The sequence below is a fragment of the Massilia rhizosphaerae genome (assembly GCF_016093545.1).
Classification (GTDB): Bacteria; Pseudomonadota; Gammaproteobacteria; order Burkholderiales; family Burkholderiaceae_D; genus Telluria; species Telluria rhizosphaerae.
The window spans coordinates 55410-113080 of sequence record NZ_JADKYX010000004.1; the positions used below are offsets into that span (position 1 = coordinate 55410).

Here is a 57671-nt window from a genome sequence, read left to right on the forward strand (position 1 = left end):
CCTTCTTGACGTCCTGGTCCTCGATCACGTCGTGCAGCAGCGCGGCCATGATCGCCTGGGCGTCCAGCTTCCAATCGGCGCAGATTTCGGCGACGGCGATCGGGTGCGAAATGTACGGTTCGCCCGACTTGCGGACCTGGCCGAGGTGCATCTCGTCGGAGAAGCGGTAGGCTTCCTTGACGCGCTTGAGTTCGACGGGGGTGAGGTATTCGGCCAGCTTGGTGGCCAGGTGCGTGATCGACGCGACGCCCGGCGCGGGCGCCGGTTCGGCTTCCTGCGGTTTGTTGGCGGGCCGGCCGGGCCGGCTCGCCTTGGTGTTGTTGGTGCCCGAGTGGACGGAATCCGGTGAGGACAAGTTCATACGAAGAGACGATCAGCCGCAGTATGGAAACAGCATAACAGAATCACGGGCTGATTCATGGACCCACCAACAGAAGGATAATCTCAGGCACCGCGGTCTTACATCGGAACTTTTTTCAGCATTTCCAGGCCAACTTTACCGGCAGCGATTTCACGCAGCGCGACGACGGTCGGCTTGTCCTTGGCTTCGACTTTCGGGGTGTGGCCTTGCAGAAGCTGGCGCGCGCGGTACGTGGCGGCCAGGGTCAGCTGGAAACGGTTCGGGACGTTTTTCAGGCAATCTTCGATGGTAATGCGGGCCATGTGGCGCTCCTAATGATCAGATAACTATTCGGGCCGGTTCAAAACGACTTCGACGCGGCAGGCGATTTGCCTGCGCTTTGTCTAGTCAGTCGGGGTCAGAGCCCAAGCGGGAAATTCGGGCTCTGACCCCGAATTAAGAAGAATGGATTCCCAATTGGGCAAACAGCGAAGCGTTGCGGGCGGCCTGTTGGGCGAAGCGCGAACGTGTCGCCTTGACAATCGCCTGCAGCTCGGACAGGGCGACGTTGAACTCTTCGTTGATGATAGCATACTCGAACTCGGGGGCGTGAGCGATCTCGCCCCCCGCGGCCAGCAGGCGCCGCGTGATGATGTGCGGCTCGTCCGTGCCGCGCTTGAGCAGCCGCTGTTCCAGCGCCGCGATCGACGGCGGCAGGATGAAGATGCCGGCGGCGTCCGGGAACTGCTTCTTCACCTGGCGCGCGCCCTGCCAATCGATTTCCAGCAGGATGTCGATGCCCGTCTTCATTTCCTGTTCCACGGTCAGGCGGCTCGTGCCGTAGTAATTCCCATGCACCTCGGCCCATTCCAGGAACTCCCCGCGGTCGGCGCGGGCGACGAAATCCTCGGCGCTGGTGAAGTGGTATTCGCGGCCGTCCTGTTCGCCCGGACGCGGCGGGCGCGTCGTGGTCGAGATCGACAGCTTGATGCCCGGTTCCAGCGCCAGCAGCGCATTGACCAGGGTCGACTTGCCGGCGCCGGACGGGGCGGCGACGACGAACAGGCTGCCGGAGAAAGCGGAGGTGAGCATGGTGGGTTCCTTTGTTACGTTAATTCGATGGTAATGCATAGAACGCGTGGCCGGGTTCCCCCGGCCACGCGTTCGAAAACCTATAGTCAGTCGGGGTCAGAGCCCACCCGTGAAAATCGGGCTCTGACCCGCGATCATTCAAGATTTTGTACCTGTTCGCGCATCTGCTCAATGAGCAGCTTGAGCTCCATCGACGCATCGGCCAGCTCCTTGACGGAGGCCTTGGCGCCCAGCGTGTTCGCTTCGCGGTTCAGTTCCTGCATCATGAAATCGAGGCGCTTGCCGACCTGGCCGCCCTTCTGGAGGATGTGGCGGGTCTCGGTGAGGTGCGCGGTCAGGCGCGACAATTCTTCCGAGACGTCGATGCGGATGCCGTACAGGGTGACTTCCTGGCGGATCCGTTCGAAGACTTCCTGGCGCGTGAGGACTTGCGGATTGCCGTGGCCGGCGAGGCCCAGCGCGTCCTGCATGCGCTCGATGGCCTTCTGCTGGAACTGGGCGATGACTTGCGGGATCAGCGGCGTGATGCGCTTGACGATGGCTTCCATCGACTCGATGCGCGAGATCAGCATCGCTTCCAGCGCGGCGCCTTCGCGCTTGCGGCTCTCGACGAAGGCGGCAATCGTTTTCGCGGCGAGCGCGGCGACGTCGGCCTGCAGGGATTCCTGGCCGATCTGCGCTTCCTCGATCACGCCCGGCCAGCGCAGCAGCTCGGCCACCGTCATCAGGGGCGCGGACACGAAATGACGCGTGACCTCGGCCTGCAGCCGGGCGAGGTCGGCCAGCAGCACGTGGTTGAGGGCTTGCGACCCCGTCGCGGCCTTGCGGCCGAACGACAGGCGGACCTCGACCTTGCCGCGCGTGATGGCGGCCATGATGGCGGAGCGCAGGTCCGGTTCCAGCGCGCGCAAATCGTCGTTGATGCGGAACTGCAGGTCGAGAAAGCGCGAGTTGACGCTCTTGATCTCGATCGTCAGTGTGCCGGCAGCGCCTTCGCTTGTGGCGACCGCATAACCTGTCATGCTAGAAATGCTCAATGGAGTCCCCGATTTCCGGAATCGTTCGCAACCGGCCGCGCAGCGCGACGCGGGTGGCGCCGCGCGCTGTGGTTTTGCGAGATTCCCTTATTCTTTACAAAGCGGTGATTTATCCACACAATCGCCGTGTTTAGCAAGGAATACTTTCCCAAATGGCTGCCCAGAATAATGCTCCCTTGCCCGATGGGCTGGAAATTGGCGGATATCGCATTGTAAAGAAAATTGCGTCCGGCGGGTTCAGTATTGTTTATCTTGCATATGACGGCGACGGCAATGCCGTCGCGATCAAGGAATACCTGCCCAGCGCGCTGGCGCTGCGCGCGCCGGGCGAGCTGGCGCCCGCGATCGCGAAGGCCAACCTGCCCGTGTTCCGCATCGGCCTGAAATGCTTTTTCGAGGAGGGCCGGGCGCTGGCGCGCATCGTCCATCCGAACGTCGTGCGGGTGTTAAATTTTTTCCGCGCCAACGACACGGTTTACATGGTGATGGCCTACGAGTCCGGCCACTCGCTGCAGGAATACGCCGCGCGCCTGGTCGCCAAGGGCAGCCGCGCCGGCGAACCGTTCATCCGCCAGGTCTTCAACGGCGTCTGCGGCGGCCTGCGCGAAGTCCACGCCAACAAGCTGCTGCACCTGGACCTGAAACCCGCCAACATCTACCTGCGTACGGACGGCTCGCCCATGCTGCTCGACTTCGGCGCCGCGCGCCAGACCATCCACACGGACGCCCCCACGCTGGCGCCCATGTACACGCCCGGCTTCGCGGCGCCCGAGCTGTACGCGAAAGGCAGCGCGCTGGGACCGTGGACGGACATCTACAGCATCGGCGCCGCCATGTTCGCGTGCATGGCGGGAGCGCCGCCGCAGCCGGCCGACCAGCGCCGCGCGGCCGACGCGACGATCGATCGGATCGCCAAGCTCGAAGGCGCGTACACGCCGGGCCTGGTGGCGATGGTGAAGGCGTGCCTCGCCCTCGACCCGCTGGCGCGGCCGCAAAGTGTGTTCGCCGTGCAGAAGGTGCTGCAGGCGGGCCTGCCCGCGGTGGACGCGGCGCCGTCGGCGGCCCCGGAGGAAGTGGCGCCGGCATCCGGCTGGCGCGGCCTTGTCGAACGCATCGGCTTCGGCCGTGGACGCGCCTGAGGAACGAATATGCAATTTTCCGTCTACCAGCAAAGCGATATCGGCGGCCGCAAACTCAACCAGGACCGCATGGGCTATCTGTACACGCGCGAAGCGCTGCTGCTCGTGCTGGCGGACGGCATGGGCGGCCATCTGCGCGGCGAGGTCGCGGCCACGATCGCCCTGCAAAGCATCGCCAGGCGCTTCAAGGCGCAGGCCGCGCCGTACGTGCGCAAGCCCGAGCGCTTCCTCGAGGAGGCCCTGCAGCAGGCCCACGCCGACATCCTGCACTACACGCGCGAGCACGCGATGCCGGACAGTCCGCGCACGACGATCGTCGCCTGCCTCGTGCAGCACAACAGCGCCGTCTGGGCCCACTGCGGCGATTCGCGCCTGTACTGGCTGCGCCGCGGCCAGGTGCTCGGGCGCACGCGCGACCATTCGCACATCGAGTACCTGATCGCGAAAGGGCAGGCCGACGCGAGCGAGCGCGCCACCCACCCGGACCGCAACAAGCTGTACAACTGCCTGGGCGCGTCGGCGCCGCCCAAGGTCGAGCTGTCGCGCCAGGCCAGCCTGCAGCCGGGCGACATCCTGCTGCTGTGCTCCGACGGCCTGTGGTCGGTCCTGCCCGACACCGAGATCGCGCACCGCCTGTCCGCGGCGACGATCGTGCAGGCCGTGCCGGAGCTGATCGCGATGGCGACCGCCATCGCCGGCAGCCGCGGCGACAACACGACGGCGCTGGCCATCCAGTGGCAAGGCGCGGGCACGTCGGCCGACGCGGGCGACCCGAGCATCGTGTCGACGCAGACGGTGCCGGAGGGCGAGGTCGCGAGCCGCATCGACGCCCCGGCCGCCGCCGCCGCCGGGCCGGACGACCCGTTCGACGAGGACGACATCGAAAAGGCGATCGCCGAGATCCGCGACGCGATCGAGAAGTCGTCGCAGATCCTGAAATAACACCAACCACAGACTCAAAGGACATCCATGACCGAATCCCTCCGCCCCAGCGGCCGTGCCGTCGACCAGCTGCGCGCCATCCGCATCACCCGCCAGTACACGAAGCACGCCGAAGGTTCCGTGCTGATCGAGTGCGGTGACACCAAGGTGATCTGCACCGCCAGCATCGAAGAAAAAGTGCCGGGCTTCCTGAAGGGGAAAGGGCAGGGCTGGCTGACGGCCGAATACGGCATGCTGCCGCGCTCCACGCACACGCGCATGGACCGCGAGGCGGCGCGCGGCAAGCAGTCCGGCCGCACGCAGGAAATCCAGCGCCTGATCGGCCGCTCGCTGCGCGCCGCATTCGACCTGGCAGCCTTCGGCGAACGCACGCTGCACCTGGACTGCGACGTGATCCAGGCCGACGGCGGCACGCGCACGGCGTCGATCACGGGCGCGATGGTGGCGGCCTACGACGCCTTCTCGCGCCTCGTGGCGGCGGGGCTGGTGCCGGCCGTGCCGGTGAAGCATTTCGTGGCCGCGATCTCGGTCGGCGTCGTGGGCGGCGTGCCCGTGCTCGACCTGGACTACGTCGAGGATTCGAGCTGCGATACCGACATGAACGTCGTGATGACGGATGCCGGGCACTTCGTCGAAGTGCAGGGCACGGCCGAGGGCGAGGCGTTCGACCGGGCGGGCATGAATCGCCTGCTCGACCTGGCGGAGCTGGGGATTGGCGAGTTGGTGACCTTGCAGAAGCGGGCGCTGGGCCTGGCGGCATGACGTACCCGGTGTACGCACGTTTGGTGGGTGTTTGATGCCGGGGGCATCAAACACGGGCGCCCACCGTTTCGTTCACGACAACAACCCCGTCAACCAACTCGGGTGGAACGGCAACCCGAACAACCCGGCCACGCCGTAGAACACGCCGACCGCCGTCGGCACCAGCGCCGCGAGATACAGCCAGCGCTGGCGCGTCAGCGCGGTGACGGCCAGCAGCGACAAGGCCAGCGCCAGCGCCGCGTCGGACAGGTCGAACTGGTCGTCGCGGTAATTCAGCGCGTCGTATGTCGCCTGGTCCTGCTTGGCCTGCGCCTGCACGTCGTTCTTCTTCTGCGCCTGCTCGCGCTCCAGCTTTTCCAGTTCCGCGATCGCGGCGGCGTAGCCTGCCTGCTCGCCCGCCGGGCGGCCGGCCGCGACGAGACGCAGCTGCAGCAGGGTCGTATGCGCCTGTTCCTGGCGCAGATTGCGGGCCTGGTAGAACGCCCAGTGGTCGATCTTGTCGGCCTGCGCCTGCTGCATCGCCTGCACGATGTTGTCGTCCTTGATCTTGCAGACGCCCATGAAGGACGCCAGCAGCGCGACGGTCAGCGCGACCTTGCGATCGAGCCTGGAGTCGCCGGTGATTTCGATACCTTCCATGTCACTCCTTCGAATTGCCCGTCCCCGGCAGCTTCAGCCGGCCCGTGTGATAGTCGTATTCGTACAGCTCGCCGTAGCGGCCCCACTCGATCGCCACTTCCAGCATGCGCTTGGCCTGGTCCGCTTCCAGCGTGTCTTCCAGCAGGTCGATGAACGGATCTTCCGGCAGCGCGCCGCCCGGCTCAATCTCCAGTTGGCGGCGGATGCGCGCGGCCAGCGGCACGTTCTTCAGCAACTGCTGGCCAAACAGCGTCTGGCGCAGCGCCTGGTCGGCCTGGACGTAGCGCCGGCCCAGGCCCGTGAGCGCGATGTCGCCGCGCTCGACGTGCGCGAGGCCCAGCAGGCCCAGCGCCTCGTAGGTCGGGAACAGTTCCTCGTCCGGCAGCTCGGTGTCTTCGGACAGTTGCGGCAGGTCGGCGCGGCCGTCGTACGGGGTGCCGGCCAGCAGGTCCAGCACGCTCTCGATGCGCCCCACGTCCGTGTCCGGCAGGCGGTAGTCGATCGCCGCCGCGCGCGCCGCCGCGGGGACGGCCGCCGGGCGCATCGTCATCAGGCCGTAGACCTCGTCGACGAGCGCGCGCACCGCCGGCGCGTCGGCATTGCGCGGGCGCGGCAGGTCGATGCGGATCTCGTGGCGCACGCGGCCCGGATCGCTGGACAGGATGATGATGCGGTCCGCCATCATGACGGCTTCCTCGATGTTGTGCGACACGATCAGGATGCCGCGCGTGGGAATCCGCTTGCCGTCCCACAGGTCGAGGATGTCGCCGCGCAGCGTCTCGCCGGTGAGCACGTCGAGCGCCGAGAAGGCTTCGTCCATCAGCAGCACGTCCGGATGCGTGACGAGCGCGCGCGCGATGCCCACGCGCTGGCGCATGCCGCCCGACAGCTCGCGCGGCAGCGCGCTGCCGAAGCCCGACAGGCCGATCAGGTCGAGCATGGCGTCGGCCCGCTCGCGCCGCACGGCGGGCGCCACGCCCTGCGCTTCCAGGCCCAGTTCCACGTTCTGCTGCACGGTCAGCCAGGGGAACAGCGCGAACGATTGGAACACCATCGCCACGCCGGACAGCGGCCCGCGGATGGGACGCCCGCGGTATTCGACCTTGCCGGCATCGGCCGGCACGAGGCCCGCCACGATGCGCAGCAGCGTCGACTTGCCGGAGCCGGATTTGCCGAGCAGCGCGACGATCTCGCCGTCCGCCAGGGTGAAGTCGACGCCTTCGAGCACGGTGCGCGGGGCGCCGTCGGCGCTGCGGAAGGCCTTGCCCACGCCTTTCAGTTCAACCAGGTTTTCCATGATCGGTTCCAGTTTAGGTGTGGTGGGCACGGGGTGCCCACCCTACGTTCAGTATCGGGTAGGGTGGGCACTCCGTGCCCACCATGCGCATCAGCGGCTGCGATCCTCGGCCAGCAGGTACAGGCGGCGCCAGAAGAAGCGGTTGAGCAGCATGACGAACACGCACATCACGCCGATGCCGAGCGCGATGCGGTGGAAGTCGCCGGCGTCCGTCATCTGCTTGATGTAGCTGCCCAGACCATCGGCCACGAGCGACGTCTTGCCCCACGTGACGTATTCGGCCACGATGCTCGCGTTCCACGAGCCGCCGCTGGCGGTGATCGCGCCCGTCACGAAACTCGGGAACACGGCCGGCAGGTACACGCGCTTCCATTTCAGCCAGCCCGTCAGCCCCAGGTTGTCGGCCGCGAGGCGCAACTCGTTCGGCAGCGTCGACGCGCCCGCGACGACGTTGAACAGGATGTACCACTGGGTGCCGAACACCATCAATGGGCTCAGCCACACGTTCGGGTTCAGGCGCAGGTGCACGAGGGCGTACACGACGATCGGGAACATCAGGTTCACGGGGAACGCGGCCAGGAATTGCGCCAGCGCCTGCACGGCCTGGGCATAGCGCGGGCGCAGGCCGATCCAGACGGCGGCGGGCACCCACACGAGCGACGCGAGGCCGATCAGCAGCATCACCCGCACGAGCGTGATGCAGCCCAGGCCCACGACGCGCAGCGCCTCGCTCCAGCCCACCTGGGCGTGGATGAACATCAGGAAGCGCCACGCGCCCAGCAGCGCGAGCAGCACGACGAGCCGGTCCACGGTGCGGGTCGAGAGCGCGAAGCGCGCCCGGCGCGGCGGCGCCTCGACGGCTTCCGGCGTGCCGAACCAGCCGAGCGTGCGCGCGAGCGTCGCCCACATGCGGTCGGTGAGCGCGCGGATCCACACACTGCGCCTGCCCCAGTCCAGCACCCACGATTGCTGGGCGTATTCGCCCTGCGATTCCTCGAAGCGGAATTTGTCGGCCCACGCCAGCAAGGGACGGAAGAACAACTGGTCGTACAGCAGGATGCCGGCGAACATGGCGGCGATGGCCCAGGCGATGGCGGCGCCCTGTTTCTGTTCGATGGCGACGGCGATGTAGGCGCCGATGCCGGGCAGCTTGATGTCCTGGCCCGCCACCGAGATCGCCTCGGCCGCGACGAGGAAGAACCAGCCGCCGGACATCGACATCATCATGTTCCACAGCAGCGCCGGCATCGCGTACGGCAGGTCCAGGCGCCAGAAGCGCTGCCACGGCGACAGCCGGAACACACGCGCCGCTTCCGCCAGTTCGGGCGGGATCGTCTTCATCGACTGGTACAGGCTGAACGCCATGTTCCACGCCTGCGACGTGAAGATCGCGAACACGGCGGCGCATTCCACGCCCAGCAGGTTGCCCGGGAAGAGGGCGATGAACGGCGCGATGGCGATGGCCTGGAAGCCCAGGATCGGCACCGACTGCAGCACGTCCAGCAGGGGCACCATGATCTTTTCCGCGCTCTTCCAGCGCGTGGCGACGACGGCGAACGCGAACGTGAACAGCAGCGCGGCGCCCAGGGCGCTGAACATGCGCAGGATCGTGCGCAGCAGGTAGTAGGGCAGGTAGGCCGGATCGAGCGAGATCGGCGTCGGCTGGCCCAGCACGAACGGGCGCGCCATCTGCATGGCGCCGTACGCGGCCAGCGCCAGCACGACGAGGACGAGCGGCAGCAGCGCCCAGTCCCAGCGGTTCGGGGTCGTGGTGAGGAACGAGCGGCCGGTGCGGCCCGGGGTGAACAGTTCGAACATGCGTGGTCCCCTATCCTCAATATTGCCCGTGCAGGCGCAGGCCGAACACGTTCACGGGGCCGCGCGCGCCGTTGTACGCCGGATTGTCGACGTGCTGCCAGTCCAGCGACAGGGCGGCGTGCGGGCCCAGCCCGGCCTTGTAGTACGCCTCGGCGATCGCTTCTCGATGATAGTCCAGGCGGCCGTCGCCGATGAAGGCGCCCACGCCGCCGGCCGCCAGGTAGGCGCGGTGCGCTTGTGACAGGCCGTTGCGCACGGCCGCGACGCCCAGCGTGTCGCCGCCGCGGCCCCAGGCCGCGCCCTGCAGCGTCGTGCCCACGGAGACCGAGCGCTCGATCTCGGCGAACGCATACGTTTCCGACTGCCCGTCGTTGCGGCTGGCGCGCGCGAACACGGCCGCGTTCGCGCCCAGCGCCTGGTCCAGGCTCAGGCCGAAGCCCGTCTTGCCGCGTTCGCGCCGCACACTGCCCACGTCGGGCGCCTGGCCCGGCGCGGCGGCGGCGAGCGCGTCGCGGAACGATCCCATGCGCGTGCGGTCGCGGAACGCCAGCACGCGCACGGTGCCCGTCCGCCCCAGCCAGGTGTGACGATGTTCCAGCTCGAGCTGGTCGCCATGATGGCGGAAGATGTGCCGGTCGAGCGGCAGCCCGTTCGATTCCTGCGGCAGCATGAAGCGGCCCGCGCGCACGGCCCAGTCGCCGTCGTCGTATTCGAGCGCGGCGCCCCACGTGTAGCCACGCGCGTCCGCCGCGAAATCCCAGGCGCCGTGGGCCAGAAGGGCCCAGTCGAGGAACTGGCTGCGGGCGTCGTGCGCCTGGCTGTTGGCGTCGAAGATGTCGGACACGGCCAGGTTGCCGGCCGTCAGGACGACGCGGCGGCTTGCGACGCTGCCGGCCAACTGGTTCATGTCGGATTCGACGGCCTGCATGGGGCCGCCCAGGTTCCACGTCTGGCGCAGGTAGAGCCGGGCGCGGTAGAACGTCGGGCTCGTGCCGCTCGTCTTCTGCTGCTCGCCATTGGTCATGCCGCCCAGCCCGTGCAGGCCGGACATGGCCTTGCCCTGCACGACTTCCGGGTCGAAGTACAGCTCGGCGCCCCGCCATGGACGCATGCCGAAGGCGGCCGTGGCGCTGAACGAACAGCCCGTCTCGCGCCACGGGACGAGGCTGGCCGGGCCGCTGTAGGCGGCGTCGAAGGCGGGCTTGGCTTGCCACACGTACGTGGCCTGGACGTGCGCGTTCCAGGCCTCCGGCGCGGGGAGGTCGCCGGCGCGCGCGCCGGGTGCCGCGGCCAGCAGCCAGGCGGCACAGTACAACATCGAACAACGAAACATCGGTATCTCCGTCGGTGAACGGCATACCTTTCATTCGCGCTTGGTGACGCCGTGCGCGCTCCTCGTTAGAAGGCCTGCGGCACGATTCGTTTGTCGTGGAATGCGGTGTCCCGGATGACACGGGACGCGGATACCATCATTCGCCCTTGGGCGAGATGACGGCAGGAGGAAGACCTGCGTTATCTTGCCGGGGCTGGACCGGCATTCAGCCGGCAACAACTGCCACTCGAACAAGTGCCCATGAAAGGGACTCCATGAAATGAAAACGGTCGGATTCTACGTGGCCGTCCTTTCTAGCGTCAAGGAAATATCCAGCGCGTTGGGGCGCTATCCTGGACACCAAATATTGCACCGCAATGACATGCGCGGGGACGGGGCAATGCCGCTCGCGCGCGCGAAAAAACGCCGCTACGGGACAGTCGGAGGCCGGTGCGAATGATAGCGATGGGGCTGTCATTACGTCATTACGGTTTGGTAATGTGGGGCCGTCATGCGACAGCGCCGCGGCCGTGTGTTGACATTACTCGATCGTAATTTTTACGGTCACGCCGGTCGCCTATACTGCATCGCAGCGCAATCCATGCCGACCCGGCAGCGCGTCCACTCCCGACACTGCCCCCGAACCATGCACGACCTCGCCGACATTGCAGACTGGCTGCAGACCCACGCCATTCACCACGAAACGCCCGTCCACGACACGTTGCCCGACCCCGTATTCCGGGTGAACGGCGAGGCGGCCGTGTCGTTCAGCACCAACAACTACCTGGCGCTGGCGAACCACCCCCGTCTCGTGAGCGCGGCGAAGGAAGGCCTGGAGCGCTACGGCGTCGGCAACTGCGAATCGCGCCTGCTGGGCGGCGACCTGCCCGTGTACCGCGAACTGGAACGCCGGCTCGGTGAACTCAAGCACAAGACCGACGCCGTGTTGTTCGTCACGGGGTACATGACGAACATCGGCGTGCTGTCCACGCTCGTCAAGGTCGGCCTGCTGGCGCGCATCCACGGCTACCGGCCCAAGAGGCGCCGCAAGTACGCGTATTTCACGGACGAGTACAACCACATCAGCATCCGCGAAGGCATCCTGATGTCGGGCGCGGACAAGCACACGTACCGCCACGCCGACATGGACCACCTCGAGTCGCTGCTGAAGAGCGCGGACGGCATCAGCCCGATCATCGTCAGCGACGGCGTGTTCAGCATGGAAGGCACGATCGCACCGCTGCCCGAGCTGACCTTCCTCGCCGAAAAATACGGCGCGATCCTGTACGTCGACGACGCCCACGCCACCGGCATCCTGGGCGAAAACGGCGGCGGCACGTCCGAGCACTATGGCTGCTACAGCCCTACCATCATGCAGATGGGGACGCTGTCGAAGGCGCTGGGCGCCATCGGCGGCTTCGTGGCGCTGGAGCGCGAGATGGCCGACGTGCTGCGCCTGACGAGTTCCGCATACGGTTTCACCTGCCCGCCGCCGCCGGACCAGGCCAATGCCCTGCTGGCCGCGCTGGACCTGCTGCGCGAAGAGCCGGAGCGCCGCGCGCGCCTGTGGGACAACCAGCGCTACTTCGTCGAGCGCATGCAGCCGCTGGGCTACACGCTGGCGTCGACGCAGACGCCGATCGTGCCCGTCCTGATCGGCGACGCCGAGCGCTGCCAGACCTTCCAGCGCGCGCTGCGCGCCGAGGGCATCCACGTCGACGCGATCCAGTTCCCGGCCGTGCCCGTGGGCCAGGCGCGCCTGCGCTTCATGCTCAACGCGGCCCACACCCGCGCGCAGATCGACCACGTCGTGGCCGTGATGGCGCGGCTGGCCGCCATGCTATAGTCCACCTTGAAACCAAGAGCCGAATCATGCCGAACTGCCTCGTGATCGAAGACGACACCGAAACGCGCGACTATCTTTGCAGCGGGCTGCGCGCGGCCGGCTATGCCGTGCAGGCGGAAACGAACGGCGAGGCGGGCAACCGCCGCCTGCAGGAAACGCGCTGGGACGTCGTCGTGCTCGACCGGATGCTGCCGGGCCAGGTCGACGGCCTCGGCATCCTCGAGCAGATGCGCGCCCGCGGCGACGGCACGCCGGTGCTGATCCTGTCCGCGCTGAACAGCGTCGACGAGCGCGTGCGCGGCCTGCGCGCCGGCAGCGACGACTATCTCACCAAGCCGTTCGTCATGTCGGAACTGCTGGCGCGCGTGGAAAACCTCAGCCGGCGCAACGCCTGGTCGCGCGACGTCACCGTGCTGCAGGTGGCCGACCTGCAGCTCGACGTGCGCACGATGCGCGTGACGCGCCAGGGCACCACGATCACCCTGCAGCCGCGCGAATTCCGCCTGCTCGAATACCTCATGCGCCACGAAGGCCAGATCGTCACCCGCACGATGTTGCTGGAAGGCGTGTGGGAATACCATTTCGATCCACAGACGAACGTCATCGACGTCCAGATCAGCCGCCTGCGCAGCAAGATCGACAAGGATTTCAGCCCGGCCCTGATCCACACGGTGCGCGGCGCCGGCTACGTATTGAGTGCGGCGCCCACGTATGGTCCGGCGTCACGCTGAACCCGTTGCCGGCACGGGCCTGCGCGGGTCCATCGCTTTTCGCCTTGCGGTCGGCTACGGCCTGCTGCTGGCCGCGTCGATGGCCACGCTGTCCGCCATCGTCTATTTCGGCACGGTGGGCGTGTTCGAGCGCTCGATTGACAACAAGATCCTGACCGTGGAGGCGCACCTCGCGGACGCCTGGACCAGCGGCGGCCGCCCCGGCCTCGTGCGCGAGATCGACGCCCAGCTGCACGACCTGATCGACACCGACACGGAAGTCGTGGGTCTCGTCGACCCCATGGGCCACGTCCTGGCCGGCAACGTGGGGCGCTCGTTCGGCGACCTGCCGCCGACCGGCGACCTGGCGTTCGGCCAGATGGAGCGCAACGGCGTGCCCGTCTCCGTGCGCCTGATCGCGACGCGGCTGGACGACGGCACCCGGCTCATCGTCGGCCGCGACCTGATCGAATTGGGCGCGATCCGCGACGTCGTCGAGCGCGCGCTGCTCGTCAGCGCCGCCGTGTCGATCCTGCTCGCGTTCTTCGGCGCCCAGATCTTCCGTTCGCGCCTGGAAGCGCGCATCGGCCGCATCCGCCGCACCACGGCCCGCATCGCGGCGGGCGAGCTGTCCAGCCGCATCGTCGTGATGGGCAACGACGAATTCGCGCGCCTGGGCGACGACATCAACCGCATGCTCGACCGCATCGAAGCCCTGATGGAGGGCGTGCGCCACGTGTCGAACTCGATCGCCCACGACCTGCGCACGCCGCTGTCGCGCGTGCGCTCGCGCCTCGACCGCGCGCTGCAGGCGTCGGCCGATCCGCACGCGCTGGTGGCCGACGCGCGCCTGGCCATCGAGGACATCGACAGCGTCATCTCGCTGTTCGACAAGCTGCTGCAGATCGCCGCGCTGGAATCCGGCGTGCGCGCCGGCACCTTCGAAAAGCTCGACCTGGCCGCCATCGCGCACGACATGGCGGAACTGTACGAAGCGGCGGCGGACGAGCAGGGCGTGCTGCTGCGCTTCACCGGCCGCCCGACGACGATCCGCGGCGACCGCGACCTCCTGGCCAGCGCGCTCGCGAGCCTGATCGACAACGCCATCAAGTACGGCCGCGGGGGCGGCCGCGTCGACATCGAGGTCGACACCGTGGACGGCACCCCGGCGCTGACGGTGCGCGACTACGGCACCGGCGTGCCGTCCGGCGACATGGACAAGATCACGCGGCGCTTCTATCGCGTGGACCAGAGCCGCCACCTGCCGGGCAACGGCCTGGGCCTGTCCATCGTCACCGCCATCACCCAGCTGCACGAGGGTACGCTCGTGCTGCGCGGGGCCGATCCCGGGTTCGAGGCGCGCATGGTGTTCCCGCAGCCTTAGCGGTCGGCGCGGTCGAAGCGGCCGAAGCGTAGCGCCAGCGCGGGCAGGACGAGCAGGTTGAGGAGGGTCGACGTGAACAGGCCACCGAGGATAACCACGGCCATCGGACCTTCGATTTCATTGCCCGGTTCCCCGCTTTGCAGCGCCAGCGGCAGCAGGCCCAGTCCCGTGACCAGCGCCGTCATCAGGATCGGCGCCAGGCGCTCCGCGGCGCCCAGGGTCGCGGTGTCGGCGTTCCACGCGTGGCCGTCGACCTGCACCAAGTGCCGGTAGTGGGACACGAGCATGATCGAGTTGCGCAGCGTGATCCCGAACAGCGTCACGAAACCCACCATCGAACCGAGCGTGAGGTTGCCGCCGGTCGCGAACACCGTCAGCGCGCCGCCGACCAGCGCGAACGGCAGGTTCGTCATCACGAGGACCAGGCCGCGGGCGCTGCGCAAGGCCAGGTAGACGAGCAGGCAGATCGCGACCGCCGCGACGGCGAAGTACATCATGAGGTCCCGTTGCGCGGCGGCCTGGGCCTGCGCTTCGCCGGCGAAGACGATGCTGTAGCCCCGCGGCAGCCTGACGGCCGCGCCGATGCGCTTGCGTGCCGCGTCGACGAACCGGCCGACCGGCACGCCGTTCACCTGGGCGGTGACGGTCTGCAGCCGCTGGGCGCCTTCGTGCAGGATCAGGTAGCGGCTGTCGGCCTGGCGGATGTCGGCCAGGCGGCCCAGCGGCACGATCGTGCCGTCGGCGGCGCGCAGCGGCAGCTCGGCGATCTGCGCCGGGCCGCGGCGCGCGTCGTCGGCCAGGATGACGGCGACGCCGACCACCGCATTGGCGTCGTAGACCTGCGCGACTTGCGCGCCCTGGTACGCCGTCTGGACGGCGTCCATCACGTCGACGGGCGCGAAGCCCCGGCGCGCCAGCTGGTCCTGGCGCAGGCGGATGGTCAGCCCCGGCAGCGCCGCCGGCGCCTGCAGGGTGACGCCCGCGGCGCCCGGCACCGTGTTCAGCGCCTGCGCCACCTGCGCGCCGAGGCCGTCCAGCACGTCGAGATCGGGGCCGTAGACGTTGACGACGACGGGTGCCGTGTAGCCGGCGATGGTTTCCTGCACCCGTTCGGTCAGGAAGGTTTCGGCCGTGAACACCAGTCCCGGAAAATCGGCGAGTTTCGCACGCAGCGCGCCCAGCGCCTGCTCTTGCTCGTCGGCGCCGAGCCCCGGTTCCAGCCCGACTTCGAATTCGCTGTACTGGGGGCCGAACACGTCGATCCCCTGCGCGGTGCGGCCGACCCGTTGCGCCACCGTGCGGACGGCCGGCACCTCGAGCAGGGCGTGGCTGACCCGTTCGCCCACGCGCAGCGATTCCTGGACCGACGTGCCCGGCGCCGCCTGCATGTGCAGGATGAAGTGCCCTTCGCGCAGCTCCGGCAGGAAGCCGCGGCTGAAGAACGGTAGCGCGATGAGCGCCGCCACGAGGAAGCTGCCGAAGACGAGCAGGGCGAGCGCCCAGTGTTCCTCGACCTCGTGCAGGATGGCCGTGTAGCGTACCTTCAGCCAGGCATACGCGCGCGGCTCCGCGACGTCGTCGGCGCGGCCGGCCAGCAAGGTGTAGCACAAGGCCGGCGTCAGCGTCAGCGCCACCAGCAGCGAGGCCATGATGGCGAGGATGTACGCGGTGCCGAGCGGCGCGAACAGCTTGCCCGCCACGCCCGACAGCGTCAGCACGGGCAGGAAGATGGCGGCCACGGTGAAGGTCGCGTAGACCACCGCGCCGCGCACTTCCTGCGACGCGGCGATCACCACGTCGGCCGCGGGCTGCGGCTGCGGCAGGCGCCGGTTGGCGCGCAGGCGGCGATAGATGTTCTCGACGTCGATGATGGCGTCGTCGACGACTTCGCCCAGCGCGATGGCGAGGCCCCCCAGCGTCATCGTATTCAGCGGCACCTTGAAGTGATGCAGGACGATGATCGCGGTCAGCAGCGACAACGGAATCGCCGCCACCGAGATCAGCGCGGCCCGGACGTTGAACAGGAACAGGAAGAGCACGACGACGACCAGTGCCGCGCCGGCCAGCAAGGCGTTGCGCAGGTGGCCGACGGAGGTCGTGATGAAATCGGCGGGCCGGAACAGGTCCGCGTGCAGCTGGATGCCTTCGGCGTCGAACATCGGCTTGAGCGCGGCCAGCCGGCTTTCCACGTTGCGGGTGACGGAGACGATGTCCGAGCCGTACTGGTTGCTGACCATGAGGATGACGCCGGGCCGGCCCTGGATGGTCGCGCCGCTGACCGGCACCTCGCGTCCGGCGACGACCCGGCCGACGTCCGCCAGGCGCACGACGGCGCCGTTCTTGTGCAGCAGGACCACTTGTCCCAGCTGGGCCGCATCCATGGGCTGGCCGACCGTGTCGAGCACCAGGCGCTGGTTGGCGGTGTCGAGCACGCCCGCGCCGCGGATGCCCGTCGCGCGCCGTGCGGCGGCGGCGACGTCCTGCAGCGACAAGCCGAAGCGGACGAGCTGCGCCGGATCGACCTGGACCTGGATCTGCTTGACGTCGCCGCCGTAGATGCCGATGTCGGAGACGCCGGGGCTGGCCAGCAGCCGCGGTTTCAGCGTCCACTCGGCGAAGCTGCGCAGGTCCATCTGCGAGCGCGTGCTCGAGGTCAAGCCGATCGCGAGCGTCACGCTGGTCGAGGAACTCAACGGCGTCATCTTGGGCGACGCCACGCCGGCCGGCAAGGTCCCGGCGACGGTCGCCAGCTGTTCCGCCACCGTCTGGCGCGCGCGCCGGACGTCGGTCGACTCGTCGAAGATGAGCGTGACGACCGACACGCCCTGGATGGACTGCGAGCGCATCGAGCGCAGCCCGATGGCGCCGCCCAGCACGTTCTCGACGCGCTGCGTCACCAGTTGTTCGACCTGTTCGGCGGACAGGCCCGGCGCTTCGGTCTGGACGGTGACGAGCGGCGGCGCGAATTCCGGAAACACGTCGAGGCGCGACTGCGTCAGCGCGAAGATGCCGTAGCCGGCGAGCAGGCAGGCGAGGGCGAAGATCACGCCGCGCAGGCGGACCGAGAATTCGATGATGGACGTGAGCATGGGCGGTCAGTCGTCGCGCAGCAAAGCGCGGCTTTCTTCCGACAGCAGCAGCTGGGCGCCCTGGACGACGACCGCTTCCCCGGGCGCGAAACCGCCGGACACGATGAAGCCGCCGTCGACGGGCAGGTCCGGCGCGATGCGCCGCCGTTCGAACGTCGTGCCGTCCGTCCGCACGTACGCCCACGGCTGGCCGCCGTACCAGACGACGGCGTCGGCCGGGATGCGTAGCGCCGCCTGCGCCGGCGCGGCGAAGCGCCCGGTCACGCGCGTGCCGACGGCCAGCGGCGCGCCGGTCCGGTAGAACCAGGCCTGGCCCTGGATGCCGGGATCCGTCCGCGGCGACGCCGACACGAGGCGCGCGTCCACGGGGTGTTGCGCGTCGCCGGACAAGGCCAGCGACCGCGGCGCCGCCCCGTCCGCCGCCATGGACACGACGTGCACGAGGACTTCGCGGCGCGCCGCCAGCGCGCGCATCTCCGGCGATGACGGGGCCATGGCCCACGACGCCAGCGCCGGCCCGAATTGCTGGCGCAACGCGGCGGCACTCGCGTCCACGGCGATGCGCGCGGCGGCGGCCCTGGCCCGCGCCGCTTCGGCGTCGGCACCGGCCGCGTCGAGCGCCTTGCGCGAGGCGTTGCGGCCGTCGTCGTACAGCGCCTGGATCCGCCGGCGTTCCGCGTCGCGCCGGCCGAGTTCCGCCTGCGCCGCCCGCAGCTCCGCACCGCCGGCCGCGTAGCGGCTGGACAGGTCGAGCAACGGCTGCACGTCGATCACCGTGCCGTAGACGGCCGGGCCGGCGGCCGCCTGCGTCGCCGTCAGCACTTTTACCTGGATGCCGCTGCGCACCTGCGCGGCGTTGTCCACGGTGAGCGTCGTCACGCCGTCGTTCACCGCGATCGCGAACGCCTTGTGGATGGGCGCTTCGCGTTCGGCTTCGTCCGATTGTTCGTTCTTGCTGGCCAGGTGCGCGGCCAGCAGGGCGAGGGCCAGCAGCGCGGGCGCCGCGAGGAAGAGGTGTTTTACGATTTTCATGGCAAGTCGGTGACGGTGAGCGGCCGCTGGACGGCGTCTTCGATGCGGCCCACGGCCTGCTGCACCTGGGTCGAGGCGTCGAGCGCGGCCAGGCGGGCGGCGAGTTCCGTTTTCCGTTCGAGTTCGAGGGCCACGCGGTCGTCCTCGCCCAGTTCGAAGGCGCGCTGCGTCGCCGCCAGCTGCGCGTGCTGCACGGCGAGTCGGCGGTCGGCCTGCCGCAACCCGTCGCGCGCGAGGCGATAGGCCATCAGGCCCGCGTCGAGTTCGGACCAGGCCTTCGCCTGCAGGCGCCTGACGTTGGCCGCGGCCTCCTGCCGGCGCGCGAGCGCTTCCGCGATCGGGCCTTCGTTGCGGTTGAAGAGGGGCAGCTCGATGCCGGCAAACTCGAAGCCGGGTTTGCGCACGCCCTGGTCGAAGGTATAGCCCGGGCCGAGGTGCACGTCCGGGTACTGCCGGGCGACTTCGAGTTGCAGCGCCGCCTGGCTGGCCTCGTAGGATTCCAGGGCGGCCAGCACGTCGGCCCGGTTGCGCAAGGCCCGCGTGCGCAGGTCGGGCACGGGCAGCGGCGGATCCGGCCGGTCGAATGCGGACAGGTCCAGCGCGACGCCGTCCAGGGCGTCCGGCTTCAGGCCGAGCAGGGTGGCGGCCTGGATGCGGGCGGCGCCCAGCGCCTGGCGGGCGGCGAGCAGTTGCTCGTCCGATCGGATGGCCGCGAGGCGCTGCCGGTTCAGGTCCCGGGCCGATGCGTCGCCTGCCTTCAGCCGCGCTTCCAGCAGCGCGGCGAGCGACCGGTCGAGGTCCGCCTGCCGCTGGAGCAGGCGGATCGTTTCGGTCATGTGCGACACGACCAGCAACTGTTCCCGCAACCGGCTGCGCACGTTCCATGCCGTGTCGCCCACCTGCAGGCGCGCCGCGGCTGCCCGGTGCGTCGCGGCCGCGATGCGCGCGTCGCGCTTGCCGTGCGTTTCGATGGGAATGTCGAGGGCCAGTCCCAAGGTCCAGGGCGACTCGCCGTCCCTGGGGTTGAGCGCGCGCTGCAGGGGCAGTTGCAGCGTCGGATTCGGGCGCTGGCCGGCCGTCGTCACCGCGGCTTGCGCGGCGGCCAGCCGGGCCCGCGCCGCCTCGAGGTCGGGATTGAAATGGAAGGCCGCGAGGGTCAGCAGATCGAGCGTCCATGCCCGGGGCGGCCATGCGGGCGGCGTCTTGCCCTGGTACTTGGCCTGGTACTTGGCCTCGATGGCCCGTTTCAGCTCGGCCGAATCGAGCGACCGCGCCGCCAGCGCGCGCGCGCCGGACGCCGCGTCCAAGGGTTGCGGATCGTAGTGCCGGGTCGCGCAGGCGCCCAGCGACAGGCAGAGGACGAGCCCGACGGCGCCGGACCGGTGCGGAATTTTGTGCAGCATGTGACGCGCAAAGTTTATGATGCCGGAACGTTAATGCACCAGACTTAGCAAATGCTTAGCACCTATCTCGGTAGGGTGGGCACCCTGTGCCAGCCCTTTAAAGGTGCTCCGTAGAGTGACTGCACGGACACGGCACAATTGGGCATAAATCGCATCTAAGTGGCACAGGAGGAATGTGCCATGGTGATGAATGCGGTGATAGCGCGTTGCGCGGAGAAAAGTCCCGTGACGGTGATGGCGCGACTGGCGCTGCAACGCGCACTGGATCCGGCGTGGGTCGATGAGCTATTCGAACGCGAAGGTGGTGCGCAGTATCAAAGAGAGCTGTTGTTTTCGAAGACAGTGGAACTGATGTCGGTGGTTGCGGTCGGGCTACGCCCGTCGGTTCATGCAGCCGCCCGGGACTGTCCGGACTTACCGGTATCGGTTCAGGCGCTGTATGACAAGATCAAGCATACCGAACCGAATCTGGTACGAGCACTGGTAACCGGTAGCGCGGCACGTCTGAGCGATGTGCTGGCGCCGATGATTAAAGACGAAGCACCCATGGTGCCGGGTTACCGACTACGGATCGTGGATGGCAATCATTTACCGGCGAGCGAGAAGCGGCTCAAGCCTTTGCGCGGTTTCAGCGGCGCTCCGCTGCCGGGCCACTCGCTGGTTGTCTACGATCCGGACTTGGAAATGGTAGTGGATCTGGAGCCATGCGAAGACGCTTATAAACAGGAGCGGGCCGTGATGTCGTCATTGCTGGAGCGGGCGACGCCATGTGAGTTATGGATCGCCGACAGCGCTTTCAGCACACGAGCCATCCTGGGCGAATGGGAGCGCCGTGGTTGTGGTTTCATCGTGCGTGAGCATACCTGCACGCCCAATCCCCGTGTTCTCGAAGAGGCGTCTTACCAGGAGCGCGTCGAAACAGGCGACGTGTATGAACAAGCTGTGGAGTTCTCTGACGAAGCAGGAAATACAGTGACGCTAAGGCGCATTGAACTGCATTTGAAAGAGCCGACCCAGGGTGGAGAAACGGTCATTCGTATCCTGGCGAATCTTCCTGGACAGCGTTTCACAGCAGGGGAGATAGCGCGCCTATATCGCCGTCGCTGGAAGATCGAGTCGATGTTCCAGAGGCTTGAATCTGTCTTGAACAGCGAAGTAAGAACTCTCGCCCATCCCCGCGCAGCTTTACTAGCCTTCGGAGTCGCGGTACTGGCCTACAACGTCTTGACCGTCCTGCAGACGGCCGTCTGGGCGGCACACGGGCTGCGTGACAGCGACATCGAACTATCGCCGTTTTATGTCGCTGTCGAAGTCAGAGCCAACTACGAAGGCATGATGATGGCGACATCCCTCGGCTCGTGGAAGAAATTTGACGCCATGGCCGCGCCTCAGTTGAGTCACCTCCTGTTGGAAATCGCAGTTCATGCAAAGCCCAAAGCGCTGCGCAAGAGCCCTCGTGGTCCCAAACCTCCGAAAAAGAAAAGCACCCTTACGCCCGCAGACGCGCGCCGACATGTATCGACGGCGCGCGTCTTAAAGGAAGGGGGCTCTCATCGGGACCTTTAAAGGGCTGGCACCCTGTGCCCACCATGCGTTCCTGCGGCGCATACGTTTGGTGGGCGGGGGCCGCCCACCCTACGAGTTCGCGCCTACCGAGATAGGTTCTTGGCACGGGCTCCGTCCGAAGAGAGGAAACATGCGGGTATTGTTGGTGGAAGACGACGAATCGATCGGCAGCGCGGTGGCGCAGGCGTTGCGCGGCGGCGGGTACACGGTCGACCGCGTGACGGACGGACAGGCGGCGCTGACGGCGGCCACGGTGGAGCAATACGCGCTGGTCCTGCTCGACCTGGGCCTGCCCGGGCTGGACGGGCTGGACGTGCTGCGCCGCCTGCGCGACCGCCGCAACAAGGTGCCCGTGCTGGTGATGACGGCCCGCGCCGCCGTCGACGAGCGCATCCACGGGCTCGACGCCGGCGCCGACGACTATCTCGTCAAGCCGTTCCACGTCGGCGAACTGCTGGCGCGCCTGCGCGCGCTCGTGCGCCGCCAGGGCGCGGACGTGCAGCCGGTCCTGCGCAACGGCGACCTGTCGCTGGACCCGTCGAGCCACGAGGTGGTCTTTCGCGGCGAGCCGCGCCGGCTGTCGGCGCGCGAATTCGCCGTGCTGCACGAATTCCTGCGCCGGCCCGGCACGATCTTGTCGCGCGCCGAGCTGGAGCAGCGGATCTACGGCTGGCACGACGAGGTGGAAAGCAATGCGATCGAATTCCTCATCCACAGCCTGCGCAAGAAACTCGACAGCGCGATCATCAAGAACGTGAGGGGCGTCGGATGGATGATTCCCAAGGCGGCGTGATGCGCCCCCGTTCCCTGCGCTGGATGTTGTCGGCATCGATCTGCGGCGCGATCCTGCTGGTCGGGATCGTCGGCGCCCTGGCGTCGTTCTGGTTCGCGTTCGACGAGGCGCGCGACCTGCAGGACGACGAATTGCGCGAAATCGCCCGGCTGGTCTCGCTGCGGGGCGACGACATCGTGTCGTCGGCGAACCGGCTGTCGGCCGACGACGAGCCGGAAATGCGCATCTGGGTCATCCGCACCTATGCCGGCGGGACCCGGGTGCGCACACCGGATCTGGCGCTGGCGCTGCCGGCCCGCCTTGCCGACGGCCTGCACACGGTCGAGTCGCGCGGCGAATCGTGGCGCCTGTACGCGCGGACCGTCGACGCCGGGCACGGCCTGGCCGTGGCCCAGCGCACGTCGGCACGGGACGAGATCGCCCGCGACAGCGCGCTGCGCACGCTCGTCCCGTTCCTCGTCGTGATCCCCATCCTGATCGTGCTGACGGCCATCCTGATCCGGGTGCTGCTGAAGAAGGTCAGGGAAGTGGCCGACCAGGTGGACGAAAAAGGCGACGACGATTTCGCTCCGCTCGCGCTGGCGGCCGTGCCCGCGGAGATCGTGCCGTTCGTCGCCGCGACCAATCGCCTGCTGGAGCGCATGCAGCTCGTGCTGGCGAAGCACCGCCAGTTCATCGCCGCCGCGGCCCACGAGCTCAAGTCGCCCATCACGGCCATGACGCTGCACCTGGAAAACGCGGCCGGGCCCGACGCCGTGCAGCCTGCGCTTGCGCCGCTGGGTGCGAGCCTCGAACGGATGCGCGCCCTGGTCGAGCAACTGCTGTCCCTCGCGCGCATCCAGGCGCAGGCCGTGCGCCCGCGCGACCTGGTCGACGGCATGAAGGTTGTCGTGGAGGCGATGGGCGAGGTCTTCCCCATCGCGGATGCCAAGCAGGTCGACCTGGGACTGGCGCGCGGCGAACCCGTGGTGCTGCGCGGCAGCGTGCACGACTTTCTCGCGCTGGCGCGCAACGCGATCGAGAACGCGGTCGTGTACACCCCGGCCGGCGGCCGGGTCGACGTGCGCCTGTACCGCGACGGCGCCGACGCCGTGCTCGAAGTTGACGACACGGGGCCCGGCATCGGCGGCGACCATCTCGCGCGGGTGTTCGATCCGTTCTACCGCGTGCCCGGTTCCGGCCAGCCCGGCAGCGGCCTGGGACTGGCCATCGTCCGCAGCGCGGCGTCGCGCCTGGGCGGCACGGTCGCCCTCGAGACCGGCCGGCCCGGCCGCAACGGCGGGCTCACATTCACCTATCGCCAGCCTTTGCCGGCCGGCCCCTCGCCATGACAGACCAACGCTTCGCCACGCTGCACCGCATCCCGCGCGCGATCTGGATACTCGGCTTCGTCAGCCTGCTGATGGATGTCTCGTCCGAAATCGTCCACAGCCTGCTGCCGATGTTCCTCGTCGCCGGCCTCGGGGCCAGCGTGACGACGATCGGGTTGATCGAAGGCGTCGCCGAAGCGACGGCGCTCGTCGTCAAGGTATTCTCGGGCAGCCTCAGTGATTATCTCGGCAACAGGAAATGGCTGGCGGTCGCGGGGTATGCGCTCGGCGCCGCCAGCAAGCCGTTCTTCGCCATCGCCGGGTCGGCGCAGGTCGTCCTCGCGGCCCGCTTCGCCGACCGCATCGGCAAGGGCATCCGCGGCGCGCCCAGGGATGCGCTGGTGGCGGACCTCGCGCCGGCGCACGTGCGCGGCGCCGCGTTCGGCCTGCGCCAGTCCCTCGACACGGTCGGCGCGTTTGCCGGTCCGCTGCTTGCCGCCGGCCTGATGCTCCTGTGGGCGAACGATTACCGGCGCATCTTCTGGATCGCCCTCGTGCCGGGCGCGCTGGCCGTCCTGCTGCTGGCGCTGGGCGTGCGCGAGCCGGAGCACGCGGCCGCGCCGGCGCGCGTCAATCCGCTCGCCCGGGCGAGCCTGCGCCGGCTGTCCGGCGCGTACCGGTGGGTCGTCGCGATCGGCGCCGTGTTCACCCTGGCGCGGTTCAGCGAGGCCTTCCTCGTGCTGCGCGCCATGCAGGGCGGCATGCGGCCGGCCCTCGTGCCGCTCGTGATGGTTGCCATGAACGCGGTCTACATGCTGTCCGCCTATCCGTTCGGGAAGCTGGCCGACGCCATGAGCCATCTGCGGCTGCTCCTCGTCGGACTGGCCGTCCTCGTGCTGGCCGACCTGGTGCTGGCGCAGAGCGGCCGGTGGCCGGTCGTCCTGCTCGGGGTCGGTCTGTGGGGCCTGCACTTGGGGATGACGCAAGGCCTGCTGGCCGCGATGGTGGCGCAGGCGGCGCCGGCCGACCTGAAAGGGACGGCGTTCGGCCTGTTCAACCTCGTAGCGGGCGGCGCGATGCTGGTGGCCAGCGTCATCGCCGGCCTGCTGTGGGCGCGCATCGGGGCTGAGGCCACGTTTTACGCCGGGGCGGGATTCTGCCTGCTGGCCGCCGTCCTGATCGTGGCCCGCCTGCGCGCGGGGCGGGATGGGCGGTAAAATACGCAGTTCTTCGTCCAGACCGAGACCGCAATGACCCAACGCCTCATCCTTGCTTCCAATAACGCGGGCAAGCTCAAGGAATTCGCACAATTACTCGGCCCGATCGGCTTCGAGCTGCATCCGCAGCGCGAGTTCAACGTCCCCGAAGCGGACGAACCGTTCGGCACCTTCGTCGAGAACGCCCTGCAGAAGGCCCGCCACGCGGCCCGCCTGACCGGCCTGCCGGCCCTCGCCGACGATTCCGGCGTGTGCGTGAACGCCCTCGGTGGCGCGCCCGGCGTGTATTCGGCGCGCTATGCGGGCGAACCGAAATCGGACGCGCGCAACAACGAAAAACTGATCGCCGACCTCGCAGCCCACGCCGACAAATCGGCGTATTACTACTGCGTGCTCGTGTACGTGCGCCATGCGGACGACCCGCAACCCGTGATCGCGGATGGCGTCTGGCGCGGGCACATCGTCGACACGCCGCGCGGCGCGGGCGGCTTCGGCTACGACCCGCACTTCCTGCTGCCGGACTTCGGCAAGACGGCCGCCGAGCTGGCGCCGCAGGAAAAGAACGCCGTTTCGCACCGCGGCCAGGCGCTGCGCGCGCTCGTCGACAAGCTCGGGAAGCTGGCATGATTCCCATTAAGCCCGTCACGCCGGACAGCGCGCCGCGTTCGCCGGCGCAGGCCGCGCTCCAATACCTGCAGCCGGGCGCGCTGAACCTGGCGGCGCTGCCGCCGCTGTCGCTGTACGTCCACTGGCCGTGGTGCGTGCGCAAATGCCCGTACTGCGACTTCAATTCGCACGAATCGAAGGAACCGGTTCCGGAACAGGCTTACCTGGACGCGTTGCGCGCCGACCTGGAACAATCGCTGCCGCTGATCTGGGGCCGCAAGATCCAGACGGTGTTCATCGGCGGCGGCACGCCCAGCCTGATGTCGGCGGCGGGGCTGGACCGGTTGATGTCGGACATCCGCACCTTGCTGCCGCTCGACCTCGACGCCGAGATCACGATGGAAGCGAATCCCGGCACGTTCGAGGCGGACAAGTTCAAGGCGTTCCGCGCCAGCGGCATCAACCGCCTGTCGATCGGCATCCAGAGTTTCAACGGCCGGCATTTGCAGGCGCTGGGCCGCATCCACGATGCGAACGAGGCGATCAAGGCGGTGGAAATCGCCCATGCCAATTTCGACAATTTCAATCTCGACCTGATGTACGCGCTGCCGGGGCAGACCCTGGCCGAGGCCACGGCCGACGTCGACATGGCGCTGGGATTCGCGCCGCCGCACCTGTCGCTGTACCACCTGACGATGGAACCGAACACGGTGTTCGCGAAATACCCGCCCGAGCTGCCGGGCGACGACGAGAGCGCCGACATCCAGGACATGATCGCCGCGCGCACGGCCGCCGCCGGCTACGACCACTACGAGGTGTCGGCCTATGCGCGGCCGGGCCACCGCGCGCGCCACAACCTGAACTACTGGCGCTTCGGCGATTACCTCGGCATCGGCGCGGGCGCGCATTCCAAGTTGTCGTTTCCGCACCGCGTGCTGCGCCAGGCCCGCTACAAGCAGCCGGCGTCGTTCATGGAAGCGGCGGCCAAGGGCAATGCCGTGGCCGAGGAACACGAGATTGGCCGCGCCGACATGGGCTTCGAATTCATGCTGAACGCGCTGCGCCTGACGGAAGGGTTCGACCCCAACCTGTTCGGCGAGCGCACCGGCATGCCGATCAATGCGATCGAACAAGCGTTGAACGCGGCCGAAGCGAAGGGCCTCGTCTACCGCGACTTCCGCGTCATCCGGCCCACGGAGCTGGGCCAGCGCTTCCTCAACGACCTGCAGGAGATGTTCCTGGCCGAAGGGTGAATCCATGCAACGCTATCTATCCCCCAGCACCTACATCGACTTCGACACGCCCGAGGTGCAGGCCGTCGCGCGCCGGCTGGCCGAAGGCGCAGCGTCGGAACTGGACGTCGCGCGCGCCTGCTTCGAATTCGTGCGCGACGCAATCCGCCACAGCGTGGATTACCAGCTGAACCCGGTGACGTGCAAGGCGTCCGACGTGCTGCGCCACAAGACCGGCTACTGCTATGCGAAGAGCCATCTGCTGGCTGCGCTGCTCAGGGCGAACGGCATCCCGGCCGGCTTGTGCTACCAGCGCCTGTCCGTCGGCGATAGCGGGGCGCCGTACTGCCTGCACGGGTTGAACGCCGTGTACCTGCGGGACGTCGGCTGGTATCGCATCGACGCGCGGGGCAACAAGTCCGGCGTCGATGCCCGCTTCGAGCCGCCGCTCGAACGGCTGGCGTTCGCGACCCGCGCGCGTGAAGAGCGCCTGCTGCCGGAGGTCTGGGCCGAGCCGCTGCCCGTCGTCGTCGATGTGCTCGAATGCTACGATACGTGGGACCAGGTGCTGGCCAACCTGCCGGACGTCCCGCTCCTGGATTGACCGAGGTATCCATTTTGACGAAAGGAAGAGCATGTTCAGTCACATCATGATCGGTTCGAACGACCTGGAACGCGCCCGGCGTTTCTATGACGCCGTGCTGGGCGTCCTCGGCGCCGGCGAACCGGTCTCCAACAAGTCCCCGAGCGGCCATATGCGCCTGTTCTACCGGCACGACGGCTGCGCCTTCGGCGTCACGCAACCGATCGACGGGGAACCAGCCACGTACGCGAATGGCGGCACGATCGGCTTCAAATGCAATTCGCCCGAGCAGGTCCAGGCATTCCACGACACGGCCGTCGCCCACGGCGGCAAGTCGATCGAGGCGCCGCCGGGCTTGCGCCCGACAAGCAGCCTGGGGCCGCTGTACCTGGCCTATGTGCGCGATCCGGACGGCAACAAGCTCTGCGCCATGTACCGTCCCAAATAACGGGTGGCCGCAGCACGACCGGGATAGCGTAACGAAACGTGTCGGGTATCCTGGGAACCATGTGTTAAAGTGGTTTTCTTGCATAAGTTTCAATGAAAGGCAAGCTGGTCGATGCCTGTCCCCGCAACACCGCGCATCCTGGTCGTGGATGACGAAGAAGCGATCCTGTACGTGTTCGAGCGCTATCTGAGCATGGCCGGCTATCGCGTTGCCGTCGCCGACAACGGGTTCGACGCCGTCCGGGCCGGCGAGGAAGCCGGTCCGTTCGACCTGCTCATCACGGATTTCCGCATGCCCGGCATGAACGGCGTCGAGGTGATCCACGCCCTGCGCCGCCTGCAGCCGCACCTGCCGGCGCTCGTCATCTCCGGCAATCCCATCGAGGCCGGCACGATGCCCAGGGGCGTGCGCTTCCTGTCGAAACCCGTGTCGATGGCCGACCTGCTCGACATGATTCCCGTCCTCATCGAGCAGGCCGTCTGACCCGGTGCGCGACAAGCCCCGACCTTCAGGCCGGGGAAGGATAGCGCGGACGGCGCAACCGTCCTTGCCCTGCCAATATCAGCGCTGTATATTTGTCCAGTATGCGACGCCTCCAAGCTTTCAAGTACGAACTGATGTCGACCGGCGCACAGCAGCGCGACATGTGCCGCTTCGCCGGTGCGTGCCGCTTCGTGTTTAACCAGGCGCTGGCGTTGCAGAAGGAACGCCACGAGCACGGCGAGAAGAAGCTCGGCTACGCCGGACTGTGCAGGCTACTCACCTCATGGCGCCACAGTAGCGAGACGCCGTGGCTGGCCGACGCGCCGACCCATCCGCTGCAGCAGGCGCTGAAGGACCTGGAGCGGGCCTACACGAATTTCTTCGCCGGACGCGCGAGCTTCCCGTGTTTCAAGAAGAAGGGCCGGGCGGACAGTTTCCGCTATCCCGACCCGAAGCAGGTCAAGCTCGATCGCGTGAACGGCAGGATCTTCCTGCCCAAGCTCGGCTGGCTGCGCTTCCGCGACAGCCGCCAGGTGCTGGGCACCGTAAAAAATGTCACGGTGTCGGCCAGCGGCGGCAAGTGGTTCGTGTCGATCCAGGCCGAGCGCGAGGTCGAGCAGCCGATCCCGCACGGTGGCGCGGTCGGCATCGACTTGGGCATCGCCCGCTTCGCCACCTTGTCCGACGGTTCGTTCATCGCGCCGCTGGCCAGCTTCCGGCGCCACGAGGACTGGTTGCGCAAGGCCCAGCAGGCGCTGGGCCGCAAGACGAAGTTCAGCAACAACTGGAAGAAGGCAAAAGCCCGCGTCCAGCGGATCCATACTCGCATTGGTAACGCCCGCCGCGACTTCCTGCACAAGGCCACGACCACGATCAGCCAAAAACACGCGATGGTGTGCATCGAGGACTTGCAGGTAAGGAACATGTCCAGGTCGGCGAAGGGCACGGCGGAGGCACCGGGTAAGAACGTCAGGGCCAAGTCGGGCCTGAACAAGGCCATCCTCGACCAGGGCTGGTACGAGTTCCGGCGCCAGCTCGACTACAAGCTGGCGTGGAACGGCGGCCATCTCATTGCGGTACCGCCACGGAACACGAGCCGCGCCTGTCCGTGCTGTGGCCGCGTGTCGGCGGACAACCGGCGCACACAGGCCCGGTTCAAGTGCGTGAATTGCGGTTTCGAGGAGAACGCCGATGTGGTCGGCGCGATCAATGTGTTAAGGGCGGGACACGCCCGGCTAGCCTGTGAAGTGAACGGTGCAGTAATGCCGTCAGCAACAGGAACCCACCGAAGCGACTCGTTCCGGCTCGATGCCGGTTTGAGCGCAGCAGGAATCCCCTGCCTTCAGGCAGGGGAGGACGTCAAGCCGCGTATCGGCTGAACATACCGCGGCGGCGGTACCCGGATGGGGGCCGCTCGCGCACAATGGTCCCATCTATGAAGCGCCCGGACCACACCCTCTCTCTTTCCCGCCGCCTCGCCGCCGAAGGGCTCGGGACCGCCTTGCTGCTGGCCGTCGTCGTCGGTTCCGCCATCATGGGCGAGCGGCTGGCGGGCGGCAACGCGGCCATCGCTCTGCTCGTCAATTCGATCGTGTCCGGCTGCGGTCTCGTCGTGCTGATCCTGATGTTCGGCGCCGTCTCGGGCGCGCATTTGAATCCCGTCGTCACGCTGTCGGAAACGTGGCAACGCAACCTGCCGGCCGCGTTGGCGCTGCCGTACGTGGCGGCGCAGGTCGCGGGCGCGTTCGCGGGCGTGGCCGTCGCGCATGGGATGTTCGGGGCGCCGGCGTTCGCCGCCGCGACGCAGGCGCGCACGGGCGCGGCGCTGTGGTGGAGCGAGGGCGTCGCGACGTTCGGCCTGCTGGCCACGATCATCGCCTGCACGCGCACGAGGCCCGCCGCGACGCCGTATGCGGCGGCCCTGTTCATCGTCGCCGGCTACTGGTTCACGGCGTCGTCGTCGTTCGCGAATCCCGCGCTCACCCTGGCGCGCGCGGCGACCGCCACCTGCGCCGGCATCCGGCTCGCGGACGTGCCGGGTTATGTATTGTCCCAACTGGCCGGCGCGGCGGCGGCGACCATCGTCTTCGGCTGGCTGTATCCGCGCGCGCCGGCCGCCGCCGCCGTCGCGGGCACGGTGGGCGACTTCGCGCCGGCCGAGTAAGCGTTACCCGTGCCGCCCGGCCGCAAGCGCCGTCAGCGTGTGCGCCAGGCCGCGCACCACGCGCGCCATGCCGGCAAAGACGACTTGCTCGGGCGGCTCGTCGGCGTCGGCCGTGGGCGTCTGCGCCTGGCGGTAGGGGAAGCGCGTGAACGACGTGTCCGTGAGCACGAGGGCGGGCATGGCGGCGCCGGGATGGCGCCAGGCGGCGCGGTCGAGCAGCGTCACGCCCTGCATGTAGGCGGGCGTCGCCAGCCCGTGCGCCGGCACGCCGGCGACGCTCTGGAAGGCCGACAGCGCATCCTGCACCGCGTGCGACGAGGCGAGGCTGCCGACGTAGGCGATGAAACTGCCGGACCGCTCGTCCGGCGCGTCCGCCAGCATGTGCGCCGGATCGCCGGGGTCCGCGGCCGCGGCCGTGCCGCTGCCGGGCGCCAGGAAGAACACGAAACGGATCGCCGTGCCGCGACTGGGACGCACCTCCCCCAGCAGCCGCGCCAGTTCCAGCACGGCCGCGGTGCTGTCCACTGCGCCCGGATCGTCGCCGAGGGTGCCGTCATAACGCGCGCCGACGATGAAGGTGCGCGCCGCGTGCGTGCCCGGCGCCACGTTGGCCAGGACCGCTTCGACACGGTGCCGGTTGCCGGCGCCGGCGCGGTCCTGCACGGCGTAGCCGGCCGCGTGCAGCACGCCGTCGATGTAGGCGGCGGCATCCGCCCGGCGCGCGCTCGCATCCGCCGTGCCGGCCGTGAGCGCCGTCACGTGCGCGCGCAGGCGCGTGGCCAGCGGTGGCTCGGGCATCGCGGCGCGGGGATTCACGGTGACCGTCGCCAGCAGCACGAGCAGGACGATGGCGATGATGGCTTTCCAATGTGCACGAAAAAAATGTCGCATGGCGTGGGGCGCGGCGCATGGGGCGACCGTGCCGGACAGGCCGGGCTCGGCGCGCGTTGCGGTCCTGGCGGACGCCGTCCGGCGACGGCTGCCGGGGCCGCCCGTGCATGCATAAAAGAACCGGGGCCGGCCTGCGATTTCATGATACCGAAATCGCGGCCGGCCCCGGTCGGGAGCGCGCTCAATGGTGCGCGGAAATCATTCCGCTAAGACAGGTTCAGCGCGCCGCCGTCGCCGGCCCCGGCTCGCTCCAGCCGCCGCCCAGCACGCGGTACAGCGTGACCTGGTTCTGCAGGCGCTGCAGGTTGGCCTGGATGGCCAGCTGCTGCGCGGTGAACAGCGAGCGCTGGGCATCCAGCAGGTCCAGGTAGCTCGCGGTGCCGTTGCGGTAGCGCAGGTCGGACAGGTTGAAGCGCTCCGTCTCGGCGGCCGCCACGGCCTGCTGGGCCCGCAGTTGCTCGCTGTACGTGGCCTGGCCGGCCAGCGCGTCCGCCACCTCGCGGAACGCCGTCTGGATCGATTTCTCGTACTGCGCGACGGCGATGTCGCGCTGGGCACGGGCGGTCTCGACGCCGGCGCGGGTGCGGCCGAAGTCGAACAGCGGCACGATCGCCTGCGGCGCGAACGTCCAGCCGAACGTGCCGCTCTTGAACAGGCCGGACAGCCCCTTGCTGGCGCTGCCCGCCGTGCCCGTCAGCGTGATGCGCGGGAAGTAGTTCGCGCGCGCCGCGCCGATGTTGGCGTTGGCCGCGATCAGCTGCTGCTCGGCGGCGCGGATGTCCGGACGCACGGCCAGCAGGTCGGACGGCATCCCGGCCGGCAGGTCCGGCAAATTCGTCGTCGCGAGCGTGGCGCCGGCCGGCAGGGTGTCCGGGAGCGGCTGGCCGATCAGCAGGGTGAGCAGGTTCAGGTCCTGCGCGCGCTGGCGCTGGGCCTGGGCCAGCGTGGTGCGCGCCGTCTCGACGAGCGACACGGCCTGCTCCAGGTCGAGCTTCGACGAGACGCCGTTGTCGAAGCGTAGCCGGGTCAGGCGCAGCGATTCCTCGCGCGTCTTGAGGGTCTGCTGCACGAGGGCCAGCAATTCCTCGTCGGCCAGGTACGTCAGGTAGGTGTTGGCGACCTGGGCGATCAGGCTGATCTGCGCCGTCTTGCGCGCTTCCTCGGTGGCGAGGAATTGCGCCAGCGCGGCGTTGGAGAGATTGCGCACGCGGGAAAAGAAATCCAGCTCGAACGCGGACACGGACAGGCCGGCCTGGTACAGGCTGTTGATCGGCTGGTCCTTGCCCGTCGTCTGGCGCTGGCCCGAGATGCCGGCGTTCACGGCCGGGAACTGGTTCGACCGCTGGATCTGGTATTGCGCGCGCGCCGCCTCGATGTTGAGCACCGCGACGCGCAGGTCGCGGTTGTTGGCCAGGGCCAGCGAGATCAGCTGCTGCAGGCGCGGGTCGGTGAAGAAGCGCTGCCACGTGATGGCGGCGGGCGCTTCCGGCGCGACGGCGTTGCCGCTGCCTACGGTGCCTTGCACGGTTGGGAAGGCGCCGGCCACCGGCGCGGCCGGGCGCTCGTACTTGGGCGCCAGGTTCACGCAGCCGGCCAGCACGAGGGCGAGCGCCAGAGGGGTAAGTCGTTTCATGGTGTTCATCAGATTTTCGAGTCGATGACAGTGTTCTCTTCTTCGTGCGCGTACTTCTTGCGCTGGCGCTCGCTGCCCTTGAACACGCTGCGGATGACGACGAAGAACACGGGCACGAAGAACACGCCCAGCGCCGTCGCCGACAGCATGCCGCCCATCACGCCGGTACCGATGGCGCGCTGCGACGCGGCGCCGGCGCCGCTCGCGACCACCAGCGGCAGCACGCCGAGGATGAACGCGAGCGACGTCATGATGATCGGCCGGAAGCGCAGGTGCGCCGCCTGCAGCGCCGCCTCGAGCGGCGACTTGCCCTGCGCCTGCAGGTCCTTCGCGAATTCCACGATCAGGATCGCGTTCTTCGCCGCCAGGCCGATGATGGTGATCAGGCCGACCTTGAAGTAGACGTCGTTGGAAAGCCCGCGCAGCGACGCCGCCAGCAGCGAGCCGAACACGCCCAGCGGCACCACGAGCAGCACGGCGACCGGGATCGACCAGCTTTCGTACAGCGCGGCGAGAGCGAGGAACACGGCCAGCAGCGCGAAGCCGATCAGCACGAACACGGTCGAACCGGCGAGGATCTCCTCGCGCGACTGGCCGGTCCATTCGTACGCGAAGCCGGCCGGCAGCTTGGCGGCGAGACGCTGCATCTCGTCCAGCGCCTGGCCGGTCGAATAGCCTTGCGCGGCGTCGCCCGTGATGCTCATCGACGAGTAACCGTTATAGCGCGACGTCTGCATCGGACCCATGATCCACTGCGTCGTCGCGAACGCGGACAGCGGCACCGGCTGGCCCTTCGTGTTCAGCGCGTTGATGTGCAGGAGGTCGTCCGGCTGCATGCGCTCCGGCGCGTCGGCCTGCACGATCACGCGCTGCAGGCGGCCGGCGTTCGGGAAGTCGTTCACGTAGGCGGAACCGAGCGACGTCGACAGCGCCGTGTTGATGGCGCCGAACGTCACGCCCAGCGCCTGCGCCTTGGCGCGGTCGATGTTGAGCTTCAGCTGCGGCGCGTCTTCCAGGCCTTCCGGACGGATGCCCGTCAATACCTTGCTCTGCATCGCCATGCCGAGCAACTGGTTGCGCGCCTGGAGCAGGGCGGCGTGACCGAGGCCGCCGCGGTCCTGCAGGCGGAACGAGAAGCCCGTGCCGCGGCCCAGTTCCGGGATCGGCGGCGGGCTCACCACGAAGATGAACGAGTCGCGCAGCGCCCCCATGTGCATCGTGATGCGCATGGCGAGTTCCTGCGCGCTCTGGCCCTTGCCCTTGCGCTGGTCCCAGGACTTCAGCGGGATGAACGCGAGACCCATGTTCTGGCCCTGGCCCGTGAACGAGAAGCCCGTCACGGCGACCATGTCGGCCACTTCCGGCTGCTTGAGCACATAGTCTTCCATCGCGTGCAGCACGACGTTGGTGCGCTCGGCGGTGGCGCCCGGCGGCAGCTGGATGTTGGCGATGATGTAGCCCTGGTCCTCGTTCGGCAGGAACGAGTTCGGCAGGCGCGCGAACATCAGCCCGACGATGGCGGCCAGCAGGACGAACACGACCAGCGCGCGGCCGCTGCGCTTGAGGATCTTGGCGACGATGCCTTCGTAGCGCTTGGCGCCCGTCGTGAAGGTGCGGTTGAACCAGCCGAAGAAGCCTTTCTTCTCCATGTGGTGGCCCGCCTCGACGGGCTTGAGCAGGTGCGCGCACAGCGCGGGCGTGAGCGACAGCGCCATGAACGCCGAGAAGCCGATCGACGACACCATCACGATCGAGAACTGGCGATAGATGTTGCCGACGGCGCCCTGGAAGAACGCCAGCGGCACGAACACCGACATCAGCACGACGGTCACGCCGATGATGGCGCCGGAGATCTGGCCCATCGCCTTGCGCGTCGCCAGCAGCGGCGGCAGGCCTTCCTCGGACATGATGCGTTCGACGTTCTCCACCACCACGATCGCATCGTCGACGACGATGCCGATCACGAGCACCATGCCGAACATGGTCAGCACGTTGATCGAGAAGCCCATCGCCAGCAGCGTCGCGAAGGAACCCAGCAGGGCCACCGGCACGACGATCGTCGGGATGATCGTGTAGCGGATGTTTTGCAGGAACACGTACATCACGATGAACACGAGGATCACGGCCTCGATCAGCGTTTCCACCACCTGCTTGATCGAGATCTGGATGAATTTCGTGCTGTCGTAAGGAATCGAGTACTTCATGCCTTTCGGGAAGTACCGCTGCAACTGCTGCATGCGTTCCTTGATCAGCTTCGCCGTTTCCAGCGCGTTGCCGGTCGGAGACAGCTGCACGCCGATACCGGTCGACGGCTTGCCGTTCAGGCGGGTCGACGTGGTATAGGCCTGGCCGCCGATCTCGATGCGGGCGACGTCCTTCAGGCGCACGGCCGAGCCGTCCGGATTGGCGCGCAGCACGATGTTGCCGAACTGCTCGACGGTCGACAGCTGGCCCGTGACGACGACGGTCGCCGTGATCTGCTGGCCCTTGGCCACCGGCAGGTCGCCGATCGTGCCGGACGCCACCTGGGCGTTCTGCTGGCGGATCGCCGTGGTGACGTCGTCCGGCGACAGGTTGAAGCCGACCAGCTTGGCCGGATCGATCCAGATCCGCATGGCCTTCTCGGTACCGAACAGCTGGGCCTGGCCGACGCCCTTGATCCGCTGGATCTCGGGCAGCACGTTGCGCGACGCATAGTCGCCCAGCGCGACGGTGTCCCACGTCGGGTCGTCCGACGACAGGATCGTGAACAGCAGGAAGTTCGATCTGGCCTTGTCGACGCGCACGCCCTGCTGGGTCACCGCGGCCGGCAGGCGCGGGGCGGCGCGCGCCAGGCGGTTCTGGACGTCGACCTGGGCCAGGTTCGGATTGGTGCCGGTTTCGAAGCTGATCGTGATGGAGCCGGTGCCGTTGGCCTGGGCGGTCGACTCCATGTAGATCATGCCCTCGGCACCGTTCATCTCGCGCTCGATGACGGAAATGACGGATTCTTCCAGCGTTTGCGCGGAAGCGCCCGGGTAGGCGACGCTGACGACGATCGACGGCGGCGCCACGGTCGGATATTGCGCGATCGGCAACTGCTTGATGGCCACGCCGCCAAGTACCATGATGAACAGCGCGATCACCCAGGCGAAAATGGGGCGGTCAATAAAAAAACGTGCCATTGTTGTTCCTGTTTATCTAGCCTTGCCTTTTCACTGGCGGGTGTTGCCGGTTCCCGCGGCGGCGCCGGCGACCGGCGAACCGGCTTTCGGCGTGCGCTCGGCGGGCGCGGCGGCGGCGGCTTGGGCGCCGGCCGCATTCGGCTGGGCGGCGGGCGCGCCGGCCGTGGCCGGGGCCGCGGGGGCACCGACCGGCGTCCACGGCACCGGCTGTACCGGCGTGCCCGGCGGCAGCATCTGCAGCTTCTGGAAGCCGTCCACCATCACCTTCTCGCCTTCCTTCAGGCCATCCGTGACGACCCAGTTGTCGCCGTTCTGCGAACCGATCTTGACGGTGCGCGGGGTCGGCTTGTTGTCCGGGCCGATCACCATCACGGTATCGCCGTTCGGGCCGCCGCGGGTGACGGCCTGTTGCGGCAGCAGGATGCCCGCCGGCAACTCGGCCTGCGCCAGGCGCACGCGCACGTACTCGCCCGGCAGCAGGGCGTTGTCCGGATTCGGGGTCTCGGCGCGCAGGGTGACCTGGCCGCTGGTCGGGTCGACGGTGATGTCCGAGAACAGCAGCTTGCCTTTTTGCGGCAGCACGGTGCCGTCGTCCAGCACGACGGTCACGGGCACGCTGGCCCCGAAGCCCTTGTGGCCGGCGTCCTTGCGCAGGCGCTGCAGTTCGGCGGCCGACTGGGTGATGTTCAGGTAGACCTTGTCGGTCTGCTGGATCAGCGCCATTTGCGTGGCTTCCGCCGCGGAGACGAGCGCGCCTTCCGTCACGAGCGCGCGGCCGATGCGGCCCGAGATCGGCGCATAGACGTGCGCGTAGTCGTAATTGATCTTGGCGATGCGGACCTGGGCCTTGGCCGAATTGACGTCCGCCTCGGCCTGCTTCTGGGCGGCGACGGCGTTCGTGAACTCCTGCTTGCTGACGGCCTGCGCCTCGACGAGGGGCTTGTAGCGCTCGACGGTGGCGGCGGTCGACGTCAGGTTGGCCTGGGCGCGGCCGAGCGCGGCCTGGGCGGCGTTCAACTGGGCCTGGTAGGGCTCGGGATCGATCTGGAACAGCGATTGGCCCTGCTTGACCATGCTGCCCTCGGTGAACAGCCGCTTGAGCACGACGCCGTTGACGCGGGCGCGCACCTCGGCGGTGCGGATCGCCTCGACGCGGGCCGGCAACTCGGTCTCGAGCGCGACCGGCTGGATCCTGGTGGTGATGACGCCGACCTGCGGCGGCGGCATCTTGGCGCCGGCGGGGCCGGGACCGGCCTTGGCGTTATCCTTGGAGCCGCAGCCCGACAGGACGGCCACGGCGACCAGGGTACATGCGGCGATCCTGGAGAGAGTCAGAGAAGAGGAGTGGGCAGAGCGCATTCAATGCTTCCTTCTTGTGGAAAAAAGGACAAAACCGATCCGCGGCACGTTTCTTAGGAGCCCGATCGGCCTGCGCAGTTTAAAAAAATGCAACACGGGGCAGGCGGCTCGTCGCTTCCTCTTGCACGGCTTCGGGTTTATCGCTGGCTTTTGGGAAAACCCCGAGATACTATCACGAGTGTATGTTTAATGTTTCTTACCTATAAAAACGGAGAGTATGACGGATGGCCCGCAAAACCAAGGAAGAGGCGGCCGCGACCCGTGACAGCATCTTGGATGCTGCGGAAAAATTGTTCGTGGAACAAGGTGTTTCGCGTACAACGTTGCAGCATATCGCAACTGCAGCCGGTGTGACGCGCGGAGCAATTTATTGGCATTTTGACGACAAGGGCGCGTTGTTCAACGCGATGATGGAACGCGCCATCCTGCCGCTCGAAGCGGAGATGCAGGTGCTGGACCAGGCCGAGTCGGACGACCCGCTCGTCGACCTGCGCAACCACATGCTGGCCGTGCTGGACCGGACCGTCAACGACCCGGGCGCGCGCCGCGTGTTCGAGATCGCGACGCTGAAGGTGGAATTCGTGGGCGAGATGGACGCCGTGCGCCAGCGCCGCAAGGACAATATGGCCAACTGGATGACCCGCGCCGAACGCCGCATCCGCCTGGCCGCCGACAAGGGCTTGATCGCCCGCCACGTCGACGCCACCCGCGTGGCGCTCGCGTTGTGGATCATGATCGATGGATTGATCCGCAACTGGATGTTCGATCCGCAGGACTTCGATTTGCTGGCGTTGGGGAAATGCGTGATCGATCCGTATCTGGATGGGTTGCGGACCGGAGGTGCTTAGTTTTCTAACATATCGCGTGAGTCAAGAATTAGCGGCTTAACTCACAACGATGTTATCAGGCGCGCGCCGCATTCCGTTATGTCGCCGTCGTAAGCATATGGCTTACCTTTGTGTCGTGCCCCGGCCTCATCCGGCTTGATCGCAAAGCGGCCCTTGCACTTGGGGCAATACGTCATGTCACCCTGAAGCGCCGCGACCGCTCCCATTACGACCGTTTCCGACGATGCGCTGATGACGTGCCCGCCGTGATCGGTTTTATCGTTGAGGCGAATGACGCCACGTCCTTGGTGTTTCAAGGTTTAATCCCGCTGGCCTGTGCGACGGTCCCGGTTTTACCTGGAGGCATATAGTAGGAACCTTCCGGCGCGCCGGGGACCCTGACGCGGAATTTCAGGCCCGAGAGCAGCTTGTCCCACAGCGCGACCGCTTCGTCGTCGCTGAGTGAAGCGGCTTTGGCCGCGCCGACAACGTTGTGCTCGACCTTGGTGAACATGGCGACGCCGAACTCGGACGGATTGGCGACGTCTTTCGGCGTGCCGACGAATCCCCACTCGAAATCGTGCGTGCCATCCGGCCTGCGGATGAGGGATTCTTCGCCGTGCCAGTGTTGCACGTCCCGCTTCCCTTCGCGCAGCAGGGTCCGGTCCGGGTAATTGCTTCCCTGCTGTTCCTGTGCCTGTCGAATGCGCGCCAGCAAGGATAGCTCTTCCACTTTCATTCGCGCGAACTCTTCCTTGGAATAGTCGGAATACGCGTCCTTGTTCGAACTGATCGAAAAGGTCACGTCGGGCAGGCTGGGTAAATAGATGCCGGCACTGATCATCTCTTGGTCGCCATAAAAAGAACTGGCCATGAATCCGTGCTCGATGCAATAGCCTTCTTCGGAGGGGATGTCGTCTTCCGTCCGCAGGCGCAGGGTTTTTGCCCGCGTGGCTTCTTGTGCAGCAGCTTGATCCTCGGACTTTGCCGCATCAGGGGCAACTCCTCCACGCAAAAGAAATATAAAATCCCCCATGTTGATATACGTATTAAAAAAATGGAGGTTGAGCTCTTTGGCGGCCTTACTGTCATAATAGCGAAACTGCCAGCTGCCTTCGATTGGCCCCGGTTTGTTATAGGTTATTTCCGCAGTTTTGTCAGCTCTCTTTATTTTGGCGATATCTTGCTCGACCTTTGCTTTGATTGCTTCCCTGTTGCCCGGAAAGACATAGACCCTGGAGGGAAAAGACGCTTCCCCTTGGATCACCTGTGCTTCCTTAGGAACGGTAAGTGCATATCGACCAAAGCACACAAGCTTGGTTTCTTTGAACATGCTCATTAATCGCGGGCTCAGTGCGACGGCTTCAGGCACGGCATTCTCCTTGTAAGTATATTTCTTTGAGCAGGCGACAAGCGGCGCCGCCAGCATCAAGGCGAAGCAGCATCCAGTCAATACGGTCCGATACTTTGTACGCATACTCAACCCCATTTCGCAGTTTCGGCAATCTTCACGATTGAATACAGCATCGATGTCAGGACGTGCGAATTCGCATAACTGCCCTGGTGTTCATAACCGCTCCCTTTGGCACTCCCATGTGGGAATAACGTGCCGGTAATTTTGCGCGCCGAGCGTTCGGCCGGCACCGTTTCGTCGCCGGCCGCATCCATCGGCTGTAATTTCAGCGTCAACACCCTGTTTCCCGCTTGTACTGTCAACGTTCCCTTTTTGTCATCAGTCAACAGCTTCCAGCTGTCGGCCGGCGGCAGGGTGATTGTCCGGCTATCCCAAACCTCTGGGTTCATGACTTTAAAGACCAAGTTTCCATAGCTTTTGTGCTCATCCGATGCGCAATAGCTGGCGAAGCACTGCGTCGGGTGGAACGTCGTTTCAATGGCACCGAGGAATCCATTTGCGCTTTTCAGGCGTTTTCGCACATTTTCTAGGCCTCCGCCATCCAGGGACAGAACGTTGCCCGGGTTCACCCATCTCGGATTTATAAGGCGCCACCAGTTATTCTGTGGCTGCAGGTAAATGCTTTCGAGTGCATTTTCGTCCCCCTTGGGCCAGCTGCGGATCGTCCTGCCACACCCATCCACGACCTTCAGCCATTCCTTGCCGTAGGCCGCGGCGGGCAATAATTCCAGCGGGCCGGGGGTATTGGCAAGAATCGCTGTCGCATGCTGGCCATCGATAGCGACAATTTCGGCGAAGATTTCTGCCTTCGTGCCTTCCTTTTCCTGGAACCCGAAGCGCATGCGCCGATAAGCGGCGGCAGCGCCCACCGTCGGCATGACACTGTGGTACATGCCCAGCACTTTCACCGTCTTGTCGTTCAGCAGATTTCCGTAATCAGGGTGGATCAGCGCGCGCGCCAGGATGCCGCCCATGCTGTGCGTCACGATGATGACCTCATCGCATTTGAAGCCGCGCCTCTGGTATCCGAGAATCAATGCACGTATGCGGTTGGCGATCACAATGGCCGATTCCCCGTTGCTCTTCAGGAAGTTATATCCCATCGCATGCACCGGATACCAGCAAGCTGAGATCTTTTTGATGTCCGCTGCGGTAATCGCCTTTCCCGATAAGGCGCCAAAGCTTTTCGGATCGACGAAAACCGATTCCCACATCGAATGCACCTGCCCCTTTACGACCATATTGTTGAGGAACATTTCGGCTGTTTTCAGCAGATGCTCATAGGGTCCGGCAAAAAACACTTCGCTCCAGCCGCGCCAACGAGCAACCTGTGCCGGGGTCTGGTGTTTGCGCGACATGATACGGGGTTGATTTGGCTGGGTGGGCGACCGAAAAAAATTTTGCCCCAGCAGCGGAGGGATCGGCCCGAGGCCGTCCGGGACATTTTGATGACGCGCATCCGACTCGCGCGTCTCCTTGCCGTCCGGATCAAAGCGGTCCTTGCTTTCGGTGTAGTGGTAATACTCGACTTCCGTATTCTCAGGGTCAAAGTCGAGCTGGCGTTGCGCCGGCGATGCGTTTCTGAACCACCCACCCATGCCGGCTTTCCGGACAACGTCGATCGTGCCGGACGCGCTGACCAGGTCGTCGGGGCGCCATGCACGATTATCTGTGCGCTTCAATTCATCTTGCCGTTTCTTGGTCATGCGGAGATTGCTACCCATCACGCCGGGCAAAAAAATGACAGGGATGATCTTGCCGGGAGGGACTTTGACATCATGCCTGACCTTATCTTCAATCTCTGTCAAATAAACCGTGTATTCGGCCCAGCCACCGATACCCTGCGTGAATTCGCCCTGATGGTTGCCGCGTTCATTGAGGTTGCTGTCGTTGCTCATGGCAGGTCGCCTTTCCGTTGAATCGTATAGCTTTCCATTCCCGGACCTTTTTGCAGCCCAGTACTGCCGTTGGCGGTGGACTTTCCGTCCAGGACTGTCGCGTCGTCCCGGACCAATTTATAGGGAATGTTTTCCGCCGGCTTGCCATCCGTCTGAAGGAAGTTGACCTCCTGGTCGAAGTGGCAATCGGCCGGTTTTTCGTTGAACGCTTGGGAGACGCTCTTCGGCGCCAGCGTTTCCAGATTGCCGTGAAAGAGAACAGGCGACGACGTGAAGAATTGCGTTTGATCGCTAATCTCAAGCATGTGATTGCCGCCATGCAGTCGCACGCCTTTCTTGCCCCGGATCTCGACCCAATCCGACTCGCTCAGGAGCCGCAGCACCTTATTGGCGATGACTTCCACGTCATCGGTTTGCGCCTGCACGGACACCTTGCCGGCGGCGGCGATCAGCTTCATGCCGGCCTTGTGCACGAACAGCCGGAACGTCTTGCCGATGCTCGCGAACAGGCCGTCGACGCTGGCGATCGACAAGCTTTTGCCGCTCGTGATGGCGGTATGACGGGTACTGGCGATATGGGTGGATTGCGCGGAACTGAGCTCGATGCCCGCCGGGCTAGAGAGGACGAGATGCGGCTCGGACAATTCCGGAAACTCTGCCTTGCCGCCGCCCCGGATGCCCTGGTTCTGGGATCTGAGGTCCTCGACGGCATCCCCTTGCTGAGGCGCCTGCTTCTCCTGGGCGCCGTAGTGCTGCGCCATCCCGACCAACTGCTCCTGCAGGTCCACCGCCGTCGACAGTCGCTGAATCGTCTCGCCCATATCCTTGATATGTGCGGCGGCGCTCGGGCGTCCTTCCGTAGAGATGAGCATGCCCTGTGCCGCGCGCGCGACACCATGGCCATCAGTCCGCAATTCCCAGCCTTCGCCGCGAGGATCTTTTCTGCCAGATGTATCCTCGACGCGGGTAATGTGGCCAAGCGACAGCTGGCTGCACTGATGATCGCTTTTCAACTGCGCCTGGATCTTGCCTGCAGTATCGTCAAGGATCAGGTGATTGCCGCGCCGGCTCCCTTCGCCTCCCTGCAATTCGCGGCTGCGCAAACCACTCAACGCCCGCTGGCTAGGCAATTGCCAAGGAGGCATGTGTTTGGCGTTGTACAGCGCCCCAAGAATCACCGGATGATCGATGTTCGCGTCCAGAAAAACTACCGCCACTTCCTCACCCACCCGCGGCAGGCGAATATTCCCGAACCGGCTGCCCGCGCCCGGCGACATGACGCGCAGCCACGCGGAACTGTTCTCGTCGTAGTTGCCCAGCCGGTCCCAGTGGTGTTGGATCTTGACGCGTCCGTAGCCATCGGTATGGATCTCGGCACCGGCGGGACCGACCACGACGGCCGTCTGGATGCCGGGATAGGTGCAGGGCCGGCTGTTGTAGTGGCGGCCCGGGCGCCACGGGATGTCCTTGCGCACGCACCGGAAGGTGTTCTCGTAATGCGATGGCGCGCCCGGTCCGGCCTGGTAGTTGTTGTTGGCCTCGTGGTCGACGGACAGGATCAGGTAATGGCGATTCCGGATGCTGGGCTTGGCCGGTTCGCCGTGCCTGGGCGCCCGCAGTTCGGCACTGAAGTGATCGGCCAGCTTGAAGTAGCGGCCCGGCTGGGCGGTCCGGTCGTTGCCGACGGCCTCGAAGTATTGCGTGTTCGCGTCGCGCTCGCCCATGCGCTGGAAGGCGAGTTTTTCGCCCTCGTTGTGCGTGCGGAAACCGTACGATCCCGTGTTCTCGTAGATTTCGTACGGGAAGACGTCGCCCTGGTCGTTCAGGGACTCGGCGGTCGAGCGCTGCGCAATCGGGTTCTTGTAGTCGAAGCTCACCAATGTCGTCTGGCCCGAGCCGATGCGTCGCAAGGGACGCCATTCGCGGATGCCGTCGTCTTCCAGCGAACCCGCCTTGTCGCGGAACGGAATCGTTTCAGAATCGTCGATGCCGGTCGGGTCGATCGGCCGCACGAGCGTCGTCCTGTCGTACAGCCACAGCGTGTGTCCATCCACCCGGTGCTCGTAGTGGTACGCCAGCCCCAGCGCTTCCCAGCGGCGGTGCAAATGGTTGTAGTCGGTCTCGTCGTACTGGTTCGCGCAGGTCATCCGCGGAAATTCGTCGACGATGTGTGTGCGCCAGTCGGCCTGGCGGTAATGCGCGAAGGTGAGTTCGGTCAGTTCGATGACGCTCTTGCCGTGGAACGACACGTTGTCCTTGCGCAGCTTGGCGAATGCCAGCCACGGTTCGAGCACCATGCGGTAGAACGCGAAACCGCCGTCGGCGCGCAGGAATTGGAATTCGGCGACGTAGCCGTTGAAGTAGCGCAATGAGCCGTCTTCGCGCACGACGGATATCGTCACCATTCGCGCCATCATCGACTTCAGGGGAATCCGCGCGTCATCGGACAGGAGTTCGACGTCGAAGCGGAAACAGCGCGAGACTTCCTCGTGTGCGCGCAATCGGTTGGGCAGGAGGATGGCGTCCGGTCCGTCGCCGCGTGGGAACGCCAGGCGTATCAAGCGGTCGTGCTGCGCACCGAGACCGAACGCCGACAGCGCGGCGCCCGCCGCGATCGCTTGGCTCCCATCCATGTATCGCCTCCGGTGGTTGATCAGCTATCTGATTTCCGTCGGTTAAGGTACTCAACAGGGTGCTACATAACCTTGATCAGCAGCAAGCAGCGGTCTCGGCGGCGCGATCCTGCCGTTCCGCCGTCAGCCGGAGGGTGGATCGGATGTCGGCCCGACTCGCCTTGCCCGCACTCACGGTCAGGAAGGTGTTCCACCCCAGGCGTTTCCGGTCCTGTCCCTTGGTTCTCAAAGTCATGGGCTTGAGGCATGGCTTTTCCAGCAAGAGCCTGATTTCATATTGAATCGACGGCACGGCAAACAGGCTGACCATGTCCTTCAACGCGTCGCGCGACCGGCCATGCGGCAGGAAAGCCTTTGCCGTTTCCTCGTCCAGGGGGCCGATGTGCAGGCGGACGCGCACGTCGCTGCGCCACGTGCGCGTGCCCAGGGCGGCGCCGAAGCCGAGGGTGGGATCGGTAACGCCGAGCGTGCTGCACATCTTTGCCGGAATCGGATCCCAGGCGCCGACGAATTCCTCGATACGCACGGGAACGCCGAAGTAGTCGCCCAGCACGCGCTCCACGGTCGATGCGGCGATCGGGCGTGTCCGGAGCAATCCGGCGTAGAAGGCAGCCGCTTCCGGGGGAATCGATGCAAATGCGCTGGCAGGCCCGAAACTGCCGGGGCGCAGGCCACCCAGCGCAATCAGCAGCGGAAGCAGATCGTCCCGGGCGCGCGTGTTCAAGCCATGTTCGACGCGGTATTTGCCCCACGCTTCGTAGAACAGGCCGACGGCCCGGTTCGCAAACAGGTCGATGAACGGCTTCCAGCTTTCGTCCGTGCCCAGGTGCGCCTTGGCGGCCGCCCGTTCGGTGTCGTGCAGGGGCAAGGTGCCGCTTGCGCCCAGCAGCCCGACGAAAGCGGGGGTGATGTGAATGCGCGGTACGGCGCCGGCCGATTCGACGTGCATGCCTTCGATCTCGCTTGCCGGAAACGCCAGCGACAGGCTGTTACGAAAGCGCAGCACCCGGTCGAATGCCTGGGCGTACGGGATGCCTTGTTGATGCAGCATCCGCACCAGGATGTTCAGCAGTTGCGCGAACCGGTAGCGGTAGGGCGCCGCGACCAGGCGCTGCATCATGACAGCGGCATGCTCCCGCTTCGCGGTTTGCATCGGAATAGTTCCTCTCCTGATTGATGCGACAGGATGACCAGTTCGATAAAACTGTTCATTTGGACATACAACGCAAAGAACTGGTCGATGACCTGCACGAACAGGTGCAGGCCGGCGCCGACGAAGGCTTCTTCGTCGATCGTCAGGCGCACCTCGGTCCCGTGCGCCAGGGACGCTCCGCGCTTGTGCCGGATCCATGCGGTCGCCTCGGCATGGTCGAGCCCGACGACGCCGGCGATCTGCCGCCGCGTGACCGCGGACCCGGTGACGTCGTACAGCGCCAGCATTTCGCGCAGGCCGGCAGCCCCTTCCTGTGCGAGGGCGTGATGGTTGAGCGTCAGGTGCGAGATGAGGCGCCAGTGGGCGCCCCGGCCGTTTTCCAGGCGATGGGGACGGGTGGGCCGGCGCAGAAAGCGTATTCGCGTTCCCTGGTCCGCGCCGGGAAAGGACAGGTCGCTGTCGGTCGAGCCGCATTTCAACAGGCAGGGCAGGTCGCGATTGGTGCAGGTGAGGTCGATCGACAGCGTCGTCTGCTCGACCGCGAGCGGCTCGCCGTCCGTGTCGACGAGCGCAATGACCTTTTCGTGGCCCGGGCTGGCGACCGCCAGCGTGTCGTCATGGCGCAATATCCAGTAACGGCCCTGATGCGCATCGTTCTCGCCGTGCCGCAGCGCATAGAAGGGGCGGAATTCGACCGGCGCAATGGCCTTGCCCTGCTGCCGCACCATGTGGACCCGGTCGACCGAATACACCTCGTACGCCGCCGCATGGCCGGCATGTGCGAGCACGCTGTATTCCGCGGTCCGCTCGTCGTATTGGATCGGGACGCCCGGCTGGCTGAACAGATTGACGACCGGGGTGCAGCCGGTCAGCAGGCTGTGCGCCGACAGGCCGGCGAGCATCCTGGCCTGATCCGAGCCCGGCGCCACGCCCGCCAGCGCCAGGTGCAGCGTGAAGCGGGTGCACTCCGCGGGCAGCCGGGCGCGCAGCGCGGCCAGGTCGACGTCGATGAAGTTGAATTTTTCCGGGAAGGCGAAATACTCGGCAAGAATCCGGTAGGCGCGGTGCGAGCGGGCTTCGAACGGGATCAGGGCGTCGTCGTCGCCGAAGCCGGCCGCCGCGATCGGTATCGCGGCGAGCTTTATCCAAGTCTCGTCTGCTTCCACCTGGACGTATGCCGCCGCCGTGCGCATGAACAGCGCGTCGCGCAGTGCCGCGCAAAACGACGGGTCGCCGTCGAGATAGATCCGCAAGGGCGCCGCCGTGCCGGCAGGGTCCGGGGACGCGAATTCGATGCCGATCGCCGCCGCCGCGCCCGGCGGGAGCCGGGTCGAGGACGGCGCGCGGATCACGGCATCGAACCGGGCGGATGCGATGGCGGCCGTGGACGGCGCGATATCGTATGCGGTCCGGAACGTGCAGCGCACGCCGCCCACCGGCGCCGATTCGACCAGCGTCCCGCGCGGGAAGCCGGCGGTGCCGGCGGCGCCCTCCTCGGTAGACGGGAGGAAGCGCACGATCGCGCAGGACGGGAACGGCCTGAGATAGTGCGGAAACAGCAGGTTGAGGAGCGCCTCCGTGAATTGCGGATACGAGTCGTCCAGGCGCTTGGACACCCGCGCGCACAGCAGGGCGACGGACTGGATCAGGCGTTCCACGTGCGGGTCGTCGCACGCTTCGCCGCCGAGCTGCAGCTTGGCCGCGACCTTAGGATAGCGCTCGGCGTACTCGCGGCACAGCTGCCGCATGGTGACGAGCTCGCGTTCGTACTGCGCAAACAGTTCGTCCATGATGATGGGGCCTATGACGCGCTGCGCACGCTCTGGATCGAATAGCGCTGGAGCGATGGCTGGAACACGGCGTTGAAATGCATCGGATCGGCCGCCGGCGCATTCTTCAGTTCGGCGGTGATCACGAAGTCGACCCGGTTGATGGCGCCTTTCCTCGGCTGCAAGGTCGCCGTCACCTTGTGCAGCCTCGGCTCGTGCCGCTCGATCGCCTCGCGGACCGCGGTGCAGATGCGCTTCTGGTCCGCGTCGCTCGTCATGCACATGCCGGCGAAATCGATCAGGCCATAGTTCACGACGGATGCGCCGACCTGGGGATAGCCGGCCAGCGCAGCGGGGAGCAGGGCGGAGCGGGTGTTGAGGAGGGCTTCCAGGTCGCGCGTGATGCTGTCCTTCCACGCGTCGCTCTTGCCGGCCGGTGCGCGGTACGCGCGCGGCGGGGTGTCGTCATCGGCATCCAGACGGTCGAACAAACCTGGCGTGAAACTCCGCATGTTGGTTCCTTTAAGGCAAGCCGCCCTGAAGCAGCGGAAGCGTCATTATTGTCGTCTTGCCGAAAATAAAATTGCGTCCGGTCAACCGCCGGTTGATGCGCCAGATCAATAGTCTCCGCGCAATGCCCGCCATGCTTTCTGGAGTGAACCCTGAACGAGGAGGAAGCGATGAGCTTGGGCGCGAAGATCTTGTGGTCCGAAGGGCTGACGCTGGGTCCCCAGCATTTCCAGAGGCAGGACTTGTACCACGAGACACGGCTGCTCAGGATGGCGTCGGCGCTCAATCCGCATTTCTGGGGTGTCCGCCAGTTGCAATGGAATATGGATGCGCTCGGCCACGACCTGCTCGAGGCCCAGGCCATGTCGTTGATTTTCCAGGATGGGGAAGTCTACGAGGCGCCGGCGACGGATCTGTTGCCGGTGCCGGTCGACCTGACCCGGCTACCGCAGGACATCAATACCTTCACCATCCACGCCGCGCTCCCGACCATCCGGCCCCATGGCGCCAATGCGGAGGAGGGCGGGCGCTACGCGTTGGCCGAGTCCGAAACGGCCGACCTGTTCAGCGACGCGGTGCCGATCGACGTGCCGTTCCTGAAGAAACGGGTCCGGCTCCTGACGCAGGCCGAGCCGCGCGATGGCCACGTCGGTTTTCCCGTGCTGCGCATCCACCGCGACCCGCGCGGCGGCTTCGATGTGGATCCGGCCTTCGTCCCGCCATGCGTGGCGATCGGCGCGGCCCGTCCGCTCCAGCAATTGCTCGACGGCTTGATGAGTGCACTGACGGCCAAGATCGTGTCGCTCCACAACGCGCACCGGAAAACGAACGCGTCCACGTTCGAGGTGCACGCGGGGGACATCACGTCGTGGTGGATGTTGAACATCATCAGCACGGCGAACGCGTCGCTGCAGCACTATGCGCGTTCCCGGGTCCAGCACCCCGAGGACCTGTACGAGAAGCTGCTGGCGCTGGCGGGCGGATTGATGACGTTTTCGGACAGGTACGCGACGGTGGATCTGCCGGCCTATGTCCACGCCGATCCCGGCGTCACGTTCGCGCAACTGGATGCCGTGATCCGCGAGCTGGTCGATACCGTCATCTCGGCCAGGTACTTCACCATTCCGCTCGTCGCGGAAGACAATCGGCGCACGCATTACCGGGGCGTGCTGGATCCATCGAAACTGACCCAGGAGACGCAGCTGTGCCTTGCGGTCAGCGCCGCCATGCCGGCGCTCGAACTGGTGGCGGCCGTGCCGGTCCGCTTCAAGATCGGCTCGCCCGACGATATCGAGCGCATCGTGGCCTCGGCGCTGCCCGGCATCGCGCTCACGCACATGCCGCAGGTGCCGGCGGCGGTGCCCGTGCGTCCGGACACCTATTATTTCCTGCTGTCGACCAGGAACGGCCTGTACGAGAACGCGCTGAAGGCGCAGGCGATCGCGATCTATGCCCCGGCCGGCATGCTCGAGCTGAAAATCGAATTGATCGCGTTCACGCAGTAGATGCCCGGGTCAGCCCCGCGCGCGCTTGTGCAGGCGCGCGAAGCTGATGGCTGCGCCCAGCAGGGCGATGGCGGCCGCCGCCGCGAGGGCGTACGCGGTGCCGTGGCGCTCCGACAGCACGAGGCAGCCGGCCACCAGCGCGGCGCCGCCGGCCTGGCCCGTCAGGCGCGCCGTGGCGACGATGCCGCTCGCGCCGCCGGCCCGTTCGCGCGGCGCGCTGCCCATGATCGCTTTCATGTTCGGCGCCTGGAACAGGCCGAACCCGGCGCCGCAGACGGCCATGCGCCACGCGATGTCGAGCGTGCTGGCGGATGCCGGCATCCACAACAGGGTCAGCATGCCGCCGCACAGCACCAGCAGGCCGATCCCGGCCATCAGCCCGGATTCGAAGCGGTCGGACAGGCGCCCGGAAATCGGCCCCATGACGCCGACCAGGACGGGCCACGGCGTCAGCAGGAAGCCCGTCTCGACGGGCGAACGGCCGAGCACCTGCTCGAAGTGGAAAGGCAGGGCGACGAAGGCCAGGCTCTGGACGGCGAACGTGCACACGGCCGTCAGCGCGGACAGCGCGAACAGCGGCCGCGCCAGCAGGTCGGTCGGCAGGATCGGCGCCGCATGGCCGCGTTGGCGCCACAGCAGCAGCGCGAAGCAGGCGCACGTGCCCGCCGCTTCCAGGCCGAGACGCGCGGGCGCCGCACCGTGCGCCGCGTCGCCCAACAGGAGGATCAGGAGGCCGAACGCGCCCGCATTGCACAGCGCCGCGCCGGCATCGAAACCGTGGGCGGCCGGCGCGTTGTCGGGCAGGACGCGGCGTCCCAGCACAAAGGCGGCCGTGCCGATCGGTACGTTGATGGCGAACAGCCAGGGCCACGATGCCAGCGCCAGGATCATCGACGCGAGCGTGGGCCCGACGGCGAATGCCACCGCCACGACGAGTGCGTTCAGGCCGAAGCCCTGGCCCTGCTGGCGGGCCGGATAGATGGCGCGCATCATGGCCGTCGTGACGCCCATCAGGGCGCTTGCGCCGAGGCCCTGCAGCAGGCGCGCGGCCACGAGCAACGGCAGGTTCGACGCCAGCGCGCATAACAGCGACGCCACCGTGAACACCCCGAGTCCGGTCGTCGCGACGCGCCGGTAGCCGACGCGTTCGCCCAGCGCCGCGAACGGCAGCAGCGTGGCGACCATCGCCAGTTGATAGACGTTGACGATCCAGACGGAGGCGGCGGCGCTGGCGTGCAACTGGCGGGCCAGTTCGGGCAGGGCCGTGTTGGCGATCGCCGTGTCGAGCGACGCCATCGACACGCCCGTCATCAGCGCCGCCATCGCCCAGCGCCGGCGCGCGGGCGGCAGGCCGTCGGACGGGACAGAGGTCGGATGCGGCGCCGCGTCGTGCACGGCGCCGCGGACAAGTATGGTCTCGGTCATGTCAATCCCTGACGACGCCCGACGGGCCGACGCGCTCGGCGTTCGGCACGTCCGAGATGCGGATGCGGATCAGGTGACGGCGCTCGTCCGTGTACGTCGTGCGGCCGTGCAGCATGTGGTGGTTGTCGACCAACATCAGCGTGTCGGTCGGCAGCTGGTCCTTGAAGCGCTCGGCGCGCACCTCGGCCACGTCGTTCATCAGCGCCAGCGCGGCGCGCAGCTCGGGCGTGTCCAGGTCGGGACGGGCGTCCAGGCCCTTCTTGATGGAGTCGTAGCGCCAGCGCATCGTGAAGCGGGTGCCGGGACGTTTGGCCGGGCCGAACACGAGCGCCACGTTCACCTCGACGTTGTTGTCGCCGGCGGCATAGATGGCCGGCACACGGAACGGCACCGGCGTCGTGCTGAGCAGGTCGAACGCCTGGCGGCCTTCGGCGGTCTGCTGCAGTGCTTCATAAATGTCTTCGCCGTCGATCAGCAGCGAATGGCCGCCGTCGCAGCGCGCCGCGTTCACCACGTACAGGATGAATTGCTCTTCCGGCATCGGATAGAACGAGGAATCCGTGTGCATGTCGGCGCTGCCGACGCGCTCGGAAAACGTCGTGAAGCGGCCGTCGATTTCTTCCATCGGACGGGCGCGCACGTCCCAGGCCACGCGGCCCGTGCGCTGGTCGGTCGAGGTCGGGTAGCCCAGCATCAGCGTGAGCGCATACAGCGCGGCGTTACGCCGGTCTTCCGGCAAATGCGCCAGGCCGAGGCCGTGCAATACGATGCCGTGGGCATGCAAGCCGCGCAGTCCTTCCGTCAAATGGGCCAGCGTCGGGACCAGCGCCAATTCATTGCGCAATTCGACTTCGTCGGGGTGCGGGTAAAAGCCGTTGTCATTGAATCCATCAAGGCGATTCGACAATATTTCAAAAATGGAATCGAGATCCGAATTCCATGAAAAGGCGCATTGCGCGAATGCGATTTTGCCGAGGCGGGAAATGGACGTTAGCATGAAAGCTCCGAAAGTTGCAGCGTGGAAAGATCGGTATTCTATGAGATAACGGACTTTTACATTGTTGTATTTGTGTCTTGATATAACCTTATTCAAAAGTGATAATTGACGTTCCGCTTGTCGCAAAAAGTCGACAAGAGTGGAAAACAAGATGTGTAGACATCCCGTCTCGGTTATCATAGTTGATGTGTGGCAACATTGTAACATGCCGATCAACATCTTAAAACGGTCAACATGAGATATTTATCAAGCTTGCGTCTCGCTACGAAACTGGGAATTGCATTTACCGCCGTGCTGGCGATGACTGCGCTTGTTGGAATTGTGGCGATTTGGCAATTAACACAAGTTAATGACATTTCGATGAAATTGTCGGACCACTGGATGCCGAGTATTCGCGTCATCGAAGACATCAAATCGCAGGTCGCCCGAATTCGTACGCGTGAATTGCAATACATCATTTCCAACGAACCGTCGGAAATGGATAAATATGACAAGGTCATCGCGAATGACCTGAAAGACTTACGCAAGATGCAAGACGATTACGAGAAGCTGCAGGAAACGCCCAACGAAAAGCAGATGTATGCGCAGCTGCTCGAGATGTGGGACCGCTACATGATCGAGGACGGCAAGATCCGCGCGGCGGCGCGCGCGAACGACGACGTGCTGGCCAAGAAGCTGATCCGCGGCGAGTCGAACAAGCTTGTCGTCGCGATCCGCGGCCACGTCGACAAGATCGTCGACATGTATACGGAGGGCGGCCGCGCCGCGGCGGTCGAGGGCAATGCGCGCTATACGGCGTCGCGTGTCTGGATCTTCTCGCTGGTGCTCGGCAGCGTCGCGCTGGGCGCGGCCGGCGCCGTGTTCATCACGGGCTGGGTGATGCGCCGCCTGGGCGGCGAGCCGGATTACGCCACCGAGATCGTCACGCGCATCGCCGCGGGCGACCTGTCGGTGCGCGTGGAAACGCGCAGCGGCGACGCATCGAGCCTGTTGTTCGCGATGAAATCCATGCGCGACAACCTGGCGAAGATCGTCGGCGACGTGCGCGGCGCGACCGAGACGATTTCGCAGGCATCCGATGAAATCGCCGGCGGCAACCTGGACCTGTCGTCGCGCACCGAGCAGCAGGCCAGCGCGCTGGAACAGACGGCCGCGTCGATGGAAGAGCTGACGTCGACCGTAAAGCAGAACGCCGACCACGCGGGCCAGGCGAATGCGCTGGCCGACACTGCGGCCGGCGTCGCCCAGAAGGGCAGCGCCGCCGTGGCGCGCGTCGTCGACACGATGGGCTCGATCCACGCGTCGTCGCAGAAGATCGTCGACATCATCGCCGTCATCGACGGGATCGCGTTCCAGACCAATATCCTGGCGCTGAACGCGGCCGTGGAAGCGGCGCGGGCCGGCGAGCAGGGCCGCGGCTTCGCCGTCGTCGCGTCCGAGGTGCGCAACCTGGCGCAGCGTTCCGCCGCCGCCGCCAAGGAGATCAAGGGATTGATCGGCAGCTCGGTGCAGCAGGTCGAGGCGGGCAATCTGCTCGTCACCGAAGCGGGGGCGACCATGAACGAGGTGCTCCAGAGCGTGCAGCGCATGAACGCGATCATGGCCGAGATCAGCCATGCGAGCCGCGAGCAGAGCGCCGGCATCGAGCAGGTGAACCAGGCCATCACGCAGATGGACACGGTGACCCAGCAGAACTCGGGCCTCGTGCAGCAGGCCGCCCGGACGGCCCAGAGCCTGCAGGAACAGGCGGCGGCGCTGGGCCAGCTGGTCAGCGTGTTCCGTCTCGAAGCGTTCGATGCGCCGCAGCCGCTTGCGCATCACGCGGCCCGGCAGCCGATGCGGGCGCTGGCGCGCGCCTGATCCGGCGCGCATCCACGAAAAACGGCAGCCCGCGGGCTGCCGTTTTCGTTTGCGCGGATGCGGATCAGCGCATCTCTTCGATCATCTTTTTCAGCTTGCCGGAATCGGCGCAGAACGCGCGGATGCCCTCGGCCAGCTTCTCGGTCGCCATCGCGTCTTCGTTGAGCATGAAGCGGAACGTCTTTTCGTCCAGCGCGATCTTCTGGATGTCGGCGTTCGTGTCGGCCACCAGCTTGCGCTCGACCGTGCCGTCGGCATCGGCCAGCTTCTGCAGCAGGTCCGGCGAAATGGTCAGGAGGTCGCAGCCGGCCAGTTCCAGGATCTGCGACGTGTTGCGGAAGCTCGCGCCCATCACCTCGGTCTTGTAGCCGAACTTGCGGTAGTACTGGTAGATGCGCTTGACCGACTGCACGCCCGGATCGTCCGCGCCCTGGTAGTCGGTGCCGGTGGATTTCTTGTACCAGTCGTAGATGCGGCCGACGAACGGCGAGATCAGTTGCACGCCCGCTTCGGCGCAGGCGATGGCCTGGCACAGCGAGAACAGCAGCGTGAGGTTGCAGCGGATGCCGTCCTTCTCGAGGATCTCGGCGGCGCGGATGCCTTCCCACGTCGACGCGATCTTGATCAGCACGCGCTCGCGGGCGATGCCCGCCGCTTCGTACAGCGCGATCAGTTCGCGGCCCTTGGCGGCCGTCGCCTGCGTGTCGAACGACAGGGCGGCGTCGATTTCGGTGGACACGCGGCCCGGCACGAACTTCAGGATCTCGGTGCCGAACGCGATCAAGAGGCGGTCGACGATTTCCTCGGTCGACGCGTTCGGGAAGTCGGCGATGGTCTTTTCCAGCAGCGGACGGTATTCCGGCTTCTGGACGGCTTTCAGGATCAGCGACGGATTCGTCGTCGCGTCCTGCGGCGTGTAGGCCTTGATCGACTGGAAGTCGCCGGTGTCGGCCACCACGGTGGTGTACTGCTTGAGCTGTTCGAGTTGGTTCATGATGCGGGCGAAAAGAGGAGTAGGCGGTTATTGTACCAATGGCCGGGTGTGCGATGGTGGGCACGGGGTGCCCACCCTACGATTTCGGTGCCGTAGGGTGGGCGCCCTGCGCCCACCAGACGTTCGCGATTCAACAATCGGTCGCGTCCAAGAATGCCGTGACCATTTTTTCCAGCCCCGCCTTGTCGTCATCGGAAAACCGGTTCAGCGACGGGCTGTCGATATCGAATACGCCGACGAGCCGGCCGTCCTTGACGAGCGGGATGACGATTTCCGAATTCGACGCCGAATCGCAGGCGATATGCCCCGGGAACGCGTGCACGTCGGGCACGACGATGGTTGCGCGCGTGACGGCCGTCGTGCCGCACACGCCGCGGCCGAACGGGATGCGGGCGCAGGCCGGCTTGCCCTGGAACGGGCCGACGAGCAGGTCGGCGCCGGCGCCCGATTTCGCGGGCACGGAGAGGTAGAAGCCGGCCCAGTTCAGGTCGGCGAGCGTGTCGTAGACGAGCGCCGAGAATTGCGCCGCGTTGGCGGTGAGGTCGCGCTCGCCCTCGAGGACGCTGGCGACCTGGCGCACCAGCAGGCCGTAGTCGGGACGGGTGCTGCGTTCGGGATTGATGTGCATGGCGGACGGAGGCTGCGTTGTCGAAAACGCGTATTTTACGGCAGCGTGCCGTTCGGCGCAGGCCGGTAAAATAGATTATGATTGACATCCATAATCGCAACGCACCAGGGGGGACGCCATGCGAGTCAATCGAATCCAGGCGGAAGAAAACCGCCAGGCCGTCATCGACGCCGCCAGCCGCCTGTTCCGCGAACGGGGTTTCGACGGCGTCGGCCTCGCCGAACTGATGGCGGCGGCCGGCCTCACGCACGGCGCGTTCTATAAGCAGTTCAAGTCCAAGGACGACCTCATCGCCCAGGCCTGCGACCGCGCACTGGAAACCGGCATCAACGGCTGGCGCCGGGCGGCATCGGAAGCGGGGGAAAGCGCCTACGCCGCACTCGTGCGCCGCTACCTGACGCCGGGCCACCGCGCTCGCGTGGGCGCGGGCTGCATCATCGCCTCCCTCGGCCCCGACGCGTCCCGCCACGGTCCGGACCTGCCGCGGCATTTCGAGGCGGGCGTCAAGACCTTCGTCGACATCCTCGCGGGCGCCCTGCGCAAGGCGAAGCCGGACGCGACGCCCGACGACGCGCTCGCCGCGTTCGCGACGATGGTCGGCGCCCTGGTGCTGGCGCGCACCGTCGAGGACGAGGCGTACGCCCGCCGCATCCTGGAAGCCGCCGTCGACCGCCTGCTCCCATCCACCGGCGCGTAAGCGCCTGCACCGAGGATCACATATGTTCTCCACCCGTCTCGCCCACCGGATGGGCCGCCACGGCCTGCACTACGGCTGGATCGTCGCCGCGATCACGTTCCTGACGGCGCTGTCGTCGTCCGCCGCGCTCGGCCTGCCCGGCGCGCTATTGAAACCGCTCAGCCGCGAATTCGGCTGGAGCGTCGACCAGATCTCGACGGCGCTGGCCGTCCGCTTCGCGCTGTTCGGCCTGATGGGGCCATTCTCCGCCCTGTTGATGGAGCGCTTCGGCCTGCGCAACGTGATGGTGACGGCGCTGGCCGTCATCGCCGCCGGCCTCGGTCTCGTGCGCCAGATGACGGACTTCTGGCAGCTCGTGTTGCTGCTCGGCGTGATGCTGGGGATCGGTTCCGGCATGACGGCGCTCGTGCTCAACGCCGTCGTCGCCAACCGCTGGTTCGAGCAGCGCCGCGGCCTCGTGATGGGTCTCCTGACGGCCAGTTCCGCGACCGGGCAGCTCGTGTTCCTGCCGATCGGCACGTGGTTGATCGAGCACGGCGGCTGGCGCATGGCGCTTCTTCCCGTGATGGCCAGCTGCGCGCTCGTGGCGGTCCTCGCGCTGCTGTTCGTGCGCGACCATCCGCAGGATCTCGGGCTCGCGCCATATGGCGGCGATACGACGGTAACGCCCGCGGTGCCGGTGCGCGCGCCGATGTCGATCCGCACGCCGTTCACGACGCTCGCCGGCGTGCGCGGCGACCGCGTGTTCTGGGTCCTGTTCGGCAGCTTCTTCATCTGCGGCCTGTCGACGAATGGCCTGATCCAGACCCATTTCATTTCGCTGTGCGGCGACGCGGGCCTCGGCGCGGTCCCGGCCGCGTCCGTGCTGGCGATGATGGGCACGTTCGACCTCGTGGGGACGATCCTGTCCGGCTGGCTGTCGGACCGCTACGACAGCCGCTATCTGCTGTGCTGGTACTACGGCGTGCGCGGGCTGTCGCTGGCCTGGCTGCCGTCGGCCGACTTCACGCTCACGGGCCTGTCGTTGTTCGCCATGTTCTATGGCCTGGACTGGATCGCGACCGTGCCGCCGACCGTGCGGCTGGCCGCGCAGGCGTGGGGCAAGCAGCGCGCGCCGATGGTATTCGGCTGGGTGTTCGCCGGCCACCAGCTCGGGGCGGCCGTGGCGGCGTACGGCGCGGGCCGCATCCGCACGCTGACGTTCAGCTATGCGCCGGCCGTGTACACCGCGGCCGCGGCATGCGGCGTCGCCGCGCTGATCGTGCTGGCGGGACGGCATCGCGTACCTGCCGCGGCGCCGGCCGCCGAGGGCGCAGTCAACTGAGCGCGCTGCCTTCGAGGCGCGCGCGTCCGGACGCATCCAGCTGGATCGTCGCGAGGCGTGCCTTGAACCGCAGCTTGACCGATTGGCCCGGCTTGCCGCGCAATGCCAGGCGCGTCGCGTGGCCGCCGGCCCAGTCCAGGTCGACCTCGATGCCGGCGCGGGCCCGCACGCCGCGCACGGCACCCTCCGCCCACGCGTGCGGCAGCGCCGGCAGGATGCGCACTTCGCCGCCCCACGATTGCACGAGCATCTCCAGGATGCCGGCCGCGCCGCCGAAATTGCCGTCGATCTGGAACGGCGGGTGCGCGTCGAACATGTTCGGGTAGGTGCGGTCGGGATCGAGCAGGCCGCGCAGGATGCGGTAGGCGTGCTCGCCTTCGCCCATGCGCGCCCACAGCGCCAGGCGCCACGCGGTGGCCCAGCCCGTGGACATGTCGCCGCGCGTGTTCAGCGACACCTTGGCCGCCGCGATCAGCTCCGGCGTGTCGCGCACGTTGATCTGTTCGCTGGGGTAGACGGCGTACAGATGCGACACGTGGCGGTGATGCTGTTCCGGCGCCTGCGCATCCCAATCGTCCAGCCATTCCTGCAACTGGCCCTGGGCGCCGATGCGGTCCGGCGCCAGGCGCGCCCGTTTCGCTTCCACCGTGTTGCGGAAATCCGCGTCGGGGTCGCGCAGCGCGGCGTGCGCCGCGAGGGTCCACGCGAACAGGTCGCGCACGATCTGGCGGTCCATCGCGGGTCCG

49 protein-coding genes (2 of these 49 cut by a window edge) are annotated in these 57671 nt (G+C 66.7%); 22 read left to right on the forward strand and 27 right to left on the reverse strand.

Features of this window, described 5'->3' with window-relative positions; genetic code table 11:
* From ISF28_RS08055 to ISF28_RS08070, 4 genes are all read right to left on the reverse strand, one after another.
* A protein-coding gene (locus tag ISF28_RS08055; RefSeq protein ID WP_198116651.1) for a RelA/SpoT family protein crosses the window boundary here: on the reverse strand, positions 1–361 show its start. The gene continues 1889 nt to the left of window position 1, outside the view; only the first 361 of its 2250 coding nucleotides appear in the window; it begins with the start codon at positions 359–361; its stop codon lies beyond the left edge, outside the window.
* 98 nt (positions 362–459) lie between these two features.
* Complete coding sequence (gene rpoZ, locus ISF28_RS08060; RefSeq protein WP_005665923.1) at positions 460–663, reverse strand: DNA-directed RNA polymerase subunit omega; 204 nt, start codon at positions 661–663, stop codon at positions 460–462.
* A gap of 133 nt (positions 664–796) precedes the next feature.
* The gene (gene gmk / locus ISF28_RS08065) at positions 797–1432 is read right to left on the reverse strand and encodes a guanylate kinase (protein ID WP_198116652.1); all 636 of its coding nucleotides are present in this window, start codon (positions 1430–1432) and stop codon (positions 797–799) included.
* Between the two features lie 134 nt (positions 1433–1566).
* Positions 1567–2454, reverse strand: coding sequence for a YicC/YloC family endoribonuclease (locus tag ISF28_RS08070; RefSeq protein ID WP_198116653.1), 888 nt, complete (start codon positions 2452–2454; stop codon positions 1567–1569).
* A gap of 167 nt (positions 2455–2621) precedes the next feature.
* On the opposite strand from ISF28_RS08070, the gene ISF28_RS08075 reads away from it, so the two are divergent.
* From ISF28_RS08075 to rph, 3 genes are read left to right on the forward strand one after another with little or no spacing between them, the layout of a single operon-like run.
* On the forward strand, positions 2622–3608 hold the full coding sequence (locus ISF28_RS08075) for a serine/threonine protein kinase (RefSeq protein WP_198116654.1): 987 nt from the start codon (positions 2622–2624) through the stop codon (positions 3606–3608).
* Between the two features lie 9 nt (positions 3609–3617).
* The gene (locus ISF28_RS08080; protein WP_198116655.1) at positions 3618–4550 is read left to right on the forward strand and encodes a PP2C family protein-serine/threonine phosphatase; all 933 of its coding nucleotides are present in this window, start codon (positions 3618–3620) and stop codon (positions 4548–4550) included.
* A gap of 27 nt (positions 4551–4577) precedes the next feature.
* The gene (rph, locus tag ISF28_RS08085; RefSeq protein ID WP_198116656.1) at positions 4578–5312 is read left to right on the forward strand and encodes a ribonuclease PH; all 735 of its coding nucleotides are present in this window, start codon (positions 4578–4580) and stop codon (positions 5310–5312) included.
* A gap of 72 nt (positions 5313–5384) precedes the next feature.
* Here rph and ISF28_RS08090 read toward each other — a convergent pair whose 3' ends face one another.
* The 4 genes from ISF28_RS08090 to ISF28_RS08105 all read right to left on the reverse strand — a co-directional run bounded on the left by ISF28_RS08090 (position 5385) and on the right by ISF28_RS08105 (position 10399).
* Positions 5385–5951: a DUF4337 domain-containing protein gene (locus ISF28_RS08090; protein ID WP_198116657.1), complete on the reverse strand. Its 567-nt coding sequence runs from the start codon at positions 5949–5951 to the stop codon at positions 5385–5387.
* A 1-nt stretch (position 5952) separates the two neighbouring features.
* Complete coding sequence (locus ISF28_RS08095) at positions 5953–7248, reverse strand: ABC transporter ATP-binding protein (RefSeq protein ID WP_198116658.1); 1296 nt, start codon at positions 7246–7248, stop codon at positions 5953–5955.
* Positions 7249–7338: 90 nt separating this feature from the next.
* Positions 7339–9066, reverse strand: coding sequence for an ABC transporter permease (locus ISF28_RS08100; RefSeq protein WP_198116659.1), 1728 nt, complete (start codon positions 9064–9066; stop codon positions 7339–7341).
* Between the two features lie 16 nt (positions 9067–9082).
* The gene (locus ISF28_RS08105) at positions 9083–10399 is read right to left on the reverse strand and encodes a carbohydrate porin (RefSeq protein WP_198116660.1); all 1317 of its coding nucleotides are present in this window, start codon (positions 10397–10399) and stop codon (positions 9083–9085) included.
* Positions 10400–11024: 625 nt separating this feature from the next.
* On the opposite strand from ISF28_RS08105, the gene ISF28_RS08110 reads away from it, so the two are divergent.
* The 3 genes from ISF28_RS08110 to ISF28_RS08120 are packed head-to-tail and all read left to right on the forward strand — an operon-like array spanning position 11025 to position 14318.
* Positions 11025–12224 carry an aminotransferase class I/II-fold pyridoxal phosphate-dependent enzyme gene (locus ISF28_RS08110; RefSeq protein ID WP_198116661.1) on the forward strand — a complete coding sequence of 400 codons (1200 nt, stop codon included), beginning with the start codon at positions 11025–11027 and terminating at the stop codon, positions 12222–12224.
* A 26-nt stretch (positions 12225–12250) separates the two neighbouring features.
* A complete protein-coding gene (locus tag ISF28_RS08115; RefSeq protein ID WP_198116662.1) occupies positions 12251–12955 on the forward strand; it encodes a response regulator transcription factor in 705 nt (234 codons plus the stop codon).
* Positions 12936–14318, forward strand: a complete 1383-nt coding sequence (locus tag ISF28_RS08120) for a sensor histidine kinase (protein ID WP_198116663.1) — start codon at positions 12936–12938, stop codon at positions 14316–14318. Before ISF28_RS08115 ends, ISF28_RS08120 begins: the two co-directional genes overlap by 20 nt.
* Here the strand turns inward: ISF28_RS08120 and ISF28_RS08125 are convergent.
* Genes ISF28_RS08125 through ISF28_RS08135 form a run of 3 tightly spaced genes read right to left on the reverse strand, consistent with a single transcriptional unit; the run spans position 14315 to position 19842 of the window.
* A complete protein-coding gene (locus tag ISF28_RS08125) occupies positions 14315–17407 on the reverse strand; it encodes an efflux RND transporter permease subunit (protein ID WP_198116664.1) in 3093 nt (1030 codons plus the stop codon). The genes ISF28_RS08120 and ISF28_RS08125 overlap by 4 nt on opposite strands.
* Before the next feature lie 6 nt (positions 17408–17413).
* Positions 17414–18439: an efflux RND transporter periplasmic adaptor subunit gene (locus ISF28_RS08130; protein WP_198116665.1), complete on the reverse strand. Its 1026-nt coding sequence runs from the start codon at positions 18437–18439 to the stop codon at positions 17414–17416.
* Positions 18436–19842, reverse strand: coding sequence for a TolC family protein (locus tag ISF28_RS08135; protein WP_198116666.1), 1407 nt, complete (start codon positions 19840–19842; stop codon positions 18436–18438). The genes ISF28_RS08130 and ISF28_RS08135 overlap by 4 nt, the downstream gene beginning before the upstream one ends.
* A 234-nt stretch (positions 19843–20076) precedes the next feature.
* On the opposite strand from ISF28_RS08135, the gene ISF28_RS08140 reads away from it, so the two are divergent.
* The 11 genes from ISF28_RS08140 to ISF28_RS08190 all read left to right on the forward strand — a co-directional run bounded on the left by ISF28_RS08140 (position 20077) and on the right by ISF28_RS08190 (position 30244).
* Positions 20077–21408, forward strand: coding sequence for an IS4 family transposase (locus tag ISF28_RS08140; RefSeq protein WP_198116978.1), 1332 nt, complete (start codon positions 20077–20079; stop codon positions 21406–21408).
* A 130-nt stretch (positions 21409–21538) separates the two neighbouring features.
* Entirely contained in the window at positions 21539–22201 is a 663-nt protein-coding gene (locus tag ISF28_RS08145) for a response regulator (protein ID WP_198116667.1), read from the forward strand.
* Positions 22177–23532, forward strand: a complete 1356-nt coding sequence (locus ISF28_RS08150) for an ATP-binding protein (RefSeq protein ID WP_198116668.1) — start codon at positions 22177–22179, stop codon at positions 23530–23532. Before ISF28_RS08145 ends, ISF28_RS08150 begins: the two co-directional genes overlap by 25 nt.
* Complete coding sequence (locus tag ISF28_RS08155; RefSeq protein ID WP_198116669.1) at positions 23529–24728, forward strand: MFS transporter; 1200 nt, start codon at positions 23529–23531, stop codon at positions 24726–24728. The genes ISF28_RS08150 and ISF28_RS08155 overlap by 4 nt, the downstream gene beginning before the upstream one ends.
* A gap of 33 nt (positions 24729–24761) precedes the next feature.
* Positions 24762–25355 carry an RdgB/HAM1 family non-canonical purine NTP pyrophosphatase gene (gene rdgB / locus ISF28_RS08160; RefSeq protein WP_198116670.1) on the forward strand — a complete coding sequence of 198 codons (594 nt, stop codon included), beginning with the start codon at positions 24762–24764 and terminating at the stop codon, positions 25353–25355.
* On the forward strand, positions 25352–26587 hold the full coding sequence (gene hemW, locus ISF28_RS08165; RefSeq protein WP_198116671.1) for a radical SAM family heme chaperone HemW: 1236 nt from the start codon (positions 25352–25354) through the stop codon (positions 26585–26587). The genes rdgB and hemW overlap by 4 nt, the downstream gene beginning before the upstream one ends.
* 4 nt (positions 26588–26591) lie before the next feature.
* Positions 26592–27170 carry a transglutaminase-like domain-containing protein gene (locus ISF28_RS08170; RefSeq protein WP_198116672.1) on the forward strand — a complete coding sequence of 193 codons (579 nt, stop codon included), beginning with the start codon at positions 26592–26594 and terminating at the stop codon, positions 27168–27170.
* Between the two features lie 31 nt (positions 27171–27201).
* Positions 27202–27597: a VOC family protein gene (locus ISF28_RS08175; protein ID WP_198116673.1), complete on the forward strand. Its 396-nt coding sequence runs from the start codon at positions 27202–27204 to the stop codon at positions 27595–27597.
* Between the two features lie 111 nt (positions 27598–27708).
* Positions 27709–28080: a response regulator gene (locus tag ISF28_RS08180; protein WP_198116674.1), complete on the forward strand. Its 372-nt coding sequence runs from the start codon at positions 27709–27711 to the stop codon at positions 28078–28080.
* A 101-nt stretch (positions 28081–28181) separates the two neighbouring features.
* Positions 28182–29459, forward strand: coding sequence for an RNA-guided endonuclease InsQ/TnpB family protein (locus ISF28_RS08185; protein WP_229518951.1), 1278 nt, complete (start codon positions 28182–28184; stop codon positions 29457–29459).
* A gap of 56 nt (positions 29460–29515) precedes the next feature.
* Positions 29516–30244, forward strand: a complete 729-nt coding sequence (locus ISF28_RS08190; protein ID WP_198116675.1) for an aquaporin — start codon at positions 29516–29518, stop codon at positions 30242–30244.
* 3 nt (positions 30245–30247) lie between these two features.
* Here ISF28_RS08190 and ISF28_RS08195 read toward each other — a convergent pair whose 3' ends face one another.
* From ISF28_RS08195 to ISF28_RS08210, 4 genes are all read right to left on the reverse strand, one after another.
* The gene (locus tag ISF28_RS08195) at positions 30248–31135 is read right to left on the reverse strand and encodes a zinc-binding metallopeptidase family protein (RefSeq protein WP_198116676.1); all 888 of its coding nucleotides are present in this window, start codon (positions 31133–31135) and stop codon (positions 30248–30250) included.
* A 217-nt stretch (positions 31136–31352) separates the two neighbouring features.
* Positions 31353–32768: an efflux transporter outer membrane subunit gene (locus ISF28_RS08200; RefSeq protein WP_198116677.1), complete on the reverse strand. Its 1416-nt coding sequence runs from the start codon at positions 32766–32768 to the stop codon at positions 31353–31355.
* A gap of 8 nt (positions 32769–32776) precedes the next feature.
* A complete protein-coding gene (locus tag ISF28_RS08205) occupies positions 32777–35932 on the reverse strand; it encodes an efflux RND transporter permease subunit (protein ID WP_198116678.1) in 3156 nt (1051 codons plus the stop codon).
* Between the two features lie 30 nt (positions 35933–35962).
* Positions 35963–37291: an efflux RND transporter periplasmic adaptor subunit gene (locus ISF28_RS08210; protein ID WP_198116679.1), complete on the reverse strand. Its 1329-nt coding sequence runs from the start codon at positions 37289–37291 to the stop codon at positions 35963–35965.
* A gap of 224 nt (positions 37292–37515) precedes the next feature.
* On the opposite strand from ISF28_RS08210, the gene ISF28_RS08215 reads away from it, so the two are divergent.
* The gene (locus ISF28_RS08215; protein WP_198116680.1) at positions 37516–38139 is read left to right on the forward strand and encodes a TetR family transcriptional regulator; all 624 of its coding nucleotides are present in this window, start codon (positions 37516–37518) and stop codon (positions 38137–38139) included.
* Between the two features lie 41 nt (positions 38140–38180).
* Here ISF28_RS08215 and ISF28_RS08220 read toward each other — a convergent pair whose 3' ends face one another.
* From ISF28_RS08220 to tssE, 7 genes are all read right to left on the reverse strand, one after another.
* Positions 38181–38435, reverse strand: a complete 255-nt coding sequence (locus tag ISF28_RS08220; RefSeq protein ID WP_198116681.1) for a PAAR domain-containing protein — start codon at positions 38433–38435, stop codon at positions 38181–38183.
* The gene (locus ISF28_RS08225) at positions 38432–39490 is read right to left on the reverse strand and encodes a T6SS immunity protein Tli4 family protein (protein ID WP_370663404.1); all 1059 of its coding nucleotides are present in this window, start codon (positions 39488–39490) and stop codon (positions 38432–38434) included. The genes ISF28_RS08220 and ISF28_RS08225 overlap by 4 nt, the downstream gene beginning before the upstream one ends.
* 107 nt (positions 39491–39597) lie before the next feature.
* A complete protein-coding gene (locus ISF28_RS08230; protein WP_198116682.1) occupies positions 39598–41430 on the reverse strand; it encodes an esterase/lipase family protein in 1833 nt (610 codons plus the stop codon).
* Entirely contained in the window at positions 41427–44063 is a 2637-nt protein-coding gene (locus ISF28_RS08235) for a type VI secretion system Vgr family protein (RefSeq protein ID WP_198116683.1), read from the reverse strand. Before ISF28_RS08235 ends, ISF28_RS08230 begins: the two co-directional genes overlap by 4 nt.
* 76 nt (positions 44064–44139) lie before the next feature.
* On the reverse strand, positions 44140–45216 hold the full coding sequence (tssG, locus tag ISF28_RS08240) for a type VI secretion system baseplate subunit TssG (RefSeq protein ID WP_198116684.1): 1077 nt from the start codon (positions 45214–45216) through the stop codon (positions 44140–44142).
* Positions 45180–47006 carry a type VI secretion system baseplate subunit TssF gene (tssF, locus tag ISF28_RS08245; protein WP_198116685.1) on the reverse strand — a complete coding sequence of 609 codons (1827 nt, stop codon included), beginning with the start codon at positions 47004–47006 and terminating at the stop codon, positions 45180–45182. The genes tssG and tssF overlap by 37 nt, the downstream gene beginning before the upstream one ends.
* A gap of 11 nt (positions 47007–47017) precedes the next feature.
* The gene (tssE, locus tag ISF28_RS08250; protein WP_198116686.1) at positions 47018–47497 is read right to left on the reverse strand and encodes a type VI secretion system baseplate subunit TssE; all 480 of its coding nucleotides are present in this window, start codon (positions 47495–47497) and stop codon (positions 47018–47020) included.
* 168 nt (positions 47498–47665) lie between these two features.
* On the opposite strand from tssE, the gene tssK reads away from it, so the two are divergent.
* Positions 47666–49000, forward strand: a complete 1335-nt coding sequence (tssK, locus tag ISF28_RS08255) for a type VI secretion system baseplate subunit TssK (protein ID WP_198116687.1) — start codon at positions 47666–47668, stop codon at positions 48998–49000.
* Between the two features lie 9 nt (positions 49001–49009).
* Here tssK and ISF28_RS08260 read toward each other — a convergent pair whose 3' ends face one another.
* Both ISF28_RS08260 and ISF28_RS08265 read right to left on the reverse strand, forming a co-directional pair.
* Positions 49010–50425: an MFS transporter gene (locus tag ISF28_RS08260; RefSeq protein WP_198116688.1), complete on the reverse strand. Its 1416-nt coding sequence runs from the start codon at positions 50423–50425 to the stop codon at positions 49010–49012.
* 1 nt (position 50426) lies between these two features.
* Positions 50427–51269, reverse strand: coding sequence for a TauD/TfdA family dioxygenase (locus tag ISF28_RS08265; RefSeq protein WP_198116689.1), 843 nt, complete (start codon positions 51267–51269; stop codon positions 50427–50429).
* A gap of 387 nt (positions 51270–51656) precedes the next feature.
* On the opposite strand from ISF28_RS08265, the gene ISF28_RS31020 reads away from it, so the two are divergent.
* Complete coding sequence (locus ISF28_RS31020; protein ID WP_198116690.1) at positions 51657–53282, forward strand: methyl-accepting chemotaxis protein; 1626 nt, start codon at positions 51657–51659, stop codon at positions 53280–53282.
* A 64-nt stretch (positions 53283–53346) separates the two neighbouring features.
* On the opposite strand, the gene tal is transcribed toward ISF28_RS31020, so the two are convergent.
* Positions 53347–54276 (reverse strand): transaldolase, encoded by a 930-nt coding sequence (gene tal, locus ISF28_RS08275; RefSeq protein WP_198116691.1) that lies wholly within the window; start codon positions 54274–54276, stop codon positions 53347–53349.
* Between the two features lie 130 nt (positions 54277–54406).
* Positions 54407–54904 carry a free L-methionine (R)-S-oxide reductase MsrC gene (gene msrC / locus ISF28_RS08280; RefSeq protein WP_198116692.1) on the reverse strand — a complete coding sequence of 166 codons (498 nt, stop codon included), beginning with the start codon at positions 54902–54904 and terminating at the stop codon, positions 54407–54409.
* A gap of 118 nt (positions 54905–55022) precedes the next feature.
* Between msrC and ISF28_RS08285 the strand changes: the two genes are divergently transcribed.
* Entirely contained in the window at positions 55023–55601 is a 579-nt protein-coding gene (locus ISF28_RS08285; protein ID WP_198116693.1) for a TetR/AcrR family transcriptional regulator, read from the forward strand.
* A 22-nt stretch (positions 55602–55623) separates the two neighbouring features.
* Positions 55624–56925, forward strand: a complete 1302-nt coding sequence (locus ISF28_RS08290) for an MFS transporter (protein ID WP_198116694.1) — start codon at positions 55624–55626, stop codon at positions 56923–56925.
* Here ISF28_RS08290 and ISF28_RS08295 read toward each other — a convergent pair.
* Positions 56918–57671: the 3' end of a glycoside hydrolase family 95 protein gene (locus ISF28_RS08295; RefSeq protein ID WP_198116695.1), read on the reverse strand. 1688 nt of this gene lie beyond the right edge of the window; the window shows 754 of its 2442 coding nt (coding positions 1689–2442); the start codon falls outside the window, past its right edge; its stop codon occupies positions 56918–56920. The genes ISF28_RS08290 and ISF28_RS08295 overlap by 8 nt on opposite strands.

Bases quoted from the DNA above. Each gene is read 5' to 3' on its own strand.
- ISF28_RS08205 (WP_198116678.1), bottom strand. From the start codon at position 35,932: ATGGCACGTTTTTTTATTGACCGCCCCATTTTCGCCTGGGTGATCGCG.
- ISF28_RS08210 (WP_198116679.1), bottom strand. From the start codon at position 37,291: ATGCGCTCTGCCCACTCCTCTTCTCTGACTCTCTCCAGGATCGCCGCA.
- hemW (WP_198116671.1), top strand. From the start codon at position 25,352: ATGATTCCCATTAAGCCCGTCACGCCGGACAGCGCGCCGCGTTCGCCG.
- ISF28_RS08070 (WP_198116653.1), bottom strand. From the start codon at position 2,454: ATGACAGGTTATGCGGTCGCCACAAGCGAAGGCGCTGCCGGCACACTG.
- ISF28_RS08200 (WP_198116677.1), bottom strand. From the start codon at position 32,768: ATGAAACGACTTACCCCTCTGGCGCTCGCCCTCGTGCTGGCCGGCTGC.
- tssG (WP_198116684.1), bottom strand. From the start codon at position 45,216: ATGCAAACCGCGAAGCGGGAGCATGCCGCTGTCATGATGCAGCGCCTG.
- ISF28_RS08110 (WP_198116661.1), top strand. From the start codon at position 11,025: ATGCACGACCTCGCCGACATTGCAGACTGGCTGCAGACCCACGCCATT.
- rph (WP_198116656.1), top strand. From the start codon at position 4,578: ATGACCGAATCCCTCCGCCCCAGCGGCCGTGCCGTCGACCAGCTGCGC.
- msrC (WP_198116692.1), bottom strand. From the start codon at position 54,904: ATGCACATCAATCCCGAACGCAGCACCCGTCCCGACTACGGCCTGCTG.
- ISF28_RS08115 (WP_198116662.1), top strand. From the start codon at position 12,251: ATGCCGAACTGCCTCGTGATCGAAGACGACACCGAAACGCGCGACTAT.
- ISF28_RS08105 (WP_198116660.1), bottom strand. From the start codon at position 10,399: ATGTTTCGTTGTTCGATGTTGTACTGTGCCGCCTGGCTGCTGGCCGCG.
- tssF (WP_198116685.1), bottom strand. From the start codon at position 47,006: ATGGACGAACTGTTTGCGCAGTACGAACGCGAGCTCGTCACCATGCGG.
- ISF28_RS08135 (WP_198116666.1), bottom strand. From the start codon at position 19,842: ATGCTGCACAAAATTCCGCACCGGTCCGGCGCCGTCGGGCTCGTCCTC.
- ISF28_RS08125 (WP_198116664.1), bottom strand. From the start codon at position 17,407: ATGCTCACGTCCATCATCGAATTCTCGGTCCGCCTGCGCGGCGTGATC.
- ISF28_RS08285 (WP_198116693.1), top strand. From the start codon at position 55,023: ATGCGAGTCAATCGAATCCAGGCGGAAGAAAACCGCCAGGCCGTCATC.
- ISF28_RS08260 (WP_198116688.1), bottom strand. From the start codon at position 50,425: ATGACCGAGACCATACTTGTCCGCGGCGCCGTGCACGACGCGGCGCCG.
- ISF28_RS08235 (WP_198116683.1), bottom strand. From the start codon at position 44,063: ATGGATGGGAGCCAAGCGATCGCGGCGGGCGCCGCGCTGTCGGCGTTC.
- tssE (WP_198116686.1), bottom strand. From the start codon at position 47,497: ATGCGGAGTTTCACGCCAGGTTTGTTCGACCGTCTGGATGCCGATGAC.
- tal (WP_198116691.1), bottom strand. From the start codon at position 54,276: ATGAACCAACTCGAACAGCTCAAGCAGTACACCACCGTGGTGGCCGAC.
- ISF28_RS08230 (WP_198116682.1), bottom strand. From the start codon at position 41,430: ATGAGCAACGACAGCAACCTCAATGAACGCGGCAACCATCAGGGCGAA.
- ISF28_RS08140 (WP_198116978.1), top strand. From the start codon at position 20,077: ATGGCGCGACTGGCGCTGCAACGCGCACTGGATCCGGCGTGGGTCGAT.
- ISF28_RS08090 (WP_198116657.1), bottom strand. From the start codon at position 5,951: ATGGAAGGTATCGAAATCACCGGCGACTCCAGGCTCGATCGCAAGGTC.
- ISF28_RS08100 (WP_198116659.1), bottom strand. From the start codon at position 9,066: ATGTTCGAACTGTTCACCCCGGGCCGCACCGGCCGCTCGTTCCTCACC.
- tssK (WP_198116687.1), top strand. From the start codon at position 47,666: ATGAGCTTGGGCGCGAAGATCTTGTGGTCCGAAGGGCTGACGCTGGGT.
- ISF28_RS08155 (WP_198116669.1), top strand. From the start codon at position 23,529: ATGACAGACCAACGCTTCGCCACGCTGCACCGCATCCCGCGCGCGATC.
- ISF28_RS08120 (WP_198116663.1), top strand. From the start codon at position 12,936: ATGGTCCGGCGTCACGCTGAACCCGTTGCCGGCACGGGCCTGCGCGGG.
- ISF28_RS08195 (WP_198116676.1), bottom strand. From the start codon at position 31,135: ATGCGACATTTTTTTCGTGCACATTGGAAAGCCATCATCGCCATCGTC.
- gmk (WP_198116652.1), bottom strand. From the start codon at position 1,432: ATGCTCACCTCCGCTTTCTCCGGCAGCCTGTTCGTCGTCGCCGCCCCG.
- ISF28_RS08185 (WP_229518951.1), top strand. From the start codon at position 28,182: ATGCGACGCCTCCAAGCTTTCAAGTACGAACTGATGTCGACCGGCGCA.
- ISF28_RS08215 (WP_198116680.1), top strand. From the start codon at position 37,516: ATGGCCCGCAAAACCAAGGAAGAGGCGGCCGCGACCCGTGACAGCATC.
- rpoZ (WP_005665923.1), bottom strand. From the start codon at position 663: ATGGCCCGCATTACCATCGAAGATTGCCTGAAAAACGTCCCGAACCGT.
- ISF28_RS08175 (WP_198116673.1), top strand. From the start codon at position 27,202: ATGTTCAGTCACATCATGATCGGTTCGAACGACCTGGAACGCGCCCGG.
- rdgB (WP_198116670.1), top strand. From the start codon at position 24,762: ATGACCCAACGCCTCATCCTTGCTTCCAATAACGCGGGCAAGCTCAAG.
- ISF28_RS08150 (WP_198116668.1), top strand. From the start codon at position 22,177: ATGGATGATTCCCAAGGCGGCGTGATGCGCCCCCGTTCCCTGCGCTGG.
- ISF28_RS08190 (WP_198116675.1), top strand. From the start codon at position 29,516: ATGAAGCGCCCGGACCACACCCTCTCTCTTTCCCGCCGCCTCGCCGCC.
- ISF28_RS08130 (WP_198116665.1), bottom strand. From the start codon at position 18,439: ATGAAAATCGTAAAACACCTCTTCCTCGCGGCGCCCGCGCTGCTGGCC.
- ISF28_RS08180 (WP_198116674.1), top strand. From the start codon at position 27,709: ATGCCTGTCCCCGCAACACCGCGCATCCTGGTCGTGGATGACGAAGAA.
- ISF28_RS08145 (WP_198116667.1), top strand. From the start codon at position 21,539: ATGCGGGTATTGTTGGTGGAAGACGACGAATCGATCGGCAGCGCGGTG.
- ISF28_RS08080 (WP_198116655.1), top strand. From the start codon at position 3,618: ATGCAATTTTCCGTCTACCAGCAAAGCGATATCGGCGGCCGCAAACTC.
- ISF28_RS08095 (WP_198116658.1), bottom strand. From the start codon at position 7,248: ATGGAAAACCTGGTTGAACTGAAAGGCGTGGGCAAGGCCTTCCGCAGC.
- ISF28_RS31020 (WP_198116690.1), top strand. From the start codon at position 51,657: ATGAGATATTTATCAAGCTTGCGTCTCGCTACGAAACTGGGAATTGCA.
- ISF28_RS08290 (WP_198116694.1), top strand. From the start codon at position 55,624: ATGTTCTCCACCCGTCTCGCCCACCGGATGGGCCGCCACGGCCTGCAC.
- ISF28_RS08075 (WP_198116654.1), top strand. From the start codon at position 2,622: ATGGCTGCCCAGAATAATGCTCCCTTGCCCGATGGGCTGGAAATTGGC.
- ISF28_RS08170 (WP_198116672.1), top strand. From the start codon at position 26,592: ATGCAACGCTATCTATCCCCCAGCACCTACATCGACTTCGACACGCCC.